The sequence below is a fragment of the Micromonospora sp. DSM 45708 genome (genome assembly GCF_039566955.1).
Lineage (GTDB): Bacteria > Actinomycetota > Actinomycetes > Mycobacteriales > Micromonosporaceae > Micromonospora.
This window is the reverse complement of record NZ_CP154796.1, coordinates 6,608,456-6,664,645: the sequence shown is the minus strand read 5'-3', so window position 1 is coordinate 6,664,645 and position 56,190 is coordinate 6,608,456. Positions and strand designations below refer to the sequence as shown.

Below are 56,190 nucleotides of genomic sequence, written 5' to 3'. Positions count from 1 at the left end.
GGTACGCCGCCGCCCGGGGCCTGGAGACGCCGGTGCCGGTGTACGCCGGCCGCGACGTGCTGGCCCTGGTCCGGGAGGTCGGCGGGGACACCATCGCGGTCTGCGGCTCCGCCAGCGCCGAGCCGGGTGAGCTGCGCCGGCTGGCCTGGCAGTTGGAGGGCTCCGGCGTCGACCTGGTGGTCGCGCCGCAGCTCACCGACATCGCCGGCCCCCGGGTGCACATCCGCCCGATCGAGGGCCTGCCGCTGCTGCACGTCGAGGAGCCGACGCTCTCCGGCCCGGCGCTGCTGCTCAAGAGCCTGATGGACCGGGTCGCGTCCGCGCTGGGCCTGCTGCTGCTCTCCCCGCTCTTCGCCGCGATCGCGCTCGCCATCCGGATCTCCGACCCCGGGCCGGTGTTCTTCCGGCAGCCCCGGGTCGGGCACGAGGGGCGCACGTTCCGGGTCTGGAAGTTCCGCACCATGTACGTGGACGCCGAGGAGCGGCTCGCCGGCCTGGTCGACCAGAACGAGACCGACGGCATGCTGTTCAAGATGAAGCAGGACCCCCGGGTCTTCCCGGTGGGCCGCTTCCTGCGCGCCTCGTCGCTGGACGAGCTGCCCCAGTTGATCAACGTGCTCTGGGGCGAGATGTCGCTTGTCGGCCCGCGTCCGCTGCCCGCCGACGACGGCGACTTCCTGGGCGACGTGCGGCGTCGGCTGCTGGTCCGGCCGGGCATGACCGGCCTGTGGCAGGTGTCCGGCCGCTCCGACCTGTCCTGGGACGAGGCGGTCCGGCTCGACCTCTACTACGTCGACAACTGGTCGCTGGCGTACGACCTGAGCATCCTGTGGCGGACCGTCGGGGTGGTGCTGGCGCGCAAGGGCGCGTACTAGCGTTCCCGGGGTGGGTGGCAACCTCTCGTCCGTCTTCGCCGTCGTCTCACTGGTCACCGCGTTGGCCGGGGCGCTCTGGGCGGTGCTGCGGCTGCGCGCCCGGCGGGGCATCGCCACCGCGACCCAGCGGGCCACGTACGAGGTGCTGCACACCGCCGGCCTGGCCGCCGAGCCGCTGCGCGCCGGCCTGAGCGCGGCGGGCGCGGCGAAGGCCGTACGCCATCTGCGTGCCCTGGTGGGCGCCGCCGGCCTGGCGCTGACCGACCGGGACGCGTTGCTGGCCATCGACGGGCGCGGTGCGCACCACGGCGACCAACTGGTCGCGGCGGCCCGACGGGTGGTCGACAGCGGGCGCTCGACCGTGCTGCGCGAGTCGGAACTGCACTGCGACCTGGTCGACTGCCCGGTACGCGGCGCGGTGGTCGCGCCGCTGAGCGCGGAGGGTCGGGTGGTCGGCGCGCTGGTGGCGGTGGCCGACGAGCGGCCGGCGCCCGGCCTGGTGCAGGCCACGCTGGAGACCGCGCACTGGGCCGGCGACCAGCTCGCCCTGGCCGAGCTGGACTCGTCGCGGGAACGGCTGGCCCGGGCCGAGGTACGCGCGCTGCGCGCCCAGATCAGCCCGCACTTCATCTACAACGCGCTCACCGCGATCGGCTCGTTCGTCCGGACCGACCCGGACCGGGCCCGGGAGCTGATCCTGGAGTTCGCCGAGTTCACCAGGTACTCGTTCCGCTCGCACGGCGAGTTCACCACGCTGGCCGAGGAGCTGCGCTCGATCGACCGCTACCTGACCATCGAGCGGGCCCGGTTCGGCGAACGCCTCCAGGTGCGCCTCCAGATCGCCCCGGAGGTGCTGCCGGTGACGCTGCCGTTCCTCTGCCTCCAGCCGCTGGTCGAGAACGCGGTGCGCCACGGGTTGTCCCGCAAGCCGGGCACCGGCATGGTGAGCATCGAGGCCCGGGACGCGGGCGCCGAGTGTCACATCACGGTGGAGGACGACGGAGTGGGGATGGATCCGACCACGCTGACGGCGGGCATCGCCGAGGTGTCCGGTGGCGGCAGCGACCCGGCCGACGACCCGGGGCAGCACGTCGGCCTCTCCAACGTCGACGAGCGGTTGCGGTCGGCCTTCGGGGACCGCTTCGGCCTGGTCGTGGAGACCGGGCTGGGCTCGGGTACGAAGGTCAGCATGCGGGTGCCGAAGTTCCACCCCGGCGTCCGGGTCTCCTCGTGACCGCGACCGGCACCGGGTTCCTGCGGGTGCTGGCCGTGGACGACGAGCCGCCGGCCCTCGACGAGCTGGCCTACCACCTGCGCACCGATCCCCGGGTGGCGCGGCTGCACACCGCCGGTGACGCGACCGAGGCGCTGCGGGTGCTCCGCGACGACGACGTGGACGTGGTCTTCCTCGACATCCGGATGCCGGGGCTGGACGGCATGGAGCTGGCCCGGGTGCTGCGCCGGTTCGCCCGGCCGCCGGCGATCGTCTTCGTCACCGCGTACGACGACGGCGCGGTGGACGCGTTCGACCTGGGCGCCACCGACTACGTGCGCAAGCCGGTCCGCGCCGAGCGGCTGGCCGAGTCGCTGCGCCGGGTGATCGGCTCGCGGGTGGTGCCGTCGCACCCGGCGGCGCTGGCCCGGGCGGAGGAGGACCCGACGATCCCGGTCGAGCTGGCCGGCACCACCCGGATGCTGCCCCGCTCGGCGGTGCGCTGGGTGGAGGCGCAGGGCGACTACGCCCGGCTGCACACCGCGGAGGGGTCGCACCTGGTCCGGGTGTCGCTGGCCACGCTGGCGGAGCGCTGGGCCGACGCGGGGTTCGTCCGCGTCCACCGCTCGTACCTGGTGCAGTTGCGGCTCATCGCCGAGCTGCGGCTGGTCAACTCCGGTTACGTGGTGGTGGTCGACGGGACGGAGCTGCCGGTGAGCCGCCGGCACACCCGGGAGCTGAAGGACAAACTGGTGCGCGCCGCGAAGCAGGACTGGAACCGCTGACGCCACAGTCGATTCCGCCGTTACGGCCGATCGACACCTGTCACACCTCGTACCTATCCTGGCCGGGCCGATCCCGGACGGGGCGCGGCGGTGTGGGCGGAGCCTGCGCGGGGTCGCCCCATCGCCATCACGTTGGGACGCAGATGCGCTTTTCCCTCGCACGTCGTGCCGCCACCGCGGCCGTCGTCGCCGGTTTCCTCCTCCTGCCCGGGTCAGCCCCGGCGCAGGCCGCGGGGACCAGCACGGTCGGCGGACGGCTGACCACCAGCTCCGGCGCCGGCGCGGCCGACGCCCAGGTCGAGGTGTTCGACGCCGACAGCTACGCCACCGCCGGCTGGACCACCACCGACAGCGACGGCCGCTGGTCGGTCGGCGGGCTGGACGCCGGGCGCTACCTCGTCGGCTTCCACCCGGTCGACCAGCCGGACCAGTACTACCGGCAGCAGGCCATGATCTGGGACGCCGACCCGGTGACTGTCGGCAGCGGCGAGACCGCCACCGCCGACGACCAGCTCCGGGCCACCGGGCTGCTCACCGGGCGGATCACCGACGCCGGCGGCGCGCCCGTCGCCTGGCTCAACATCGACGCCGACCAGCCCGACAACTCCGCGCACGCCTACGGGTCGACGGACGAGGACGGGCGCTTCCGGATCGCCGCGACGCCCGGCGACTACACCCTCTCCTTCCGGCCGATCGAGGGTTCGTACCAGACCCAGTACGTTCCCGGGAAGCTCGACGAGGTCGACGCCGGCCGCTACCGGGTGACCGCCGACGAGGAAACCGTGGTCAACGAGACGGTGCTGCCCACCGGCAGCCTCACCGGCACGTTCACCACCGCGACCGGCGCGCCGCTCGCCTCCGCCCGGGTCGCGGTCAACACCGCCAACATGTACGGCGGGGTCGACGCCCAGACCGGGCCCGACGGCACCTTCACCGTCCCGACGCTGCTGGCCGGCTCCTACAAGGTGCGTTTCGAGGCCGGCGACCGGACGCAGTACTACCGGGGCAAGCTCGACTACACCGACGCGAACCTCGTGGTGGTGCGCGGCGGCCAGCGGACCCGGATCGCCGACGCGCTGCTCGGCACCGGCTCCGTACGGGTCCGCGCCGTCGACTCGGTCAGCGGCGCCCCGGTGGCCGACTTCTGCGTCGAGTCGGCGGGGACGTGCAGCCGGGGCACCGGGGCCGTCACCCTCACCGGCCTGCCGCAGGGCCGGCACGAGATCTACGTCTACACGGCGGACCGCCTGCACTTCGACCGCCGCCTCACCGTGCGGGTGGTGGCCGGCCAGACCACCGAGGTCGCTCCGAAGCTGCGCCCGGGCGCGCTCATCACCAGCACCATCGTCGACCGGGCCACCGGACGGCCGGTGGCCGACGTCTGCCTCGACGCGTTCCTGCCCAAGCAGGCGAAGCTGGTGGACGGGCACGGGAACTGTAGCGACCAGGCCGGTCGGATCCGGGTGGGTCCGCTGGCCGGTGGCACCTACCGGCTCTTCGCCGACCCGGGCGACGCCCCCTACGGCCGGCAGTGGGTCGGCACCGACGGCGGCACCGGTGACGAGCGGCAGGCCGCGACCGTCGCCGCGACGGTCGGCACGGTGACCGCCGGGCCGCAGGTCCGGCTCGACCCGGCCGGCCGGATCACCGGCACGGTCACCGACGCGGCCACCGGCAAGCCGGCGAACTCGGTCGACGTCTCGGTGCTGACCGGTCACCCCGGCGTGGGCGTCAACGACGCCAGCACCGACGAGCAGGGCCGCTACACGCTCGACCGGCTCGGCCCGTACGACTGGCCGGTGGTGTTCAGCGGTCACCCGTACGCCGTCCACTGGTCCGGTGACGCGGTCAGTCGCTACACCGCCACGCCGGTGACGGTGGCCGCCGGGGGCACCGCGACCCTCGACACCGTCATGCGGGCGGGCAGCACGGTGACCGGCACGTTCACCAACCAGGACGGCGCGCCGTTCACCAGCGGTTGGGTCATCGCCCGCAGCGCCGACACCGGCGACGTCGCCGGCTCCGGCTGGATGTCGGACGGCCGCTACACGCTCCAGGTCACCGGCAGGCAGCGCGTCTACGTCACCTACGACGCGGCGTTCGCCGGCCAGGACTACTCCGGCCGCTACCTGGTGACCGGCACGGACGGCACCCGCAAGCTCGGCTTGTTCCTCGTGCCGGCCACCGGCACGCTCACCGCCGATCTGGTGGTTCCGACGAGCTGATCCGGGCACGTGCGGGGTCGGTCCGTCGGGCCGGCCCCGCACTGTTGCTCCGGCCCCGTCGTCCACACGACTCCGCGTTCGTCCACCGGGTTGTCCACAGATGTGGATGGTTATCCACAGGTTGTGCACAGGGGCGGCCCCGCCGCGCTTGACATTCGCGCTGAGCGGGCGAGACTGCCGGGGATGACCGCGGCCGAGGACCAGCAGCCTGCGGGGCCGCCCGTCGAGGCAGCCCCGGTCCCCGGCCCGCGCGTGCCGCAGCGGACCCGGATCGTGCTGGCCGAGGTTTCCCGGCCCGGCAGCCGCGCCGACCGCACCCGCTCCGAGCTGACCCAGCAGACCCGGGTTGGCGAGACGCTGGTGCAGGGCCTGATGCGCGCCCAGCTCTCGCTGGCGCTGCGGCTGAGCCTGCTGGTGCTGATCGGGCTGGGCGGCCTGCCGTGGCTGTTCGCCATCGCGCCGTCGGTCGGGCGGGTCACCGTGCTCGGGGTCAACCTGCCGTGGGTGCTGCTCGGGGTGGCCGCCTTCCCGTTCCTGATCGTGGTCGGCTGGGCGTACGTGCGACTGGCGGAACGCAACGAGCAGGACTTCGTCGACCTGGTCCAGCGGCCGGAGCGTTGATGGCGAACGACTACGTGGTTCCCGCGATCGTGGCGGTCACCCTGGTCACCGTCGGCATCGGCTTCTACGGCCTGCGGCTGGCCCGCACCACGTCCGACTTCCTGGTCGCGTCCCGGGCGGTCAGCCCGACCTGGAACGCCGCCGCGATCGGCGGGGAGTACCTGTCGGCGGCCAGCTTCCTGGGCGTGGCCGGGCTGATCCTCAAGTACGGCGTGGACGTGCTCTGGTACCCGGTCGGTTTCGCCGCGGGCTACCTGGCGCTGCTGCTGTTCGTGGCCGCCCCGCTGCGCCGCTCCGGCGCGTTCACGCTGCCGGACTTCTGCGAGGTGCGGCTCGGGTCGCGTCGGCTACGGACGCTCGCCACCGTCTTCGTGATCTTCATCGGCTGGCTCTACCTGGTGCCGCAGTTGCAGGGCGCCGGGCTGACGTTGGCCACGCTGACCGGTTCGCCGTACCCGCTGGGGGCGCTGCTGGTGGCCGTGGTGGTGACCGCGAACGTGGCGCTGGGCGGCATGCGGGCGATCACCTTCGTGCAGGCCTTCCAATACTGGCTGAAGCTGACCGCGCTCGCCGTACCGGCGATCTTCCTGGCGTTGCAGTGGCAGGCCGACGCCCGCCCGGCGGTGACGCCACCCGACGGGCCGACGTTCCGGACCGCGACCACCGTGGTGGTCGAGCACCGCGCGACGCTCACCCTGCCCGACGGCGACGTGCGGGAGGTACGCCCCGGCGACCGCCTCGACTTCGCCGCCGGGGACCCGGTGCCGGAGGTGTCCGGCGCGGCGATCGCCGCCACCGACTGGCTGCTGCCGGACACCGCCGGCGACGACGACCGCAGCCTGTTCGCGACGTACTCGCTGATCCTGGCCACGTTCCTGGGCACCATGGGGTTGCCGCACGTGCTGGTGCGCTTCTACACCAACCCCGACGGCGCCGCCGCCCGGCGCACCACGCTGGTGGTGCTGGCCCTGGTCGGCGTCTTCTACCTGCTGCCCACGATCTACGGCGTGCTGGGTCGGATCTACACCCCGCAACTGCTGGTCAGCGGCCAGACCGACGCGGTGGTGGTGCTGCTGCCCGGCGCGGCGCTGGGCGACGGCGTCACCGGCCGGCTGCTCGCCGCGCTGGTCGCCGCCGGCGCGTTCGCGGCGTTCCTCTCCACCTCGTCCGGGCTGCTCACCAGCGTGGCCGGGGTGATCTCCACGGACGTGCTGGGCCGCGGCTCGGTACGCGGTTTCCGACTCGCCACGGTGATCGCCGGCGCGGTACCGGCGGTGCTCGCGTTGAACGTCTCCGGGCTGGACGTCTCGCAGGTGGTGGGGCTGGCGTTCGCGGTCGCCGCGTCGAGTTTCTGCCCGCTGCTGGTGCTCGGCATCTGGTGGCGCGGCCTGACCGACCTGGGCGCCGCCGCCGGGGTGCTGGTGGGCGGCGGCGCGGCGATCGGCGCGGTGCTGCTCACCGTGCTCGGCCCGCCGCTGACCGGCTGGCCGGCGACGCTCACCACCCAGCCGGCGGCGTGGACGGTGCCGCTGGCGTTCACGGTGATGGTGGTGGTCTCCATGGCCAGCCGGCGACGTCTGCCCCGCGACGTGGGCACCACCATGCTCCGCCTGCACACCCCGGAGTCGCTGCGCCTGTGAGGGAGTGGCCGGAGCGGGCTACCGTCGGACCATGACCGATCAGCACCCGGCCCTGCACCTTCGTGGCCTGGCCAAGCGCTTCGACACGAAGGTCGCCGTGGCCGGTGTCGACCTGGCCGTGCCGACCGGCTCGTTCTACGGCCTGCTCGGCCCGAACGGGGCCGGCAAGACCACCACGCTCTCCATGGCCGTCGGCCTGCTGCGGCCCGACGCCGGTGAGGCCCGGGTCCTCGGGTACGACGTCTGGGCCGACCCGGTGCGCGCGAAGAGCCTGCTCGGCGTGATGCCGGACGGCGTACGCCTCTTCGACCGGCTGAGCGGGGCGGAGCTGCTGGCGTACCACGGTCTGCTGCGCGGCATGGACCCGGCGGTGGTCGACCAGCGGGCGGCGGAGCTGCTCGACGTGCTGGCGCTCGGCGACGCCGGCCGCACGCTGGTGGTCGACTACTCGGCCGGCATGAAGAAGAAGATCGGCCTGGCCTGCGCCCTGCTGCACGGCCCGCGCCTGCTGGTGCTCGACGAGCCGTTCGAGGCGGTCGACCCGGTCTCGGCGGCGCTGATCCGGGACATCCTGCACCGGTACGTGACCGGCGGTGGCACGGTGGTCTTCTCCAGCCACGTGATGGAGGTGGTCGAGCGGCTCTGCTCGCACGTGGCGATCCTGGCCGACGGCACGATCAAGCGGGTCGGCACGCTGACCGAGGTGCGTGGCGACCGGTCGCTGGAGGACGTCTTCGTGGAGGTGGTCGGCGGCCGGACCGCGACCGGCGAGGAGCTGTCGTGGCTGTCCCGGTGACCGCCGTCGAGCCGCCGACCGGGGCGGTCTCGCCCCGGCACTTCGTCCGGCTGAAGCTGCGGGTGCTCGGCAACAACTTCCGTGGTCAGGCGTGGCGGATCGCGCTGTTCGTGCTGGGTGTGCTGTTCGCGCTCTGGTTCGCCGCGTCCGGGTTCTTCCTGCTGGCCGCGCCCGGCCTGGCCGACGAGCCCCGGTACGCGTTGCTGGCCGCCGCGTTCGGTGGCGGCGTACTGACGCTCGGCTGGCTGCTGCTGCCACTGGTCTTCTTCGGCGTGGACGAGACGCTGGACCCGGCCCGGTTCGCGCTGCTGCCGCTCTCCCGCCGCACCCTGGTCACCGGCCTGCTCGCCGCCGCGCTGGTCAGCGTGCCCGCGCTGGCCACCCTGATCACGGTGGCCGGGCTGGTGGTCACCGCCGGTGCGCTGGGCGGCTGGCCGGCCGCGCTGGCGGGCGCCGTCGGCGCGGTCGGCGGCCTGCTGGTCTGCGTGGCCGGGGCCCGCGCGGTGACCAGCGCGTTCGCCACCATGCTGCGGTCCCGCCGGGTACGCGACCTGGCCGCCGTGCTGCTCGCGGTGCTGGCCGCGCTGCTCGGGCCGTTGCAGTTGCTGGTGCTGGCCGCGGTGCGCAGCGCCGACTGGGACCGGCTGACCGGGGTGGCCCGGGTGGTCGGCTGGACGCCGCTCGCCGCGCCCTGGACGGCCGGCGTCGACGTGGCCGAGGGCCGGGTCGTCACAGCCCTGGTGAAGCTGCTGGTCACCGCCGCGACGATCGGCGTACTCCTGCTCTGGTGGTCGCGGTCGCTGGAGTCGGCGATGGTCGGCGCGGCGAGCGCCGGGCCGGCGCGGGCCCCGCGCGGCGTGATGGGCGGCGCGGTCGCGCAGCTCTTCCCGCGCGCGGTCGGCTGGGCCCGGCGGGACCGGTTCGGCGCGCTCGTCGCCCGGGAGTGCCGCTACTGGTGGCGGGACGCCCGGCGGCGGGCCAACCTGATCACGGTCGCCGTGGTGGGCGTTTTCGTGCCGGTGATGGTCAACCTGGGCGGCGTCTCGTTCAGCACCGGGGCCGGAACGTCGTTCGGCGAGTCCGCAGCCGACTCGTCCCCGGTGCTGGTCAGCATCTCCATGGTCTTCGTCGGGGTGCTCGCCTCGGTGACGCTGGCCAACCAGTTCGGTTTCGACGGCAGCGCGTACGCGGCGAACGTGGTCGCCGGTGTGCCGGGAAGGGTCGAGCTGCGCGCCCGGATGGTGGCGTTCTCGCTCTACGTGGTGCCGATCCTCCTGGTGGTCGCGGTGGTGCTGGCCGTCGTGCTGGGTCGGCCGGAGTGGCTCGGCGTGATGGCCGGCGGGCTGTTCGCCGCGTACGGCTGCGGGCTGGCGATCAACGGGTTCATCTCGGTGCTCGGCGCGTACTCGCTGCCGGAGACCAGCAACCCGTTCGCCATGAACACCGGCGCGGGCATCGCGAAGAGCCTGCTCACGCTGCTGTCCATGGTGTCCTCGACGGCGGCGGCCGTCCCGTTCGTGGTGGCCGCGGCCCTGCTCGGCGACGTCTGGCTCTGGCTGGCGCTGCCGGCCGGCGTGGCGTACGGGGCGGGCGCGGCGCTGCTCGGGGCCTACCTGGCCGGGGATGCGCTGGACCGCCGGCAGCCGGAGCTGCTGGCCTCGGTCACGCCGAGGCGCTGATGCCGGTCGTCGAGGCGGTCGTCACCGTGCCGGTCCCGCCGGAGCTGGCGTTCGCCGTCTCCCAGACCGTCGCCCCGGTGCGCTACCGGTGGGATCCGTTCGTCCGCGAGCAGCACTTCGTCGACGGCGCGACCCGGCCGGGCCGGGGCGTGCGCACGTTCACCCGCTCGCGGCACGGGCTGGTGATGGTCAGCGAGTACGTCTCCTGGGCACCGCCGACCACCGTCGGCATGAAAATGGTGCGTGGGCCGTGGTTCTTCGAACGCTTCGGCGGCGGCTGGCGTTTCGCGCCCGGCCCGGAGCCGGACACCACGGTCGCCACCTGGCGGTACAACTTCCGGTGCCGGCCGGCGTTCCTGCGCCCGGTGGCCGAGCGGATCGGCGGGTGGCTGCTCGGGCGGGACATCCGTCGCCGGATCGCCGGGTACGCGGCCGGCTGCGCCGACCCCGAGGTGCTCGCCGCCGCCCGCCGCGCGCTGCCGTCCTAGCCGCCCGCCCGCCCGGCGGCCCGGCGGCCCGGCGGCAATCTACTTAAAAAGCTGAGCATTCTCCGGCCGTGGAACCCTCGGCGGAAGTAGGCACTACATGGTGCGGCGCATCGCGGCGTAGACGTGGTGGCCGTCGCCGACGCTGAGCACGTTGACCAGTTCCCAGCCGTAGTTCGACAGGTGCTCTACCGCCTCCATCAGCGGCGGGAAGCCGCTGCTGCCCCACTTGTGCCGGGCGATGACCATCAGGTGCCGGTGCGGGTAGGCGCGCAGGTCGACCTGACCGCCGAGGATGGCCTCGGCGGTGATGACGCGGTCCTGGGCCAGCTTCTGCGGAGGGACGAGAGCCATGCCCGCAGGGTAGGCGGGTCAGTCGAGCGGCGCCCGGTGAAGGTGGGGCGACCGGACAGCACTGTTGTTCCACCTCGGCGGACTGCTCGCCGAGGCGAACGCGCAGCTCAACGACGCCTCCGACCTGCATGGGCGCTTCCTCGGCTGGGCCCGGGGCCGGGGCGGCACAATGTTTCACGTGAATCATGAGCAGCCGGGTGCCGAGATCCACCACACCGATCCGTTCGCGGTGCCGGCCGGGCAGCGCTCGCCGGTGCGGCGACTGCGTGGCCGGCTGGCCGCCCCGGTGACGCTCTGGACCGCGCCCGGCCCGGCCGGGCTCACCGTCTCCTCCACGCTGGTCGCGGAGGGGGAGCCGGACCGGCTGCTCGGCCTGGTCGACGCGGAGTCGGAGCTGTGGGCGGCGGTCGAGGACGTCGGTCGGTTCGCGGTCGCGCCGCTGGGCCCGCGCCACCGGCAGCTCGCCGACCGCTTCGCCGGCCTCTTCCCGTCGCCCGGCGGCCTGTTCGCGCTGGACGCGTGGACCGAGACGCCGTACGGGCCGGTGCCGGCGGACGCGGGCGGCTGGGCCGGCTGCCGCCTCGACGCGGCCCGGGAGTACGGCTGGGGCCTGCTGGTCGAGGCCACCATCGAGACGGTCGACCTGCCCGGGGAGACCACTCCCCTCCTGCACTACCGAGGCCGCTACCACGAACTGACCGACTGACGCGTGGGGGACCGGTTAGCGGAGTGATCTGGGTCACTGGGCGCAGCCGGGGTGCCGTTGGGCGCAGGTGTCGCCCGGGACGCGGCTGAGCCTTTCGCGGCGGGGAGTGCGCTCTCTAGCGTGCCCGGAAAATACCCCCACGCCTGCGAAGGTGGTGATCCACAGATGTCCACGGACACTCCCGCGTCCGCGCCCTCCGAGTCGACGGCGGAACGGTACCTGGCCGTTCAGCGGTCGGACGAGTTCGCCGGGTTGCGGCGCGCGCTGCGCGGCTTCGTCTTCCCGATGACCGTCGCGTTCTTCCTGTGGTACGCGCTCTACGTCATCCTCTCCGCGTACGCGCGGGGATTCATGGGCACGAAGCTGGTCGGCAACATCAACGTCGCCCTGGTCTTCGGCCTGCTCCAGTTCGTCTCCACGTTCGTCATCGCCTGGCTCTACTCGCGGTTCGCCAACCGGCGGATCGACCCGGTCGCCGACCGGATCCGCGCCGAGATGGGGGAGGTGAACCATGAACACGGTCCTCGCGGCTGAGGCGGGCAGCACCACCGCCCGGAACCTCACCATCACGCTGTTCCTGATCTTCGTGGCGATCACGTTGGCGATCACGGTCTGGGCCAGCCGGCAGACCAAGACCGCCACCGACTTCTACGCCGGCGGGCGCTCCTTCTCCGGCTTCCAGAACGGCATGGCGATCGGCGGCGACTACATGTCCGCCGCGTCCTTCCTGGGCATCGCCGGCATCATCGCCCTCTACGGCTACGACGGCTTCCTCTACTCGATCGGCTTCCTGGTCGCCTGGCTGGTGGCGCTGCTGCTCGTCGCCGAACTGCTGCGCAACTCCGGCCGGTACACGATGGCGGACGTGCTGGCGTTCCGGATGCGCCAGCGGCCGGTCCGGACCGCGGCGGCGGTCTCCACCATCACCGTGTCGATCTTCTACCTGCTGGCCCAGATGGTCGGCGCCGGCGCGCTGGTGGCGCTTCTGCTCGGCATCAAGCCGGGCACCACGTTCCTCGGCATGGACGCCGACACCGCGAAGGTGGCCACCATCGTGCTGGTCGGCGCGCTGATGATCATCTACGTCACGGTCGGCGGCATGAAGGGCACCACGTACGTCCAGATCGTCAAGGCGTTCCTGCTGATGACCGGCGCGCTGGTGATGACGCTGCTGGTGCTCGCGAAGTACAAGTTCAACCTGTCCTCGCTGCTCGGTGACGCCGCCGACGCGTCCGGCAAGGGCGCGGCGTTCCTCGAACCCGGGTTGCGCTACGGCGTGGAGACGCCCGGCGACGCGCTGAAGACGTTCTACAGCAAGATGGACCTGCTCTCGCTCGGCATCGCGCTGGTGCTCGGCACGGCCGGCCTGCCGCACATCCTGATCCGGTTCTACACCGTGCCGACCGCGCGGGCGGCCCGCAAGAGCGTGCTCTGGGCGATCGGCATCATCGGCGCGTTCTACCTGCTCACGCTGGCGCTCGGCTTCGGTGCGGCGGCGATCGTCGGCGGGCAGGCGATCACCGCGCAGGACAAGGCCGGCAACACGGCGGCACCGCAGCTCGCCGAGGCGCTCGGCGTGGACTTCTTCGGCGGGAACCTGGGCGGCGCGACACTGTTGGCGATCATCGCGGCGGTCGCGTTCGCCACGATCCTCGCGGTGGTGGCCGGGCTGACGCTGGCGTCGTCGTCCAGCCTGGCGCACGACTTCTACGCCAACGTCATCAAGAACGGCCAGACGTCGGAGCGGCAGGAGGTGAACGTCGCCCGGATCTCCGCGCTGGTGATCGGCGCCGTCTCGATCGTACTGTCGATCTTCGCGCAGAGCCTGAACGTGGCGTTCCTGGTCGCGTTGGCGTTCGCGGTGGCGGCCTCCGGCAACCTGCCGGCGATCCTCTACAGCCTGTTCTGGAAGCGGTTCAACACCTCGGGCGCGGTGTGGGCGATCTACGGCGGCCTGCTCGCCGCCGTGCTGCTGGTCTTCTTCTCCCCGGTCGTCTCCGGCGCGCCGACGGCGATGTTCCCCGACCACGACTGGCACTGGTTCCCGCTGTCGAACCCGGGCATCCTCTCCATCCCGTTCGGCTTCCTGTGCGGCTGGCTCGGCACGGTCCTGTCCAAGGAGCGCGACGACGACAAGTACGCGGAGCTGGAGGTGCGCTCGCTCACCGGCGCGGGCGCGCACTGACCGACACGGTGCGAGGCGGGGCCCCGGCCACGGGCGGGGGCCCCGCCTCACGTGTATAGGGTGGCGGGCATGAAGGTTGCCTCGCGGTTCGGTGCCGGACACCGCATCCTCGTCACCGGCGGCGCCGGCTTCGTCCCGTCCCACCTGGTCGACCGGCTCGTCGAGCGCGGCTGCACGGTGGTGGTGCTGGACAACTTCGTCACCGGCTCCAAGGACAACGTGTCCCACCTGCTCGAGAAGCCGACGTTCACGCTGGTCGAGGCGGACATCTCCGACGGCCTGCCGACCGACCACCCGGCGATCGCCGAGCGGTTCGACGCGATCCTGCACATGGCGTCGCCGGCCAGCCCGACCGACTTCGAGAAGTTGCCGGTGGAGATCCTCCGGGTGGGCTCGGTGGCCACGCTGGCGCTGCTGGAGCGCGCCACCGCCGACGGCGCGCGGTTCCTGATGGCCTCCACCTCCGAGGCGTACGGGGACCCGAAGGAGCACCCGCAGCGCGAGACGTACTGGGGCAACGTCAACCCGATCGGCATCCGGAGCGTCTACGACGAGGCGAAGCGCTTCTCCGAGGCCGCCACCATGGCGTACCACCGCAGCCGGGGCACGGACACCGCGATCGTCCGGATCTTCAACACGTACGGCCCGCGGATGCGGCCGGACGACGGCCGGGCCATCCCGACGTTCATCTCCCAGGCGCTGCGCGGCGAGCCGATCACGGTGCACGGCACCGGCAACCAGACGCGCTCCATCTGCTACGTCGACGACCTGGTGCGGGGCATCCTGCTGCTGCTCGACTCGACGCAGACCGGCCCGATCAACTGCGGCACCGAGCACGAGATGTCGATGCGGCAACTGGCTGAGACGATCGTGTCACTCACCGGAAGCTCCTCCGAGGTGAGCTACATCACTCGCGCCTCGGACGACCCGGAGATGCGCCGCCCGGACCTGACGCTCGCCCGTGAGCTGCTCGGATACGAGCCGAGCGTGACGCCCGAAGACGGCCTCGGACGCACCATCGCGTACTTCCGGGGGCGGCTAGGGTACTGAGCCCGGCTGTCAGCCGGCTGAGCGCCGCGCGCGCCTGAGCGCGGCGGTGGAACGGCCGACCTACCCTCGGTTACATGTCAGCGACCTCGTCTGCCGGCGCACCTCTCCCCCGCCCCCTGAACCGGGGTGCGGGCCGCGCCTCGGTCCCCGGCTCCGACCGGGGCGCCACCGCGCGCGCCCGCGCCACGGAAACCCGCTGGTACCCGTCGCACGACGAGGCGCCCCGCTCGGGCGGCCCCGGTGGGCCGGGCGGACCGGGCGGACCCGGTGGCACGGGCGGCGGCGGCTTCGGTGGGCCGGGCCGTCGACCCCGCCCGCGCTGGGGGCGCATCGGCCTGGTGGCCGGCATCGCGGTGCTGGTGCTGGCGTTGCTCGGTGGGATCGGGGCCTGGTTCTACGCCCGCAATCTCGACGACGACCTGGCCCGCACCGACCCGTTCTCGGAGATCACCGGCGGGCGGCCGGCCAAGCAGGTCGACGGCGCGTTCAACATCCTGCTGGTGGGCAGCGACTCGCGGGACCCGGACGCCCCGGTCGACGGCGCCGGCAAGTGGCGGGCGGACACCGTGATCGTCATGCACATCCCGGCCGACCACAAGCGCGCCTACCTGGTCTCCGTCCCGCGTGACCTGTACGTGCCGATCCCGGAGAACGCGGGCGCGTCCTGCGACTCCGGCTCACGTAACAAGATCAACGCGGCGTTCGCGTTCGGCGGCCTGCCGCTGGCGGTGAAGACCGTGGAGTGCTTCACCGACGTACGCATCGACCACGTCATGGCCATCGACTTCGCCGGGTTCAAGGACGTCACCGACGCGCTGGGCGGCGTCGACCTGAAGGTGGAGCGCACCGTCACGTCGATCCACAAGCCGTACCGGACGTTCACCAAGGGCGTGAACCACATGAACGGCGCCGAGGCGCTGGACTGGGTGCGGCAGCGCAAGCAGTTCCCGGACGGCGACTTCGCCCGGATGCGCCACCAGCAGGAGTTCCTGAAGGCGCTGATGGACAAGGCGGCGAGCACCGGCACGCTGACCAACCCGAAGAAGCTGAACGACTTCCTGAAGTCGGTCACCGCCGCCGTCACGGTCGACCAGGGATTCTCGTTGACCGACATGGCGGTGCAGTTCCGCAGCCTGCGCGGCGAGAACCTGACGTTCGTCACCAGCCCGAACCTGGGGGGCCAGACCGTCGACGGCCAGTCGGTGGTGGTCTCCGACCGGGAGAAGGCGCTGGCGATGTACCAGGCCATCGCCGGGGACAAGATGGCCGACTGGGTCGCGGCCAACCAGAAGAATTCGGGCGACAGCGCCGGCGGCTGACCGGGCGCTCGGGCTCGCCCGTTCGGCCACATCTCGGCACCATCGGCCGGGATTGACGGGAATACCCGCCTCAGGAGGTCGCGAGAACGGGAACGGATACGTAAAGTGGTCCCGCCCCCGATCACCGAGCTGGAGCACGCATGTCGGTCCAGACCAGTCGTCGCCCGCAGTCACCGGCACCCGGATCATCCGGGCGGGTTCCCCCGGTCATCCCCTCGCAGCCCGGTTCCGGCGGTCGTGGTCCCGGCGGCGGTGGCGGGAAGAAGAAGCGCACCAAGCGCAAGGACCCGCTCTGGGCGAAGCTGACGCTCGTGCTCGGCGCGGTGCTGATGGTGACAAGCGGCGTCGCGATCGTCGGCAGCAAGGCCGTGATCGGCCAGGCCACCAACAACATCGCCCAGCGCAACCTGCTCGGTGAGGCCGGCAAGAGCGAGGCCGAGGGCGGCAACAGCCTGGACGGCCCGATCGACATGCTGCTGCTCGGCGTCGACGCCCGGGCCCGCTGGGCCGCCGACGACGTCCGGTCGGACACGATCATCGTGCTGCACATCCCGGCCAGCCACGACCAGGCGTACCTGATCTCGATCCCCCGGGACACCGAGGCGCGCATCCCGGCGTTCAAGAACAGTGGCTACAAGGGCGGCACCGACAAGATCAACGCCGCGTTCTTCTACGGCGCGCAGAACGGTGGCGGCTGGGAGGGCGGCGCCCAGTTGATGGCCAAGACGATCAAGGGGATGACCGGCATCAGCTTCGACGGCGCCGCGATCATCAACTTCGGCGGCTTCAAGAACGTCATCGACGCGCTCGGCACGGTCCGGATCTGCGTCAGCCACGAGGTCCCGTCGCACCACATGTCGATGGTCGAGGGCAAGCCGATGTGGAACGCGGACGCGAAGAAGACCGGCAAGCCCTACAAGCCGGTGGTGCACAAGAAGGGCTGCAAGGAGATGGAGGGCTGGGAGGCGCTCGACTACTCCCGCCAGCGCTACGGCCTGCCCAACAGCGACTACGACCGGCAGCAGAACCAGCAGCAGCTCATCAAGGCGATGGCCAAGAAGGCCACCGACGGTGGCATGCTGACCAACCCGATCAAGCTCAACTCGCTGATGAAGGCCGCCGGCAAGGCGTTCGTGCTCGACACCGGCGGCGTGCCGATCGCCGACTTCATCTTCACGCTCAAGAACCTCAACGGGAACGACCTGGTCACGCTGCGCACCAACGGCGGGACGTTCGCCGGCAACAGCAACGGCCGGGAGACGTTCAACGAGACGACCATGGAGATGTTCCAGGCGGTCAAGAACGACAAGCTGGCCGACTTCATCGTGGCCAACCCGACCGTCCTCTCCACCCGGAAGTGACCAAAGCCGGCACCGGCCGGCCCGTCCCCCCGTAGCCTGACCTGAGCGGATCTCAGGTCGGCGCCACGGGGGGATCGTCACGTCCAGACCAGCACGGAACCGACGCGGGCGGCCTCGACCGGCCCGCTGGCCCCGGTTCCTGCTCGGCAGCGGGCTCGCCCTGGTCCTGCTCGCCACGCTCGGCGTGGCCGGGCTGCACTGGCTCAGCCACCGCTACGACCGCACGGTCAGCAAGGAGCTGCTGCTCGACCCGACCGCCCGGAAGAAGCGGACGGACCTGGACGGCGCACTCAACTACCTGCTGATCGGCTCCGACCACCGGCCCGGCGCGAACGCCGCCGACCAGCGCTCGGACACCATCCTGATCGTGCACGTGCCGGCCGGGATGCGGCAGGCGTACCTGATCTCCGTGCCGCGCGACCTGCTGGTGGCCGTCCCGGCCGCGCCCGGCTGGCCCGGCGGTCAGGACAAGGTCAACGCCGCGTACGAGCACGGCGGCGGTGGTGAGGGCGGCGCGCGGCTGCTCAGCGCCACCCTCACCCGGCTCACCGGCATCCGTTTCGACGGCGCCGCGCTCGTCGACTTCTCCGGCTTCACCCGGGTGATCGACCAGCTCGGCGGCATCCGCATGTGCGTGGACACGCCGGTCCGGTCGATCCACACCGGCGCCCGGTTCGAGCCCGGCTGCCAGCGGATGGACGGGGCCCGGACACTGGACTACGTGCGGCAGCGCTACGACCTGCCCGACGGCGACTACGACCGGCAGCGGCACCAGCAGCAGATGCTGCGGGCGGTGCTCGACCGGGCCGGCGAGACGCACCTGCGCGGCGACCCGGTGAAGCTGGACCGGGTGCTGCGCGCCGTCGGCGGGGCGCTGACCGTCGACACCAACGGCGTACCCCTGAACGAACTGGTGTTCGCGCTCCGCGCGCTGCCGGCGGACGCGCTGCGCGGGGTCCGGCTGCCCTCCCACCCGCAGACCATCGACCAGGTGTCGTACGTGGTGCTGGACTCCGACGGCGGCGATCTGTTCACCGCGTTGCAGGACACCCGGGTGCCGGAGTGGGCCGGCGCCAACCCGCGCTGGGTCAACCGGCTCTGAGCCCAACGGGCGACTAGGCTTTGACCCGTGTTCGGAGCCCAACTTCCCAGCGTGTCCGCGTCGGCCGTGCCCGACGACGTCTACCTGCTCGACGTCCGGGAGGACGACGAGTGGGCCGCCGGCCACGCGCCGGCCGCCCACCACCTGCCGATGACCGAGCTGCCGGCCCGGCTCGCGGAGATTCCCGACGACCGCGAGGTGGCGGTGATCTGCCGTTCCGGCGGCCGTTCCGGGCAGGTGGTCGGCTACCTGCTGCGCAACGGCTGGGACCAGGTCCGCAACGTCGAGGGCGGGATGGGCGACTGGGCCGCCGCCGGCCGTCCCGTGGTCACCGACGACGGGCAGCCGGGTCGGGTCGTCTGAGGCACGGTGCGGCCATGACCGACCCCCTGGTCTTCGCCCACCGCGGCTCCTCGTACGACCTGCCGGAGCACACGCTCGCCGCCTACCTGCGCGCGCTGGACGAGGGCGCGGACGGGCTGGAGTGTGACGTCCGGCTGACCCGCGACGGGCACCTGGTCTGCGTGCACGACCGTCGGCTCGACCGGACCAGCAACGGTCACGGCCTGGTCAGCGCGCGTACGCTCGCCGAGCTGGAGGCGCTCGACTTCGGCTCCTGGCACCCCGCCGCGGCGGAGGCCGTCGCGGCGGCCCGGCTCGACGAGTCGCACATCCGGCTGCTCACGCTGGAACGGCTCCTCGACGCGGTGCTGGCCGCCGGGCGGCCGGTCCGGCTGCTGATCGAGACGAAGCACCCCTCGCGCTACCGGGGCGACGTCGAGCGCCGGCTGATCGACCTGCTGCGCCGGCACGGCCTGGCCGAGCCCGGCCCGGACGATCCGGTCCAGGTGACCGTGATGTCCTTCTCGCCGCTGGCCGTACGCCGGATCCGTGAGCTGGCGCCGACGCTGCCCACCGTGCTGCTGCTGGAGGTGCTGCCGCGTTGGCTGCGGCTGGGCCGGCTGCCCTTCGGCAGCCGCATCGCCGGCCCGGGGGTGGAGCTGGTCCGGGCCCGCCCGCAGCTCGTCCCGGCGCTGCGGGCCGCCGGCAACTCGGTCTACGTCTGGACCGTGAACGAACCGGAGGACCTGGAACTCGTGCTGGCCGCCGGGGTGGACGGCGTGATCACGGACCGGCCCGCCCGCGCGTTGGCCCGGTTGGGCCGGTGAGCCTCGTCGATCCGCCGGGGGACGGTCGCCCGGTGAGGGGGTATCCCCGACGCGACCGGCGCGGCACACTCGGGACATGCCGGAGCGAACCGACTACCCCACCCTCATCGCCGGCCACACGAGCGCGATCCAAATGATCAATTCCGGCGAGTCCGGCCTCTCCGTGCTCACCCGCCTGCTCCGGGAGGTCGAACCGGCGCTCGGCGCGGCGGGCCTGGTCTTCGTGGAGTTCACCCCGGCCGGCGGGCGGGTGATCGCGGCGACCGGCAGCGCCGAGTTCGTGACCGGCCGCCCGCTGCCGGCCACCGACCCGGCCACCGTCTGCCTGCTGGCCGGCCCCCCGGTCCGGGAAATCCGGGTCGACGCGATCCCGGGTGCGCTCGCCGACGAGGTGGTCGGCCGGGGACTGCGCCGGATGATCGTGGCCCGCGCCGAGATCGCCGGGCTGACCGTCGGCAGCCTGCACGCCCTCTACCGGACCGGCGAACCGCTGGACGCCTCGCAGCGCGCCGTCGTCGGGTACGTCGCCGCCTGCATCGCGCACATGTACGGCGACCAGACCGGCCTGCCGGTGCACGGCGACGGCCCGGTCGTGGCGGCGCTCGCCGACGGCCTGGCCGTGGTCGACCGCGACCAGCGGGTCCGGCTCTGGAACCCGGCCGCCGCGCAGGTGATCGGCCGGCCGGCGGAGGAGGCGCTGAGCCGGCCGCTGCCGTTCCCGCTGCCCCCGTCCGGGCAGGTGCTCGACCATCGCCTGCCGGACGGCCGCTGGCTCCGGATCACCTCCGGCGAGCTGCCCGGCCCGACCGCGCTGCGGGTGGTCACCTTCCGCGACATCACCGACCAGCAGCGGCGCGACCACGACCGGGACCTCTTCGTGGCGGTGACCAGCCACGAGCTGCGCACCCCGGTCACCGTGATCAAGGGGTACGCGGACACGCTCACCGACCACTGGGAGTCGCTCACCGACGCCGACCGGAGGCAGGCCGCCCGGATCATCGGCCAACGCGCCAACGAGCTGGCCCGGCTGGTCGACCGGCTACTCACCGCCGCCACCGAGAACCGCCCCGGCGGGGAACCGGCCGCCCCGTTCGACCTGGTCGACGCGCTGCGGGCGGCGGTGGTCGACCTGCCCGCCGACCTCCGGCACCGGATCGTGCTCGACCTGCCCGCCGACCTGCCCAAGGCGCTCGGCGACCGGCACAGCCTGGCCACCGTCCTCACCGAGCTGGGCACCAACGCGGGGAAGTACTCGCTGCCGGACACGCCGATCGAGATCGGCGCCGACGCGACCGAGCGGACGGTCTCGTTCCGGGTCGCCGACCGGGGCATCGGCATCCGGCCGGAGCACGTGGAACGGGCCTTCGACCGGTTCTGGCAGGGCGAGTCCGGTGACCGCCGGCGCTACCCCGGCGCCGGCCTGGGCCTCTACCTCGTCCGGCAGATCGTGGAACAGCAGAACGGGTGGGTGTCCCTCCGGCCGAGGGCCGGCGGAGGTACGGTCGCGGAGGTGCGGCTGCCCCGGGGTTGACCCGGGGCGTTCACGGGGTGGAGAGGAACGGCGTGTCGACAGGACCGGCGGAACGGTCGTGGTGCGTGGTGGTGCCCCACCACGGGACCGGCGCGCGCGTGGCCCGGCACCGGCTCGCCGACGAACTGACCGGCGTCGTACCCCCGGCGCTGCTGGCGGACCTGGTGGCGGTCCTGGCCGAACTGGTCGGCAACGCGGTCCGGCACGCCGAGGCGCTGCCCGGCGACGTGGTGCGGGTGGCCTGGCGGCTGCGCGCCACCGACCGGGGGCCGGTCGTCCTGCTCCGGGTCACCGACGGGGGCGCCGGCGCCGGCCCGCGCATGCGCGTCGCGTCCCCCGACGCGGTCGACGGGCGCGGGCTGCACATCGTCGCCGGGATGGCCAGCCGCTGGGGTGTCGACCGGGACGGCCTGGGCCAGAGCGTGTGGGCGGAGTTCGACCCGACCGGGTCGCACCGGGCGGACCTGGTCGTCGCCGGCTGAGCCGGTGGGCGTGCGGGTCCCGCCCCCGGCCGGGCCTCCGGCCATCTAGGCTGTCTGGCCGTGAGCAAGCGTCGAAAGAGCCAACGGGCCACCGAAGCCACCCCCAAGCGGGAGAAGGTGCGCGACGTCTTCGTGCCCCGACCGTTCGAGGGCCTGGTCGACGAGCCGGAGTGGATCGCCCTGCGGGAGTTGGTGCCGGCCGCGTCCGCGCCGCTGCGGTTGACCCCCGAGCTGGTCGAGGAGTACGGCGACCGGCCGGTCGTCCTGGCCACCGTGCTGCCGATGGCGGCCCCGGCGGTGGCCAAGCCGGACGGGCGGGTCCTGATCGGCCTCCAGCGCCACCAGCAGTCCGGCGACGTCTCCCGGGACCTGGCGGACGCGCTGCTCTGCGCGCTGCGGACCGATCCGGGCGGTCAGGTGAGCGTGCCGCCGCTGCCGGGGCCCGGTCCTCGCCTCCAGGACATCCTGGTGGACGGGCCGCTGGAGATCAGCATGCACGACGGGTTCGAGTTCTGGCTCGACCCGGGCGCCACCGACGACCCGACCGTGCAGGCGTCCCTGGAGCGGGCCAACGCGGCGGTCTACCCGACGGTCAAGCTGGACGCGGCCCGGGCGGCGTACTGGTGCCAGGTGCCGGAGAAGGCCCACGTGCGTTGGGTGCTGCCGGACGACGAGGACGCGGCGCTGGACGCCCTGTCCCGGCTGGGCGCGACCGGCGCGCTGACGCTCGGCGACGACACCCGGTTCGCCGGCATGTTCCGGGCGCACGGCCGCCTGGCGCCGGTCTGGGACCTGCCGGAGGACACCCCGGCCGTCGAGTGGGAGGGTCCGGTCGCCGAGTTCGCCAAGCGCTACGCCGAGGCGCTCGCCGACCGGGAGCCGCTGGACGCGGCCGGCCGCCGGGCCCGCCAGGGCCTGCTCGGTCGTCAGCTCACCCTGCGCTGACCCCCGCGGTGAGCAGGGGCCCCTTCTTGACACTGGATGTCAAGAAGGGGCCCCTGCTCTACCGGAGGCGTCAAGCGGGGGCCCCGCCTTTCTCGCGGACCAGCGGGCAGGACATGCAGCGGGGGCCGCCCCGGCCGGAGCCCAGCTCCGAGCCGGCGATGGCGATCACCTCGATGCCGGCCCGCTCCAGTTGCGCGTTGGTCTCCACGTTGCGTTCGTAGCCCACGCAGAGGCGCGGCGCGAGGGCGAGCGTGTTGTTGCCGTCGTCCCACTGCTCGCGTTCGGCGGTCACCGGATCGAGGCCGGTGTCGATCACCCGGAGCTGGTCGAGGTCCATCGCGTCGGCGGCGGCCCGCAGGAACGGCGCCGGGCCGTCGACCCGTGGCTCGCCGTCCGCGCCGGCGACGACGGTGTACGCGGACAGCTCGCTGGCGATGTTCGGGTACATCAGCACGGCGTCCACGTCGACCATGGTGCAGACCGTGTCCAGGTGCATGGTGGCGCGTTCCTGGGCGATCGGCACCACCAGGATGGTGTGGGCCAGCCCGGCGGCGAAGACCTGCCGGGCCAGCCGCTCCGCACCGGCCGGGGTGGTGCGCTCGCCGACGCCGACGGCGAGCACGCCCGGGGCGAGCAGCAGCACGTCGCCGCCTTCCAGGTGCTCCAGCCCGGGGTGGTAGACGAACTCGGTGCCGACGAAGCGCGGGTGGTGGCGGTAGATCGCGTCGGTGAGCGATGTCTCCCGCCGCCGCGCCGGCATGGCCAGGCTGGTCACGCCCACCCGGTCGCCGATCCACACCGACGAGTCTCGGGTGAAGAGCAGGTTGGGCAGCGGGTCGATGACGAAGTCGTGCCGGTCCATCAGCGTCCAGACCAGACCGCCCGGCCGTTCGGCGCCGATCCGCAGTTCCTCGTGGGCGAGCCCGGCCATGAACACGTCGGCGAGGGCGGCCGGGTCGAGGTAGGCCAGGTGGTCGGCGACCCGGGCGCGGAGGGTGTCGCCGAGGCGGGGGGACCGCAGCACCTGCTCGGTCAGTTCGGCCCGGGCGTCCGCCACGGCGAGCGTCTCGGCCAACAGGTCGGCCAGGTAGAGCACCTCCACGCCGCGCGAGCGCAGTGCCGCCGCGAACGCGTCGTGCTCCTCCTGCGCCCGTCCCACCCATGGGATAGCGTCGAACAGGAGGGAGTCGTTGTTGCGTGGGGTGAGGCGGGCGAGTTCCGGCCCCGGGCGGTGCAGCAGTACCGTGCCGAGTCGAGCCACTTCGCTGTCCACGTAGTGCGTCACCCCCGCAGCCTAGGGCAGGCTTCCGCACCATCCGGAAAAGAAGTGTGAATGAATATGGCATTCATCCACACTCACTCCGGCGGTCCAACTTGCCGAACCCCCGGGTGCGCAACGTAGGGTAGTGGAGACATAACTTCGAGAGACCTTTTGCCGGAGGTCGCGATGACTGTCTTTCCCGCTCGCCGGGCCGTGCCGAGCCGGGCTCTGCCGCCTTCCGCGGCACATCCCCGGGTCGATACCGCATCGGCGCTCGAGCCGGCTCGACCGACTCCTCTGGAGTGGGCCCGCCGCCGCCGTGCCGAGCGGGGCGCCCGCCGGCTGGAGGCCGCCGGGGCCCGCGCCCTGGGGCAGCTCGACCACCTCGGTCCCGCCTGGCACGTCATCGAGTGGCCCCGGACGGACCCGGCCGACGCGCTGTTCGACCAGGGCGAGTCCGACCGGGCCGGGTTCCTCGCGATCGGCCCGAGCGGCCTCTTCGCGGTCACCGTCGCCGACCACGGCCGGGCCCGGGTGCTGGTCGCCGGCGACGTCGTGCAGATCAACGGCAAGCGTCCGCCCTATGTGGCCGAAGCGCGCCGGGACGCCAAGCGGGCCAGCAAGGCGCTCTCCGACGCGGTCGGGCTGCCGATCCCGGTGACACCGGTGCTGACGTTCGTCGGCTCCGGCGTGATCAGCGTCTACGGCCTCCCGAAGGACTGCCTCATGGCCACCCACCGGGAGCTGGACCGGCTGCTCGTGGCCGCCGGCAACCGGATCAGCCCGGCCACCGCCGAAAAATTGTCGCGGGTCGCCCAGGCGCCCTCGACGTGGCTGAACGGCACGTACCGTCCATCTGCCGACTACCGGTGGTATGACGAGGGCCGAACGGCCGCTGACAAGCGGGCCGCCCGCCGGTAACGTCTCCGGCGACGCCACGCGGTCCGCGGCACCGCCCCGACCGGTTCCGTCGATCCGCGTCGTCGCCGGCCGCCCGACCCCCGGGGCTCCCGCCGCACCGACGCATGTCCCCGGCACCCGAGCCACCCCGGCCCACGGGCAGCACCGGCGGCCGGGAGAGCGCAGCGCGGCCGGAAGGTCGCCCGTGCCGACCGGCTAGCGTGGACGGACCGTCGGTGTACATAGGAGGCGCGGTGGCCCACGTCGAGCTCTCACTCTCGGAAGTGTTCGCGTCCCCGGCGGAGACACGCACCGAGCAGGAGTCCGACAACTTCGCGCAGTGGTCCGGGACGGTCTCCCGGGCCGCCGAGCCGTGTCTGTTGATCGACGCCGACACCACCGTGGTGGCGATCTCCTCGTCCGGCTGCGACCTGCTCTGCCTCGGTGCGCCGGAGGACGTGATCGGCCGGCCGCTGCTGGAAGGTGGCCTGCGCCTGGTCGACTTCACCGCCAGCCCGAGCGAGCTCACCGAGCAGGAAACCGACAAGATCCCACCGCTGCTCGCGCTGCTCTCCGGCCGGCTCGCCCGCGGCCTGCTCCGGGTCCAGGGGCCCGGCTCCGACGCCGGAACGACGGTGGACGCCATCTCCACGCCGGTGCTCACCGGCGCCGCGGTGGCCGGCTCGCTCACCTTCTTCTCCGTGCTCTGACCGCTCGTCCGAGGTCGAGGACCACCCGTGCCCCCTGCCCCGTCCGCCCGTCGGCATGCCCCGGTGACGCTGCTCACGCTGCTCGTGCTGACCTCCTGCGGCACCCCGCCCGAACTGCGCGACCCGCCGGCCACCGCGACCAGCGCCCCACGCGCCTCGGCGTCGGCCACGCCCACGCCGGGCGCGACCCCGACCGTGCCGGCCGTCCCGTCCCTGCCCGCGCGCACCCCACCGGCCCCCGACCCGGTCGCCACGCCCTGCCGGGGCACACCGTCCGGCGACCGGATCGTCGCGATGCTGCGCGGCTCCGCCGGGGTCCTGCCCCGCAACGTCCGGATCACCGTGCGGACCGGCCCGCTGTGCGCGGAGGGCTGGCAGTACACCGTGCTGGCGGTCTCCGGGCACGAGGAACTCCAGGTGGTCACGCGCGGCCGGTCCGGCACGCCCACCCTGGTGACCGCCGGGACGGACGTGTGCGGCGTCGAGGTGCGCGCCACCGCGCCCACGGGCATCCGCACCCTGGCCTGCGACGGTCCCCCGGGTGCGTAGGCTGGTCGCCATGCCCGGAACACCGCCGACCCGCTTCGTCTACCTCGGTCCCGAGGGCACCTTCGCCGAGCAGGCGTTGCGCACCGTGCCCGCCGCCGAGCGGGGGAGCCGCACGCCGGCCCGCAGCGTGGGCGAGGCGCTGGACGCCGTACGGGCCGGGGACGCGGACGCCGCCCTGGTGCCGCTGGAGAACTCCATCGGCGGCGCGGTCGGGGTGACACTCGACGAGTTGGCCGAGGGCGACCCGTTGGTGATCACCCGGGAGGTGGTGCTGCCGGTCGAGTTCGTGCTCGCCGGCCGGCCCGGCGTCACGACGGCCGTGGCGCGCAGCGTGGCGGCCCATCCGCAGGCGTCCACCCAGTGCCGTGGCTGGCTGCGGGACCACCTGCCCGACGCCACCGTGGTCGACGTGCTCTCCAACGGCGCCGCCGCGGCCGGCGCGGCGTCCGGCGAGTACGACGCCGCGATCTGCGCCCCGATCGGCGCCGCCCGGCACCGGCTGACCGTGCTCGCCGACAAGATCGCCGACCATCCCGACGCGGTGACCCGGTTCGCGCTGCTGTCCCGCCCCGGGACGCCTCCGCCACCGACCGGTGACGACCTCACCTCGCTGGCGGTCTACATCGCGCACGACCGGGTGGGCGCGCTGCTGTCCGTGCTGATGGAGCTGGCCGTCCGCGGCGTGAACCTGACCCGCATCGAGTCCCGCCCGACCGGTGAGGCGCTCGGGCGGTACGTGTTCTTCCTGGACTGCACCGGGCACGTGGCCGACGTCCGTCTCGGCGAGGCGTTGCAGGGGCTGCACCGGGTCTGCGCTGGCGTGCGCTTTCTCGGGTCGTACCCCCGGCACCGCTGGAGCACGGCGGCGGGCGACCGGCCGACGCCCGCGCCGGCCGGCCTCTCCGACGCCGACTACGCCGACGCGGCGGCCTGGCTGGCCCGGCTGCGCGCCGGCGAGCTGAGCTGACCGGGCCGGGTGCGCCCCCCAGGGTCGCACCCGGCCCGGAGACTTCACTGCAACAGGCCGCCGAGCAGGCCGCCCTGCTGCTGCTGGGCGCCGCTGCCGGCCACCGGCGGCTCCTCCGACGGCTGGACCACGACGAAGCCGTGACCGGCGAAGCTCATCGTGAACGCCTCGCCGGTGCTGCGGCCGAGCAGCGTGCCCAGGCCGAGCTGCTCGGCCCGGTGGTAGCCGGTCTGGAGGTTGGCCGACCAGCAGACCGCGGCCTGCGGGTCGACGTACGTCGGCGCGTCCACGTTCAGCACCACCGGGGTGCCCTTGGTGGTGACGGCGATCCGGCCGTGCCCGGTGAAGACGCAGTTGAACAGGCCGGCCGAGGACGCCATGCCCATGCCGCTGACCATCTTGATGTCGTACTGGAGGCTGGAGTCGAACGCCAGCACGCTGGAGCCGTTGATGGAGAGCGCGTCGCCCGGCTCCAGGTCGATGACGTGCACGTCCTTGGCGGCCTCGGCGAGGAAGACGTCACCGCGACCGGAGAGCTTCATCAGCGGGACACCCTCGCCGGTGAGCCGCTGCTTGATGAACTTGCCGATGCCGCCGGAGCCGAGCGCCTGGAACTGCACCTGGCCCTGGTACGCGACCATCGACCCGACGCGGGCCATCGCCTCGCCGTTCAGCTCGATCTTCAGCATCTTGGAGTTCTGCAGCCGCATGCCCGGCTGCTGGGACTCCTTCTCCAGGTTCTCCGCGGAGAACAGCTCGCTGCGCATCGGGTTTCCTCCTGCATCGGGGTGTGCCTGATCCGGAGGTTAGGGGACGGGCGCAACCGCGGGGATCGGCCGAGCGGGGGTCGGGCGGGGCCCGGTCAGCCCCAGCCGAGGGCGTGCAGGCGCTCGTCGTCGATGCCGAAGTGGTGGGCGATCTCGTGCACCACGGTCACCGCGACCTCGTCGACGACGTCGTCGTCGGTGTCGCAGATCGCCAGGATCGGGTTCCGGTAGATCAGGATGCGGTCCGGCAGCACGCCGGAGTAGTCCCAGCCGCGCGCGGTGAGCGCATGCCCCTCGTAGAGCCCGAGCAGGTTCTCGCCGGGCGGTGGGTCGTCCTCCACCAGGATGACCACGTTGCTCATCAGCCCGAGCAGTTCCTCGGGCACCTCGTCGAGCGCCTCGCCGACCAGCTCCTCGAACCGGTCCCGGCTCATCTCCACGGCCACGCCCACATCCTCCCCGCTCCGGCCGCCCGCCCGCCAGCCGTCGAAGATCGCCACACCTTCTCGGAAGAAGGCCCATCGGTGATCCGATGGGCCTTCTTCCAGGAAAATGCCGGCCGGGTGGCCCGCGGACGTGATCAGGCCAGGCGGGCGGTCAGCGTGATCTCGGCGCCCGGGGAGAGCAGCCGGGAGATCGGGCAGCCCTCCTTGGCGGCCTCGGCCAGCTTGGTGAAACCGGCCTCGTCGAGGCCCGGCCCCTGGCCGACGGTCTCCAGGTCGATGCGGGTCACGGTCATGCCGGCGTCGGTCTTGTCGAAGTGCACCTTGGCGGTGGTCTCCACCGACGTGTCGGTGGCGCCCGAGTCGGCGAGCTGCTTGGAGAGCGCCATCGAGAAGCAGCTCGCGTGCGCGGCCCCGATCAGCTCCTCGGGGTTCGTGCCCTCACCCTCCTCGAACCGGGACTTGAAGGAGTAGTTGCCGGACAGGCCGCCCTTGCCGGTGCGGACGGTGCCGGACCCCTCGGCGAGGTTGCCCTGCCAACGAGCGGAAGCGGTACGGATAGGCATGACCCCGACGCTAACCGAAAGCGGGCCGTCCCGCACCGCCTGTCCTGCCCACCTCGCGCTCCGGGTGACCGGGGGCCGGTTGTGCCATGATTCGACGCAGGCCCGCGTACGGGAGAAGGGTGGCCGATGTCGCAGGATCTCCCCATTCCCAGGCAGGACAACCGCGCCGACGGCACCACGGTGGTGGAGTGGGGCGACGCCGACTCCGGGGCGGCCCCCTCCGGCCGGGTGGGCCGGTCGCTGGCCGGTCTGGGCCGCGACCACCGCCTGCCGCCGGTGCTCGCCGGGCTCGGCGCGGTCGCCGCGCTCGCCTCGCTGATCGGCGAGTGGCTGGTGATCACGGTGCCCAACGAGGGCGAGGACGGGAACACCACGTTCCGGCTGCCCAGCGGGGTCGCCGAGATCGGCGGTTTCGGGGCGGCGTACCTCGTGGGTCTGCTCGGCCTGTCGGTCGCGGTGGCGCTGGCGCTGCGCGGGGCCCCGGCGGTGCGACGGCACGCCCGGATCGCCGGGCTGGGCCTCGCGACGACGCTGCTCGGCGTGCTGGTCGCGACCGCTTCCTCGCTCCAGCCGCTCGCCCGGCGCATCCTCTTCTTCCCGGCGGAACGGGACATCCAGGTCGAGCACGGGCGCGGCCTGGTGACCGCGTTCCTCGCGGTGGCGCTGCTGGCGGTCACGCTGCACCTGGTCGGCCGGGCCCCCGACCGGGCGGAGGTCGAGGCGGCAGCGGACGACGAGGCGCCGGACGACCGGCTGCTCCGCCGACGTCGCCGGGCACGGGACGACGAGGCGCCGCCGGCGCCGGCCGACCTCACGGTGGAGCCGACCGTGCCGTTCGCCGGCCCCGAACGTTCCCGCTGAGCGGTCCGGCCCACCGGCCACCGGATCGCCCCCGTGGATTCGCGGCGGATTCGCCGGAACGCCATGGTCGGCCCCCACCGCGCGAGATACGGTTGCTGCCCGCCGTCCGACGGTCGCGACACGTGGACCGGGTCGGCCGGCGTGACGGCGGCGGGGCGAAGGAGGAACCATGACCCGCCCGGGCCTGCCCAAGCTGATCGCCACCGACCTCGACGGCACGCTCGTCCGCAGCGACGACACCGTCTCCGCGTACACCCACAGGGTGCTGGACCGGGTGCGGGCCGCCGGCATTCCGGTGGTCGGCGCCACCGGGCGCGGACCCCGGCTGGCCGAGCTGAGCCGCAACGACATCCGCGCCGCCGACTTCCTGGTGATGGCCGGCGGCGGGTGGGTGGTCGACCAGAGCGACCCGGCCGGCCCGCTGGTGCTGCGCGACGAGCGGCTCCGGGGCGAGGTGCTCGCCCGGCTGCTCGCCGACCTGGAGGCCGCGGTCGGCCCGCTCACCGTGATGGTGGAGGCGTCCGGCGAGCACGACGCGCCGCTCTGGGGCGACTACCACCCGAGCTGGCCCTACCCGGACCGGTTCGAGGCGCGCAGCCGGGCCGAATGCCTCTCCTGCGACGTGGTCAAGGCGTTCGCGCGGACCGAGGACCACCACGTCGACGAGCTGCTGGCGGTGGCCCGCCGGATCGTGCCGGCGGAGGTGGCCACGCTCACCCAGGCCGGGCTCGGCTTCGTCGAGATCTGCCCGCCCGGCGTGGACAAGGCCACCGGGCTGAGCGTGGTCGCCGAGCGGCTCGGCGTGGACCCGGCGGACGTGCTGGTCTTCGGCGACCAGCCCAACGACCTGCCGATGTTCGGCTGGGCGGGCTGGGCCCGGGTGGCGGTGGCGAACGCCCACCCGGAGCTGCGCGCCGCCGCCGACGAGATCACCCTGCGCAACGACGACGACGGCGTCGCGGTCTACCTGGACCGACTACTCTCCCGGTGATGGGAGAGCCACCTCGCCTCGTCGCGAGCGACATCGACGGCACGCTGCTCCGGGACGACCGGACGCTCAGCCCGCGTACCGCGCGGGTGCTGGCCCGGATCGCCGCCGCGGGCACGCCGGTCGTGCTGGTCACCGGCCGTCCGATCCGCTGGCTCAAACTCGTGTACGACCAGCTCGCCGCGCCGCTGCCGGCGATCTGCGCCAACGGCGCGGTGGTGTACGACCCGGCCGCCGACGAGGTGCTGCGCGCCGACCCGCTCGCCCCGGAGCTGCTCGCCGAGGTGGCCCGGCGGCTGCGGGCCGAGGTGCCCGGGGTGAGCCTGGCGGTGGAGATCGTGGACAGCCGGCAGATGCGGCACGAGGCGCACTACCCGCTGCGCTGGGACGCCGACGCGGACGCGATCCGCGCGATCGAGTCGCCGGAGGAGCTGCTCGCCGCGCCGGCGGTGAAGCTGCTGGTCCGGGCCGGGGAGCAGGACCCGGACGTGTTCGTCCGGGTGGTGGCCGGCGCGCTCGAAGGGCTGGCCGAGGCGACCCACTCGTCGTACAGCGGGCTGATCGAGGTGTCCGCCGCCGGGGTGACCAAGGCGGCCGGTCTGGCCTGGTACGCGGCCCGGCTGGGCATCGTCGAGCGGGACGTGCTGGCGTTCGGCGACATGCCGAACGACGTGCCGATGCTGACCTGGGCCGGTCGGGCGGTGGCGGTGGCGAACGCCCACCCGGCCGTCCGGGAGATCGCGGACGAGGTGACCGGGGCGAACACCGAGGACGGCGTCGCCGCGTACCTGGAGAAGGTCTTCGGGGTGGACTGAGCGGCCGGGGCGCGTGACGCGCCCCGGCCGGCGTCGGTCAGAGGTACTGGCCGGGCGCGTGGCCCTCGGCACCGCCGGGCATGCCCGGCATGCCGGGGACCATCCCGCCCGGGCCGCTGGGCAGCGCCTGCCGGCCGGAGCGCATCTGCTCCAGCTGGACGCGGGCGGCCATCTGCTGGGCCACCAGTGCGGCCTGGATGCCGTGGAACAGCCCTTCCAGCCAGCCGACGAGCTGGGCGTGGGCGATGCGCAGCTCGCCCTCGCTGGGCGCCTGCTGCTCGGTGAACGGCAGCGAGATCCGCTCCAGCTCCTCGCGCAGCTCGGGGGCGAGCCCCTCCTTCAGCTCGACGATCGAGCGTTCGTGGATCTCGCGCATCCGGTGCCGGCTGGCGTCGTCCAGCGGGGCGGCCTTCACCTCCTCCAGCAGCTGCTTGATCATGCTGCCGATCCGCATCACCTTGGCCGGCTGTTCGACCAGGCGGGTCGGATCCTCGCCCTTGCCCTCCTCGGTCTGCACCGTGCCGACCGGTCGACCGTCCGGGCCGACCACCACCACGGTGCCGGGGATGCCGTCGTCGGCCTGTTCGTCGTCGTGTCCGCCGGAGTGTGCTTCGGTCATGGCACCCATCTTTACCCACCCCGGCCACGCGCACGCGCCCGGACCGGGCACGCTAGCGTCCGGGCATGCCCAGCGACCCGCGTGACGTGCTGACCCGGCCGGCCCCGCCGCCCGACGCCACCGTCGCCTACGGCGACCACCCGGACCAGTGCGCCGACCTGCGCGGCCCGGCCGGCGAGGGGCCCGCCCGCCCGCTGGTGGTCGTGGTGCACGGCGGCTTCTGGCGTGCGGAGTACGACCGGACCCACACCGGGCCGATGGCGGCGGCGCTGGCCGCGCTCGGCCATCCGGTGGCCCAGCTCGAATACCGTCGGACCGGCCATCCGGACGGTGGGTGGCCGAATCCGCTCACCGACGTGCTCGCCGGCGTCGCCGCGCTGCCGGGGCTGGCCGCCGCCGCGTTGCCCGGCCGGGTGGCGTCGGTGCCGCCGATCCTGGTCGGCCACTCCGCCGGCGGCCACCTGGCGCTCCACGTGGCGGCCCACGCCCCGGACACCACCGGCGGGGTGCTGGCGCTGGCCCCGGTCGCGGACCTCGCCGAGGCGTACCGGCTGGACCTGGACGCCGGGGCGGTGGCCGCGCTGCTCGGCGGCGGCCCGGCCGACGTGCCGGACCGGTACGCCGCCACCGATCCATCGGCATTGGTACCGATTCGAACACGCACGGTAGTCATACACGGCGTTCTCGACCAGCAGGTTCCGGTGTCGATGAGCCGCTCCTGGGTGGCCGCGGACCGGGCCGCCGGCGGCTCCGCCACGCTCGTTGAGCTGCCAGAATGCGAGCATTTCGGGCTGATCGCGCCGGACTCGGCCGCCTGGCCCCGGGTGGTGGCGGCGTTGCGGTCCCTGCACGGTGATCAACCCGGCATTGACGCAGCGTCGTCGACCAGGTAGAACGCCGGAGGGGTGTGCACCTTGGCCACCCCGGCGGGAAGGAAGTCGGTGGCACAGATGAACCGCAGGCGAGCCCTGCAACTGCTGGCCGCACTGGGCACCACCGGGCTCGCGGCCGGCTGCGGCTCCGGCGACGACAGCGCGGACCAGGCCGCCCCCGGCAGCCCGGTCAAGATCGGTCTGATCGTGCCCGGCAGTGGCCCGAACAAGGTCATCGGTGACGAGATCGCCAACGGCTTCCAGCTCTTCCTCGCCACGCACGGCCAGCAGCTCGGCGGCCACCCGGTCACCGTGGTGCCGGCCGAGGAGGGCGACAGCGTCGCGACCGGCAAGGCCGCCGTCGACCGGCTGCTCAAGGAGGGCGTGCTGGCGCTCACCGGGGTGGTCAGCCCGGCCGTCATGACCGGCATCCGGGACGCCGTGGAAGAGGCCCGGGTGCCGCTGATCGGCTCCAACGCCTCCCCCGCCACGCTCCAGGGCGTCGTCTACATCTGGCGTACCTCGTACGTGCTGGACGAGCCGGGCGTGGCGCTCGGCGAGTACCTGCGGCAGAACCTGGACGCGTCGAGCCGGATCGCCATCTTCGGCACCCAGGGCGCCGGCAGCCGGGACGTCGTCGACGGGCTGCGACGCGGCTACGAGCAGGGCCGCCGGCTCACCGAGGACCCGATCTACACGCCCGACTACGCCAACCCCAGCAAGGGCGCCTACGCCGGGCCGATCCGCAAGGCGCTGGGGCGCCGGCCGGACGCGGTCTTCTGCCACTACACCGGCCCGCAGGCGGTGCAGTTCGTCAAGCAGCTCTACGACGAGGGCTACCGGGGGCCGATCTACGCGCCCGGGTTCCTCACCGAGGGCACCGTCCTCGACCAGCTCGACGACGGCGAGAAGGGCCGGGACCGGGCGCTGATCGAGAAGTACGGCATCGAGACCGCGCTGAACTACTCGGCCGACCTGAACAACACCGCGAACCGGGTGTTCGCCTCGGCGTACCGCAAGACGTTCAACACGTCCCCGACCACGTACGCGATGGCCTCGTACGACGCCGGGCTGGTGCTGGACAAGGCGATCCGGCTGGTCGGCGGGAACGTGTCCCCGCAGCAGGTCAACCTCGCGCTCGGCAAGATCGGTCAGATCGACAGCCCGCGCGGGTCCTGGCAGTTCAACCAGCCGCGCACCCCGCAGCAGAAGTGGTACCTGCGCAAGGTGCAGCTCGACGGCCGGATGCTCTCCAACGTGGTGATCAACGAGCTGGCCACGCTCGGCTGACGCGACGACGAGGGCGGCCCCCCTTCCGGGGAGGCCGCCCTCGCGCGTGTCGTGGTCAGTGCCGCAGCTCGGCGATGCAGCACTTCACGCTGCCGCCGCCCTTCTTCAGCTCGGCCAGCTCCACCGGGACGGGGTGGTAGCCGGCCGCCTTCAGCTTGCCGGCCAGCCGGGTGGCGTCGCTGTTCAACACCACGTTGAGCCCGTCGCTGACCAGGTTCAGGCCGAACGACAGGGCGTCCTCGTCGTCCGCGACGACCGCGTCCGGGAACAGTTGGGTCAGCACCTTCTGGCTGGCCGCGGAGAACGCGCCCGGGTAGTAGACGACGTTCCCGTCGTCGATCGAGGCGAGCGCCACGTCGAGGTGGTAGAAGCGCGGGTCGACCAGGCGCAACGACACCACCGGCCGACCGAGCGCCTCCTGCGCCTCGGCGTGCGCGGCCAGCTCGGTGCGGAAACCGTGGCCGGCGAGGACCAGGCCACCGTGCGCGTCCGGCAGGTACGCGAAGTCGCCCTCGCCCTCGTTGGTCTCGCTCGGCGCGATGAAGTGCCAGCCCTGCGCCTCGTAGAACGCCCGGTGGGCGGCGGCCTCGGCGGCCCGCTGCTCGTGCTTGAACCGGGCGCCGTAGACCGTGCCGTCCACCACGAACGCCCCGTTCGCGGCGAAGACCATGTCCGGCAGGCCGGCCTCGGGGGTGAGCAGGTGCACGTCGTGGCCGAGCCCGACCAGCGTCTCGCGCAGCCGGTCCCACTGCTTGACCGCCAGGTCGGCGTCGACCGCCGTGGTCAGGTCCATCCACGGATTGATCGCGTACTCGACCGCGAAGTGCTCCGGCGAGCACATGAGATATGTCCGCTTTCGCGAGACTCGCTGCTGGTTCACGGTCACCAAGAGTAGGTAGGCTGGAACTTTGGTAACAGCCACAACCATTGCTTCCCAGAGGCGGAACGTTGCAGATAGACGCGGTCGACCAGCGAATCATTGCGTTGCTCGTGGCGGACGCCCGCGCCTCGTACGCCGACATCGGCACCCGGGTGTCACTCTCCGCCCCCGCCGTCAAGCGCCGGGTCGACCGGCTCCGCGCCGCCGGCGTGATCCGCGGCTTCACCGCGGTCGTCGACCCGGCCGCCGTGGGATGGACCACCGAGGCGTTCGTCGAGCTGTTCTGCGCCGGCCGGACCACGCCCGCGCAGATCGGCGTCGCCGCCCGCCGGCACCCCGAGGTGGTCGGCGCCTACACCGTCTCCGGCGAGGCGGACGCGCTGGTGCACCTGCGCGCCGCCGACATCGCCCACCTGGAGGAGGCCCTGGAACGGCTGCGCGCCGAGTCGTTCGTCACCTCGTCGCGCAGCACCATCGTGCTGTCCCGGCTGGTCGAGTCCCCCGGTGTCGGACCCTCCGTCAGTTGACCCGGACTCCGGGCCGCCGATCGCCCAGCGCTTCCCGCCGGAGCGGGCCGCCGAGGCACACGCCGCGATCCACCGTCGGCAAGACGCTGCTCGACGTGCGCCGACCCGGACCCGTCAGAGATACATGCCGGTGCGGTGCTCCTGCGGCCGGGCCGGCTTGTCGCCCTCGCCGAAGAAACGCTTGCCGCCGAACTCGCCGTGCAGCCGGTCGTCCAGCTCGTCGGCCAGACCGGTCATCACCTGCACGGCCAACATCAGGTGGGTGGCCTGGAAGTTGCGGCCGAACACCGGGATGGACGCCCAGACCGTGTCGTCGGCGCAGTAGAGCCGGCCGATCGGCATCCGGTTGGTCAGCTCGGAGAGTTTCACGTAGAGGCGCTCGGTCGGCTCGACCTCGGTCAGCACCGGGGAGAAGACGTCGACCAGCGGCGGATTGTCGCGGACCCGCACGAAGACCATCGCCGAGCCGGCCCGGATGTTGATGTCACCGTCGGAGTCGACCTGCACCTGGTCGGAGTTCGACTTCAACATCGTCGAGACGACCGTACGGACCCGCTCCTCCAGGGCCAGCACGTCGTTCTCACCCGCCTGGGCAGCCGCCGCAGCGGCCAGCGCCTCGTCGAGGTCGGCCTCCACGTCCCCGTTCGGGCCGAACTCGCTGCGGGCGGTGCCGAGCGGTTCCACCGGCAGCGGCTCACCCTCGGCGTCGTGCACCAGGTAGACCAGGAAGGCGGGATGCGGGGCGCCGTAGACGTCCCGCAGCGTCCGGGAGAGCACCGCGGACAACCGGGTCGCCTCGTCGACGCCGCAGTCCAGGCCGAACTGCTCGCCGGAGCCCGCCACCACGCCGGGCGGCGACCAGCCCAGCGCCACCATGTCCGCCACCGCCGCCCGGTCCAGCCGGTAACCCGCCGGCAGCGTGGCGTTGCCGACCGCCCGACCCGACAGCACACCGTCCTCGCCGGCGTCCGCGCTGACCGAGTAGACGGCATCCCCGGTGCCCGAGGCGGTCGGGTCGAGCGTGACCTCCAGATGACCACCGGCGGGCAGCTCGCGCAGCCGCTCGGCCAGTGCCCGGGCGAACTCCCGCCAGGCCTCGGCCACCTTGGCCCGCAGGTCGGCCGTGGTCGGCTCGTCGAGCAGGATCGACTCGTACTGCTCCGGCGTACCGCCGGAAGGCTTGTCGACCGGCGCCGAGGGGTGGTCTGCCGTCATGATCGCCTCCGTCCGTTCCCGCCACCCTACCCACGGACGGCAGGGACCGAATCACAGCCGACCGGGATCGGACAAGCCGCTACTCCACCGGCGTCGTCCCGTCCAGCTCCACCGGCCAGGACCCGGCCAGCGCGCTGAGCCGGGCGGCCACCTCGGCCGGATTTGCGCCGCGCCCCACAGCCACCCCCAGGAGGTACGCGCTGACCGGCGCCCCCGGCCGCACCACCTGATGCGCCACGTCCCGGGCCACGTCCAGCACGGCCGACACCGGCACCTCGGCCGGATCCAGCTCCAGTTCGGCGCAGGCCGCGGTGACCCAGTCGTCCAACACCGTCATGTCGTCCACTCCTCGGCCCGGCGTACGTCCTCGTCAGTGTCGCAGTCGAACCAGGGCGGCGGCCCGGCACCGGACCAGGCCACCTCCCGAACCGTGGCACCGGCCAGCAGGCCCCGTACCGCCGCGCCGTCGACCGTGCCGCCGCGCTCCGCCACCAGCCGCTCCACCGCCGCGCGCAGCGCCGGCAACCGCCAGACACCGCAGAGCTGCTGCCGGCGACCGTCGCCGTCCACGTAGCAGGCCAGCCCGGCGGTCGACCCGTCCAGCGCGCGCCGCAGCTCCGCCACCGCGGCGACGGTGAGCAGAGGCAGGTCGGCAGCGAGCAGGGCGACCGTGGTCGTACCGGGTCGCAGCAGGGCCAGCCCGGCCACGGTCGCCGCCACCGGACCACCCCCGGCGGGCTCCTCGCGGGTCACCCGCACGCCCCCGGGCACCGGGCCGGACGGGCCGACCACGATCCGCTCGTCCGCGTCGGCCACCGCCGCCAGCACCCGGTGCAGCATCGGCCGGCCACCGACCGGGCGGGCCGGCTTGTCCACCCCACCCATCCGTCGGGCCGCGCCGCCGGCGAGCAGCACCGCCGCGTACCCGGTCACCGCCTCACCCTACCCACGGCCCGCGCCGGCGGGGCGTGCGCCGACGTCACGGGTGTCCGGGGGCCGTCGTGGGACCCGGCGCTCCACCCGTCGTCCGCCTCGTCCGGTGGGAGCGCGGGTGCCCGGGGGCGGGGTGGGAGAAGCGCCAGGTGGGGCGCTGAGGTGCGGGTGGGGCGGGGCGCGGGAGAGGATGACGGCATGGGACGGGCGACAGACCGGCGTCAAGTGCTGCGGATCGACCTCGGGGCGACCGGCGACAGCCGGGCCCGGGTCCGCCGGCAGGACACGCTGGCCGTGGAGGAGCCGCTGGAGATCCGGGTCGGACCGGCCGGCCCCGGCCGTCGCCGACCGCTCGCGGTGACCATGCGCACCCCGGGCGACGACCTGGACCTGGCGATCGGCTTCCTGTTGACCGAGGGGCTGATCCGGTCGGCGGAGGACGTGCACACCGCGCAGCTCTGCTCCGGAGCAGAGACCCCCAACACCTACAACGTCGTCGACGTGGTGCTCTCCCCCGGCGTGCCGGAGCCAGCCACCGACCCGGCCCGCAACTTCTACACCACCAGCTCCTGCGGGGTGTGCGGGAAGGCGAGCATCGAATCGGTGCGCACCCGCTCCCGGTTCGCCGTACGGGAGGACCCCCTGGAGGTCACCGCCGAACTGCTGGCCGAACTGCCCGACCGGCTGCGTGCCGCGCAACGCGCCTTCGACCGCACCGGCGGCCTGCACGCGGCCGGGCTCTTCACCGCCGACGGCGAACTGCTGGCACTGCGGGAGGACGTGGGCCGACACAACGCCGTGGACAAGGTGATCGGCTGGGCCACCCGGACGGACCGGCTGCCGTTGGCCGGTCACGTCCTGCTGGTGTCCGGTCGGGCCAGCTTCGAGCTCACCCAGAAGGCGTGGATGGCCGGAGTGCCGCTGCTCGCGGCGGTCTCCGCGCCCAGCACGCTCGCCGCCGAACTGGCCGAGGAGGCCGGAATGACACTTGTCGGATTCCTCCGCGGCCCGACCATGAACGTCTACACCGGGGCGCAGCGCGTGCCGCGCTGACCCGCGCCGGCTCAGCGGCGTGGGGGACACCACCGCTGCCCGACTCAGCGGCGTGGGCGACGCCGGCGGCGGCGCAGTACCGCCGGGCCGGCGACGCCAGGCCAACCGTCCAGCTCGGACGGGGCCAGCCCACGGCGGAGCGCGTCGTCGAGGAGCACCGCGAGGGAGTAGCCGGGATGGGCCGCGAGCACCCGTTCCAGGGCGACGGCGGCCAGTGCGCCGTGCCCGGAGCGCCAGGCCGCGAACGCGAGCAGCGTCCCGGGCGCCGCGGTCAGCTCGGGTTCGGCCCTCCGCAGCACGTCGGTCCACAGGCTGATGTCGGTGTCCCGCCCATCCGTGCGGGACCAGGCGTGGTCGCGTACCACGAGGTGGGTGAGGAGCACGGTCAGCCAGGCCACCTCGTCGTCGTCGAGTCGCTCACCGCGCCCCTGCCGGCGGAACGCGGCCCGCACCGCCGCCGTTCCGGCCGCACGCACGGCCCGCGCCACCCCGTCCCGCCCGGCCGGTCCGGCGGCCGTTCCGCCGCTCCCGGCCGTTCCGCCGCTCCCGGCCGTTCCGCCGCTCCCAGCTGTTCCGCCGCTCCCAGCCGTTCCGCCGCTCCCGGCCGTTCCGCCGCTCCCGGCCGTTTCGCCGGGCGGCTCCCCGGTGAGTGCGGCCAACCGGCGGCGGGCCCGCCCGGTGGCCCGGCGCATGGCGAGCCGGACCGGACCACCCACCGGCGACACCTGGGCGGCCAGCGCGGCCCGGTCGGGCAGGGCGACCTGACCGGCGAAGACGGCCGCCGCACCGACCCGGCTCGCCGCCGGGTCGTACGGCGTGCCCTCGGCCGGGCAGCAGGCGGGCTCGTCGCAGAGGTAGGACCACCAGCGGCCGTCCGTCACCCGGAGCGCGTCGAGGACGATCAGCCCCACGTCGTCCAGCGCCGCGCCGACCGCGTCCACCGCGCCGGTGACGCGGGCGGCCGGCCCGTAGCCGATGACCGTCGCGGCGTCGGTGTCCTGCCGGGCCACCACCTGCGCCAGGTGCCGAGCCGCCGGACCGGGGTCGGCACCCGGCTCGGGCAGGTCACCGCGGGCGGCGAAGACCACCCGCCGGCCCCGCACCGCGACCACCACCACGCTGTCCTCGGGATGGAAGCCGAGCAGGTAGGGCACGGCGGCGACGAGGTCGGCCGGCGAGCGGACGGAGAGGCGGGGACGCTCGGTGGAGTTCATGCCGGGAGCGTGCGGGGGCCCCGGTCACCGTGGCAGGCCCGCGCCGCGCCCTGTTGACGACATGCCGCTCGTCCACAACTACTGAACGTATCGGCGCAGGTGGGCGAGGTTCGCCACCCGTCTCGGTACGACACGGCCGACGCTTGTCCCAGCCAACGGCTACCTTGCGCTCATGGACCTGGCGTACCTGAGGGCACACCCGGAGCACCTGCCGACGTTCCTGACCCACCAGCGGATCCGGGAGACGCCGGTCTCCGGCGGTGACATCTGCGCCGCCTCGCGACTCACGCTCGACGACGGCCACTCCGTCTTCGCGAAGACCTGGCCGGAGCGGGCGACGCGGCCGGTGCCGGCCGGCTTCTTCGCCACCGAGGCGGCCGGTCTGCGGTGGCTGCGCGAGGCCGACGCGGTGCCGGTGCCGGAGGTGCTGGTCGCGCTGCCGGAACTGCTGGCGCTGGACTGGGTGGAGCCGGGTGAGCCGGGCCCGGAGGCGGCGGAGGCGTTCGGCCGCGGGCTGGCCGGGCTGCACCGGGCCGGCGCGCCGGCGTTCGGCGCGGAGTGGACCGGGTTCATCGGCGCGCTGCCGCAGGACAACACGCCCGACCCGGGGCCGTGGCCGGAGTGGTTCGCCCGGTGCCGGCTGCTGCCGTACCTTCGGATGTCGGTCGACAACGGCGCGCTCACCGGCGCCGCGACGGCGCTTGTCGAGCAGGTCGTCGACCGGGTCGGCGAGTGGGGCGGCGACGAGCCGCCGGCCCGGGTGCACGGCGACCTCTGGTCCGGCAACCTGCTCTGGGGCGCCGACAGCCGGGTCTGGTTGATCGACCCGGCCGCGCACGGCGGCCACCGCGAGACCGACCTGGCGCAGCTCGCGCTCTTCGGCGGCCCACCGCAGTTCGAGCGGGTCCTGGCCGCCTACCGGGAGGCCTGGCCGTTGGCCGACGGCTGGCGCGAGCGGGTGCCGCTGCACCAACTGCACCTGCTGCTGGTGCACACCGCGTTGTTCGGCGCGGCGTACGCGGAGGCCGTCGTCTCCACCGCCCGCGCCGCGCTCGGCGGCGTCCGACGCGCTACCGTCGACGGATGACCGCCCCCCGGACGACGGCCGACGGGGTCCTCACCGACCGGTACGGCCGCGTCGCCCGGGACCTGCGGGTCTCGCTGACCGACAAGTGCAACCTGCGCTGCACCTACTGCATGCCGGCCGAGGGCCTGCCCTGGCTGGCCGGTCCACAACTGCTCACCGACGACGAGATCGTCCGGCTGGTCGGTGTCGCGGTGCGCCGGCTCGGCGTCACCGAGGTGCGCTTCACCGGTGGTGAGCCGCTCATCCGGCCCGGCCTGCCCGGCATCGTGGCGGCCGTGGCCGCGCTGTCGCCCCGGCCGCGCATCTCGCTGACCACCAACGGCATCGGTCTGGCCCGGCTCGCGCCGGCGCTGCGCGCGGCCGGGCTGGACCGGGTCAACGTCTCGCTGGACACGCTGGACCCGGCCCGGTTCGCCACGTTGACGCGGCGCGACCGGCACGCCGACGTGCTCGCCGGGTTGGCCGGCGCGGTGGCGGCCGGGCTGACCCCCGTCAAGATCAACTCGGTGCTGATGCGCGGCGTCAACGACGGCGAGGCGCCGGCGCTGCTCCGCTTCGCCCTGGCGCACGGCTACGAGTTGCGGTTCATCGAGCAGATGCCGCTGGACGCCCAGCACGGCTGGGACCGGTCGACCATGGTCACCGCCGACGAGATCCTGGCCGCCCTGCGCGCCGAGTTCGCGTTGCGGCCCGACCCGACCGAGCGGGGCGCCGCGCCGGCCGAGACGTGGCTGGTGGACGACGGCCCGGCCCGGGTCGGGGTGATCGCCAGCGTGACCCGGCCGTTCTGCGGCGACTGCGACCGCACCCGGCTCACCGCCGACGGCCAGGTGCGCAACTGCCTCTTCGCCACCGACGAGTCGGACCTGCGGGCCGCGCTGCGGGCGGGCGTCGACGACGACGAGTTGGCCCGGCGCTGGCGGGCCGCGATGTGGGGCAAGCGGGCCGGGCACGGCATCGACGATCCGACCTTCCTCCAGCCGGTCCGGCCGATGTCCGCGATCGGAGGGTGACGGTGGAGCTGACCGTCCGTTACTTCGCCGGCGCGCGGGCCGCCGCCGGCCGTGCCGAGGAGACCGCATCCGCCGGCCGGTCGCTGGACGAACTCCTCGACGACCTGTCCGCCCGCCACGGTGAGCGACTGACGGTGGTGCTCAGGGCGGCGAGTTTCCTGGTCGACGGCGTCGCCTGTCATGATCGTCAGGCACCGTTGCCGGCCGGGGTCACGGTGGACGTGCTGCCACCCTTCGCGGGCGGCTGAGGGAGGCCGACGTGCTGGCGATGGCGACATTCGTGGGTTTCGTCGTGCTCGTCATCGGCCTGATCCACTACTACCTGTGGCGACGGTTGGTCCGGGACACCACCCGCCCGGGGCGTGCCCGCCGGGTCGGGGCGGTGGTGGCGATCCTGCTCGTGCTGCTCGTGCCGGCGACCATGGCCGGTACCCAGAACGGCTTCTACTGGCTGGCCTGGCCGGGCTACCTGTGGCTGGCCCTGATGTTCTACCTGCTGGTGCTGCTGCTGGTGCTGGAGGTGCCGACCGCGGTGGCGCGGCTCGTCCTGCGCCGGCGGGCCCTGTCGGCCACCGGCCCGACGCCGGAGCCGGCGCTGGTCGGCGCCGGCAGCGCGTCCCCGACGGTGGACGCCGACGACACGTCACCGGCCGGCACCGCGGACGACACGTCGCCGTCGGGCGACACCGGGGACACGCCCGCGGGAGCCGACACCGGTGAATCGTCCCCGGCCGACGCCGTGATGCCGGACCACGACCAGTCCCGCCGGCTGCTGCTCGCGCGCGGCGCGGCGATCTTCGCCGGGCTCACCGCCGCCGGTGTCACCGGCTACGGCGTCCGCACCGCGATGGGACCGCCCCGGCTGGACCGGGTGCGTATTCCGCTGGCGAAGCTGCCGCGGAGCATGGACGGGCTGCGGATCGCGACCGTCTCCGACATCCACCTCGGGCCGCTGCGCGGCCGGGCGCACACCGAGCGCATCGTCGCCATGATCAACCGACTGGACGCCGACCTGGTGGCAGTGGTCGGTGACCTGGTCGACGGCTCGGTGGCCGAGTTGGGCAGGGCGGCCGAACCGCTGCGTGACCTGCGCTCCCGCTACGGCAGCTTCTTCGTGACCGGCAACCACGAGTACTACTCCGGCGTGGAGGAGTGGGTCCGCGAGGTGGACCGGCTCGGCCTGCGGGTGCTGCAGAACGAACGGCAGGAGATCCGGGCCCGGGGTGGCGTGCTGGACCTGGCCGGCGTCAACGACGTGACCGCCGACGGCACCGGGCTGGCCGCGCCCGCCGACTACGCCGCCGCACTCGGCGACCGCGACCCGAGCCGCCCGGTGGTGCTGCTGGCCCACCAGCCGGTGGCCGCGCACGAGGCGGCGAAGTTCGGCGTCGACCTCCAGCTCTCCGGGCACACCCACGGCGGCCAGATGGTGCCGTTCAACCTGGCGGTGAAGCTCCAGCAGCCGGTGGTCTCCGGTCTGGGCGAGGTGGACGGCACCAAGGTCTACGTCACCAACGGGGCCGGCTTCTGGGGGCCGCCGGTGCGGGTCGGCGCCCCGCCGCAGGTGACGCTCGTCGAGCTGCGTGCCCCATAGCGGGTCGGGGGCGCGCAGTCCAGCACCGCATTGCTCAGGTCACGCGTACGCGTGGCGGCGGGCGGGTAGGCAAGCGGACGTGACAGGATGCGGCGTGCCTCCGTTCAGTGCCGCACCCCCCGGTGGCCTCCCGCCCTACGTCGCGGATCTGCACATCCACTCGAAGTACTCCCGCGCGTGCAGCCGCGACCTGACCCTGCCGAACCTCGGCCGGTGGGCCCGGCGCAAGGGCATCGGGGTGCTCGGCACCGGCGACTTCACCCACCCCGCCTGGTACGACCACCTGCGCGAGACGCTGCACCCGGCCGAGCCCGGCCTCTACCGGCTGTCGCCGGAGGCGGAGCGGGACATCGCCCGGCGGCTGCCGCCCCGGCTGGCGAGCGAGGCGGAGGCGGACCCGGTCCGGTTCATGCTGAGCGTGGAGATCTCCACGATCTACAAGCGGGACGACCGGACCCGGAAGGTGCACCACCTGATCTACCTGCCGGACCTGGACGCGGTGGGCCGGTTCAACGCCGCGCTGGGCCGGATCGGCAACCTCGGCTCGGACGGCCGGCCGATCCTCGGGCTGGACTCCCGCGACCTGCTGGAGATCACGCTGGAGGCCAGCGGGGACGGCTTCCTGGTGCCGGCGCACATCTGGACTCCCTGGTTCTCCGCGCTCGGCTCGAAGTCGGGCTTCGACGCGATCGCCGACTGCTACGCCGACCTGGCCGAGCACATCTTCGCGGTGGAGACCGGGCTCTCCTCCGACCCGGAGATGAACTGGCGGGTCGGCAGCCTGGACCGCTACCAGTTGGTGTCCAACTCGGACGCCCATTCGCCGCCGGCGCTGGCCCGGGAGGCCACCGTCCTGACCGCGGAGCGCGACTACTTCGCGATCCGGGAGGCGCTGCGCACCGGGGACGGGCTGGCCGGCACCGTCGAGTTCTTCCCCGAGGAGGGCAAGTACCACGCCGACGGGCACCGGCTCTGCGGCGTGAACTGGCCGCCGGAGCGGACCCGCGAGGCGGGCGGACGCTGCCCGGAGTGCGGCAAGCCGCTGACCGTGGGTGTGCTCAGCCGCGTCGAGGCGCTGGCCGACCGGCCGGCGGGGCACCGGCCGGCGCACGCCCGCGAGGTGGCCCACCTGGTGCCGCTCGCCGAGATCCTGGGCGAGATCAACAAGGTCGGCGCCCGGTCGAAGAAGGTCGAGGGCAAGCTCAACGAGCTGGTCGCGGCGCTCGGCCCGGAGTTGGAGATCCTCACCCGTACCCCGGTGGAGGAGATCGGCCGGGTCGGCGGCGAGCTGCTCGCGGAGGGCATCGGCCGGCTGCGTCGCGGCGACGTCCGCCGGGTGCCGGGTTACGACGGCGAGTACGGCGTGATCACGCTCTTCGATCCGGCGGAACTGGGCGCGTCGGGCGGCGGGGCCGGGCAGGAGACGCTGTTCGACGTACCCGTGCCCGCACAACGGCGACCCGCGGAGCCGGCGCCGAAGCCGAAGGCCAAGCGCCCGGCGGCGGTCCGGCCGGAGCCGAAGCGCAAGCCGCCCGCGCCGCCGCTGGCGCCGCCGCCCTCCCCGCACGAGCCGTTCGAGCCGATGCTCGCCGGCATGGAGGAGGTCGGCACCGGCCTGCTGGACCGGCTGGACGCGATGCAGCGGGTGGCCGCCTCCGCGCCGGGTGGCCCGCTGCTGATCGTGGCCGGTCCGGGCACCGGCAAGACCCGCACGCTGACCCACCGGATCGCCTACCTCTGCGCGGAGCTGAACGTCTTCCCGGACCAGTGCCTGGCGATCACGTTCACCCGCCGGGCGGCCGAGGAGCTGCGGCACCGCCTCGACGCGCTGCTCGGGCCGGTCGCCGAGGACGTCACGGTGGGCACGTTCCACGCACTCGGGCTGACCATCCTGCGGGAGAACGCGGAGGCGGCCGGGCTGCCGGCGGAATTCCGGATCGCCGACGACGCGGACCGGACGGCCGCCCGGGCCGAGGCCGGCGAGGACGACGCCCGCTACGCGGCGCTGCTGCGCAAGCGGGACCTGGTCGACCTGGACGAGCTGCTCACGCTGCCGGTGGCGGTGCTGAAGGGCGACCGGAAGCTGCTCCGGGAGTACCGCGAGCGGTGGAAGTGGATCTTCGTCGACGAGTACCAGGACGTCGACGCGGTGCAGTACGAGCTGCTGCGGCTGCTCAGCCCGGCGGACGGCAACCTGTGCGCGATCGGCGACCCGGACCAGGCGATCTACTCGTTCCGGGGCGCCGACGTGGGCTACTTCCTGCGCTTCTCGCAGGACTTCACCGACGCCCGGCTGGTCCGGCTGAATCGCAACTACCGTTCCTCCGCACCGATCCTGGCCGCCGCCGTGCAGGCCATCGCGCCGTCGTCGCTGGTCCGGGGCCGCCGGCTCGACCCGGCCCGGCTCGACCCGGAGGCGCCGCTGGTCGGCCGGTACGCCGCGACCTCGGTGGCCGACGAGGCGGACTTCGTGGCCCGCACCGTCGACGAGCTGGTCGGTGGCCTGTCCCACCGGTCGCTCGACTCGGGGCGGATCGACGGGCGGACGACCACGCTCTCCTTCTCCGACATCGCCGTGCTGTACCGCACCGACTCCCAGGCGGCGCCGATCGTGGACGCGTTGACCCGGGCGAACATCCCGGTGCAGAAGCGCTCGCACAACCGGCTGCGGGACCGTCCGGGCGTCGCGGCCATCGCCCGCGAGCTGCGGCACGCCGGTCTCGACGGCTCCCTGACCGCCCGGGTACGCGAGGCCGGCCGGCTGGTGGCCGAACGCTTCGCCGTGCCCACGCTCGACGGCTCCGGCGCGGTACGCCCCGACGACGTCCGCACGGCCGTGGACCTGCTCACGCCGCTGGCCCGGCGCTGCGGTGACGACCTCGGGCTCTTCCTCAACCAGCTCGCCACCGGCGCGGAGGTGGACGCGCTCGACCCGCGCGCCGAAGCGGTCACGCTGCTCACGCTGCACGCCGCCAAGGGCCTGGAGTTCCCGGTGGTGTTCCTGGTCGGCGCCGAGGACCGCCTGCTGCCGCTGCGCTGGCCCGGCACCGAGCCGGACGACGACGCGGTGGCCGAGGAACGCCGGCTCTTCTTCGTCGGCCTGACCCGGGCGCAGGACCGGCTCTACGTGAGTCACGCCGCCCGGCGCAGCCGGCACGGGGCGGAACGGGACACCCGCCCGACCCCGTTCCTCGACGCGATCGACCCGGCCCTGTTCGACCGGCTGGGCACCGCCGAGCCGCGCCGCCCCAAGGACCACCAGCTCCGGTTGATGTGAAAGGCGGGGGCCCCGCTTAACGCATTCGGTAGAGGTGGGCGCCCCGCTTGACGCCCCCTGTGCAGGCGGGGCGGGACGGTCAGGTGAGCACGGCGGCGAGCCAGGCGCCGGCGAGGAGCGCCGGGCCGAACGGCAGCGGCGTGTCCCGGCGGATCCGGCCGGTGGCGAGCAGGACGAGGAAGGTCACGCCGCCGAGCAGGTGCGGGAGGAGCAGTCCGAGCCGGAGCGCCGGCCAGCCGAGCCAGCCCAGCGGGAACCCGAGCGCGGCGGCCAGCTTCACGTCGCCGAAGCCGAGCCGGGCGCCGGGCAGCAGCGCGAGCAGCAGGTAGCCGCCCAGCGAGAGACCGACCCCGGCCAGGGCGGTCGTCGGGCGGCCCGGCTCGCCGGTGGTCAGCGCGATGCCCGGCAGGCCGAGCGCACCGCCGAGCGCCACCGCGCCGACCAGCGGGTCGGGCAGCCGCAGCGCGATCAGGTCGGTCACCGCGAGCACCAGCCCGACGGCGGCGACCAGCAGCAGCGCCGGCAACGCGCGCTCGTCCCCACGCGCGGCGGCCAGCCCGCCGAACACCACGGCCCCGGCCACGGCCACGGTGGACCGGCGCGGCACGACGCGGCCGACGCCCACGGCCTGACCAGGGCCGACGACATGGCGGCCGATCGGCACCGCGACCAGGCCGGCCACCGCGCCGAGCACCGCCGTTCCCGCCACCGTCACCGCCGACACGGGCCGGGACGCTACCGGCCGTCGCGCCTCGGGGCCGTCCCGTCACCGGCAGCCGGCCGGGTCCGGGCCGGCCGCTCGGTGCTCACCACCACGGCGACGCCGGCCACGATGACCGCGCCGCCGAGCAGCACCTGCGTGGTGACCGGCTCGGCGACGAGCAGCGCGCCGAGCGCCACCGCGACCGCCGGGTTGACGTACGCGTACGTGGAGACCAGCGAGATCGGCGCGTGGGCGAGCAGCCAGACGTACGCGGTGAAGGCGACCAGCGAGCCGGCCACCATCAGGTACGCCAGCGCCGCCCAGGACCGCCCGGTCACCTCGGCGGGGGCGAAGTCGGCCAGTTCGCCGCGTACGACGGCGACCAGCGCGAGCGCCGACGCGCCGGCCACCATCTCGTAGACGGTCGCCACGAACGGATCGGCCGGCATCCGGATCCGCCCGGACAGATAGGAGCCGATCGACCAGCTCGCGGCAGCCGCGACCACGGTCAGCGCACCCACCAGCGGCACCCCGTCCACCCCGTCGCGGGGCAGGACGAGCAGGACGAGCCCGGCGAAGCCCAGCGCGACGCCGACGAACGTCCACGGGCGGGGCCGGTCCCCGCCGGCCGTACGCAGCACCACCACCAGCAGCGGGACGGTGGCGATCAGCAGTGCGGCGACACCGGAGGGCACCGCGTCGCCGGGCGGGCCGGACTCGGCGAGCACCACCAGCCCGTTGCCCCCGGCCAGCAGCAGCACCCCGACCAGCGCGGCCCCGCCGAGGCGACGCGCTGGCACGCGGAGCGACCCGGGCCCGCGACGGAGCCGCAGCACGAGCGCGAGCACCACGGCGGCGGCGGCGAACCGCATCGCGGCGGAGGTGAGCGGCGGCAGGGACTCGACGGCGACCCGGATGCCCAGGTAGGTCGAGCCCCACAGCAGGTAGACCAGCACCAACGCGGTCCAGATCAGGGCGGCACGGGCCGGCGGCGCCGGAGAGCCGGCGACGTCCGTCGTACTCGGGGGGCGTGAGCTCATCGGTGGACCACGCTACGGTGACCACGGCGTCGGCGTCCCGTGTTGGTGGCCGGCCTCTCAGGACCGGCTATGCAGGAGGCGTTCATGTCGAACTTCGGACCACCGGGCGGCGGCGCACCCGAGCCGTGGGAGGCACGACGTCCCGACGACGGCTACGCCCCCGACCCGCACCACGGTCCGAGGCCCGGCGGCCCGCAGTACGGCCCGCCCAATCCGCCGTACGGCCCGCCCCACGAGCAGTACGGCCCGCCGACCGAGCAGTACGGGCCACCCGCCGAGCAGTACGGACCACCCCACGAGCAGTACGGCCCACCCGCCGAGCGGTACGGGTCGCCCCAGCAGTACGGGCCGCCCGGCGAGCAGTACGGCCCGCCGCAGCAGTACGGGCCGCCGGACCAGCGCTTCGAGCCGGCCCCGGGGTGGCCGGACGGTCCGGGTGCCGCGCCCCGGCAGGGCTATCCGGCCGGTCCCGACTACGCCGGCCAGGTGCCGTATCCCGGCGGACAGCAGCCCTATTCCGGCGGACAGCAGCCCTACGCCGGCGGGCCACCGCCGTACGGCGCGGGGCAGCACCCCTACGGCGAGCCGACGCCGCCGAAGCGGGGCAGGAGCCCGTTGCTGGTGGTGGTGATCGTGCTGGCGGTGCTGCTGCTGGGGGGTGCCGGGGCGTACTGGCTGCTCGGTCGGGACGGGGACAGCCCGCCGGCCGGGACGACGGCCGCCACCGCGCCGGCGCCGACCGACGCGGCGCCGAGCGACCCGGCGGAGGCGACGCCCACCACGGCGGCCCCGGCCTCCTCGACCGATCCGCGTTTCGTGAAGGCGGGTCAGTGCGTCGCCAACCAGGGCGGCGGTGCCCAGCCGAAGCTGGTGATCGCCGACTGCGCCCCGAAGACGTACGAGGTGCTGCGCCGGATCGACGGCGCGACCAGCGGCAAGAAGGACGCCGAGGCCAAGTGCGGCAAGGTGGCCGGCTACACCGACTGGTACTTCTTCGACAGTGAGCTGGACACGCTCGACTTCGTGCTCTGCCTGAAGCGTCGATAGGCCGCTAGCCGACTCTAGGGCTGTCTGGGATGGACGCTAGACAGACCTAGATTCGGCTCGAAGCCGACACGCGGTAGCCGCCTCTACGCACGTCTAGCCTGGTCACTAGACGACCGGATACTGTGCGATCGTGGATCCGGTCCGCAACCCGTACGCTCCCGGCGCCGGTCAGCGCCCGCCCGAACTCGCCGGGCGGGGGCGGGAGCTGGACGTCTTCGACGTGGTGCTGGAACGCATCGCCCGGGGCCGGCCGGAACGCAGCCTGATGCTCACCGGGCTGCGCGGGGTGGGCAAGACGGTCCTGCTCAACACGCTCCGCTCGGAGGCGATCAACCACCTCTGGGGCACCGGCAAGATCGAGGCCAGACCGGACCAGTCGCTGCGCCGACCGATCGCCGCCGCGCTGCACATGGCGGTCCGCGAGCTGGCCCCACGACACCGCGCGCCGGACCGGATCGACGGCTTCCTCGGCGTGCTCAAGGCGTTCGCGCAACGGTCCGCGCCGGCCGGGCGGGGCGGGGCGGCGCCGAAGCTGCGCGACCGCTGGCAACCGGGCATCGACGTGCCGGCCAGCAGCGGCCGGGCCGACTCCGGCGACATCGAGATCGACCTGGTGGAACTGCTCAGCGACGCGGCGGCGGTCGCCACCGACGTGGGCACCGGCATCGCGATCTTCATCGACGAGATGCAGGACGTGGGCGCCGAGGACGTCTCCGCGCTCTGCGCCGCCTGCCACGAGCTGTCCCAGCTCGGTGCGCCGCTCATCGTGGTGGGCGCCGGGCTGCCGCACCTGCCGGCCGTGCTCAGCGCCGCCAAGTCGTACTCCGAACGGCTCTACCGCTACCAGCGGATCGACCGGCTGGACCGGATCGCCGCCGACCAGGCACTCTGCGCGCCGGCCGAGCGGGAGGAGGTCGAGTACGAGCAGAAGGCGCTCGACCTGCTCTACGAGAAGTCCGGTGGCTACCCCTACTTCGTCCAGGCGTACGGAAAGGCGACCTGGGACCACGCGCCCCGCTCGCCGATCACCGCCGCGGACGTGCGGGTCGCCGCGCCCGAGGCGGAGGCGGAGCTGGCGGTGGGCTTCTTCGGCTCCCGGTTCGAGCGAGCCACCCCGGCCGAACGGGAGTACATGCGGGCCATGGCGACACTGGCGCTGGTGGGCGGCGAGGACGGCGCCCGGGACGACATGGACGCCGCGGTGCCCACCGCGGAGATCGCGCGGTCGCTCGGCCGCAAGCCGGCCAGCCTCTCCCCGGCCCGGGACGCGCTGATCAAGAAGGGGCTGATCTACTCCGGCGAGCGGGGGACGGTCGCGTTCACCGTCCCGCACTTCGGCCGTTACCTGCGCACCCAGCCGGCCTGAGCGGCGGCCGGGCCGGCGGGTGAGCGGTGCCCACCTTGGCCACGACTGCGGGGCTCGCAAGCTCACTCCTCGCGTGGCCGGTCACACCCGCGACCAGGGCGACGGGAAGACCACCTCACCGGCCGGCGGTGGCGGCTCCCCGCCGGTGGACGGCGGCAGCACCAGCGCCTGCCACGGCTCCCCCAGCCCGGACCACGGGCTGGTCAACCCCAACCGGTCCGCCGGGCCGAACCCGAAGCGCCGGTAGTACGCCGGGTCGCCCAGCACCACCACGAGCCGTTCCCCCAGCTCCGTGGCGGCGTCGAGCGCCGCCTGCACCACCGCCGTGCCGTGCCCGACCCGCTGCCGGTGCGGGGCCACCGCCACCGGCCCGAGCGCCAGCGCCGGCCAGCCGCCGCCGTCGACGCGTACCCGCACGCGGGTGAGCAGCGCGAAGCCCACCACCTCGCCGCCGTACTCGGCGACCATGGCCAGTTCCGGGATCCACGCGGCGCTGTGCCGCAACTCCTCGACCAGGCCGACCTCGGGCGGGGTGGCCACGTCGGGTCGGGCGAACGCGGCGGCGAGCACCCGGGCCACCGGCGCTTCGTCGGCCGGGTCCTCCGGGCGCAGTCGCAGCGTCGTCACTCGCGCGACCTTACCGAACGCAACGGGTCCATCCGCGACGGTCGCTGAAATCGATACCGGACGGACGTCGATACCTTTCGTGTGTTGCAGGGGTGACCGGGCCCACGACGGGGTAAGACTGAACCATGAAGCCCGTGCGCTCCCTCGCCCGAGTCATGTTGAGCGGCATCTTCGTGGTCAGCGGCGCCCGCAACCTGCGCAACGCGGAACGGCTGGTGCCCGCCGCGAAGCCGGTCACCGACCGGGTCGCCCCGCTGATCCAGAACCTGCACCCGCGCATCCCGACCGACACCGAGACGCTGATCCGGGCCAACGCCGCCACCCAACTGGTCGGCGGTCTGATGCTGGCCACCGGCCGGTTCACCCGCCCGGCCGCGCTCGTCCTGGCCGGCACGCTGGTGCCGGCCACCGTCGCCGGCCATCCCTTCTGGAACAACGACGACCCGGCCGCGCGCAACAACAACCAGATCCACTTCCTGAAGAACCTCGGGCTGCTCGGCGGGCTCCTCCTCGCCGCCGCGGACACCGAGGGCAAGCCGGGGCTGCGCTGGCGCGCCGGCCACCGGATCGACCACTCACGCCGGTCGGTCAAGCGCGCGGTCCGCACGGCCCGCCGCGAGGCGAGGATCGCCGTACGCTCCGCGGCGACCGCCCGCCGGATGCCCGGCTGACCCACATCCGCACAGCCCCCACCCCCCGCAAGGCCACCAATCACCTGAACCGTCCGACACCCGTTAACGCGGTGGAAATGTCGCAAACACGTGTGGGATCGGACACGGTCGTGTAACGCGGGAGGCAGCAACGTGAGGCGCCGTTCTAGGCTCCGTTCTGGACCTGGACGGGCACGACGACCTTGGTACGGGGGTGGCCACGCCATGCCGACGACAGTCGGTAGACGGACCAACCGCCTCCCACCGGCCCCCCGCGTCGTCCTCGGGGTCGACCAGCGGCTCGTGGTGCGCATCGGCATCGTGGCCGCCGTGTCGTACGCGGCCTGGCTCGCGATCGGCGCCTTCGGCCGGCCGTACAACTTCTTCGACATGAAGATCTACCACGGCGCGGTGCTGTGGTGGGCCAACGGCAACGAGCTGTACGACTTCGTCGCCCCCTCGACGACCCTCGGTTTCACCTATCCACCCTTCGCCGGTCTGGTCATGCTGCCGATGTCCTGGCTGCCGGTGGACGCCGCCGGGTTCGTCAACGCGCTGGCCAGCATCGCCGCGCTCGCGGTCGTGCTGGCCGCGTTGCTGCGCCCCATCGTGGACCGGCTCGGCTGGTCGCTCTGGTTCACCGTCGGCATCGCCACCCCGCTCGCCGTGGCGATCGAGCCGTCCCGCGAGACGCTCGGCTACGGCCAGGTCAACCTGCTGCTCTTCGCGCTGATCATGGCGGATCTGGTGGGCCTGCGGTGGCGGGCCAAGCGGGGCACCCACCACGAGACCGCCGAGTCGCCGCTGGCCCGCTTCCTCTACAGCGGCGCCTGGGCCGGGGTCGGCATCGGGCTCGCCACCGCCGTCAAGCTCACCCCGGCGCTGTTCATCGGCTACCTGATGCTCACCCGGCAGTGGCGGGCCGCCTGGATCGCGGTCGCCACCACGATCGGGGTGACGCTCGCGACGTTCGGTGCCGTCGGTGAGGAGTCCCGCGCGTACTTCACCAGCGTGCTGTGGCAGACCGAACGGGTCGGCGCCGCCGACATGACCGCCAACCAGTCCCTCGCCGGGCTGCTGGCACGGCTCTACGACTCGATCGAGACGCCCGGGCTGCTCTGGCTCGCGTTCTCGGTGCTGGTGCTGGCGCTGGGCCTGTCCCGGGCGCTCAGCGCCCGCGCCGACGGCGACGAGCTGACCGCGTTCACGCTGGTCGGGCTCACCGCCAACGTGATCAGCCCGATCTCCTGGTCGCACCACCTGGTCTGGGTCATCCCGGCGATCGTGGTGCTGGCCGACGCCGCGGTACGCCGCCGCGAGGCCAGCCGCGGGCTGCCGCTGCGGACGAGCGGACCGGCCTCGACGAACGGCGTGCCCACGTTGCGCCCGCCGATCTGGTACCCGACGCTGACCGGGTTCCGGCACGCGGCCGGCGCGCTCGGGCTCTATCTCCTATTCCTGATCTCACCGATCTGGCCGTACGAGCACCAGCTCCCCGAGGTGTCCCACTACCAGGACGGCCTGTTCGGCGCGCTGATGGAGAACTCCCTGGCCATCGCGCTGATCGTGCTGGTCGCGGCGCTGCCCTGGCGCCCCGGCGCCGAGCCGGCGTTCTACCACGACCGGCTGGGCCGTACGGCCCAGCTCGCCGCCCGACGCTGACCCGCCCCGCTCAGGGGCAGTTCACCCACTCCTCGGTGCCGTCGTCGAAGACCTGCCGTTTCCAGATCGGCAGCCGCGCCTTCACCTCGTCGACCAGCCGGGCGCACGCCGCGAACGCCGCCGCCCGGTGCGCGGTGCTGACGGCGGCGACCAGCGCCACGTCACCGATCTCCAGCGGGCCGACCCGGTGGGAGACCGCCACCGCGTGCACCGCCGGGTCGGCGGCGATCTCGGCCGCCACCTCGCGCAGCACCGTCTCGGCGGTGGGGTGGCCCTCGTACTCCAGCCGGGTGACCGTCCGCCCGTGGTCGTGGTCGCGGACCACGCCCTGGAAGGAGACCACGGCACCGGCCCGGCGGTCGGCGACCGCCGCCTCGTGCGCGGCCAGGTCGAGTGGCTGGTCCGTCACCGCGCCGAACACCACACGCGTCTCCGTGCTCACGAGCGCTCTCCGGGGGTCAGGGGCAGCGGAACGAGCGGGACCCGGTCGCCGGCGGCGCCGCTGGTGCCGGGCCGGATCACCGCGAAGCCGTCCGCGCCGGCCAGCCCGCGCAGCATCGCCGAGCCGACGTGCCGCACCGGGTGCGCGGTGCCGGCGACCCGGTCCCAGCGCGCCAGCGCCAGGTGGGTGTGGTCGCCGCGCCCGGGCACCGGCTCGGCCAGCGTGACCTGCGGCAGCACCGGCATCGGCCGGCCGGTGAGACCGGCGAGCAGGGGAGCGACGAGCGAGACCAGCGCCACCACCGCGGACTGCGGGTTGCCCGGGAGGCCGGCCACGAAGCGCACCCGGCCGTCGCCCTCGACCAGCCGGGCGAGCAGCATCGGGAAGCCGGGGCGCACCGCCACGGTGTTGACCACGTAGTCCGCGCCGAGCGCCTCCAGCGTCGGGTGCAGATGGTCGACCGGCCCGTGCATGGTGCCGCCGGTGGTGCAGACCAGATCGGCGTTGGCGAGCGCGCCACGCAGCGCCGCGACGTGCGCGGGCAGCGTGTCGGCGACCGGCCCGACCACGTCGGCGCCGCGCACCTGACAGCCGTAGCGGCGTAGCCAGGCGGGCACCGAGGGACCGAGCGCGTCGCGCACCCGGCCGGCGCCGGGCGGGCCGGAGGTGAGCAGCTCGTCGCCGAAGACCAGCAGCGCCGCCCTGGGTGGGCGGCGGACCCGCAGCGTGTCGTGCCCGCAGGAGGCGGCCAGGCCGATCACCGCCGGGTCCACCGGCGTGCCGGCGGGCAGCAGCTCCTCCCCGCGGTGCGCCTCCTCGCCCGGCTCGCGCCACTCCGGCTGCGGCCGGGGCGTGCCGGTCACCCGACCGTCCGTCGTCCGGGTGGAGTCCTCGATCCGCAGGATCGCGGTGGTGCCCGCCGGCACCATCGCGCCGGTGGCGATCTCCACGGTGGTGCCGTCCGCCTCCAGCGGGGACGCGGTGTGCCCGGCGAGGAGCCGGCCCACCACCCGCCACGGCCCCGACCCGCGCACCGCCCAGCCGTCGACGCTGGAGGTGGGGAACGCCGGCAGGTCGGTGCGGGTGGTCAGCGGCTCGGCCAGGGTGTGCCCGTCGGCGTCGGCCAGCGGGCGGGCGACCGCGGGGAGCGCGGCGGAGAGCCCGACCGCGTACACCCGGGAGCGAGCCTCCTCCCACCCGGCCGGCGGGGGCGTGCCCACCTCGACCGTGGCGGCTCCGGTTTCCGTGCTCATCCGGCGAGCCTAGCGTCGGCGCGCCCGGCCCGCGGGCTCAGTGGTCACCGCCGCGCAGCTGGTCGACCGCGTGCCGCAGGATCGGCCCGAGCACGGCCAGGCCGTCCCGCGCGCCGCCGCGCGAGCCGGGCAGGTTAACCACGAGCGTCCGGCCGGCGACACCGGCCCGGCCCCGGGACAGCGCGGCCGTGGGCACCGCCTCGCGGCTGTGCGCGCGGATCGCCTCGGCAATGCCGGGGATCTCGTAGTCGAGCAGCGCGCCGGTCACCTCGGGCGTGCGGTCGGTCGGGGTGATGCCGGTGCCGCCGCTGGTCAGCACCACGTCGACGCCCTCGTCACGGGCGGCACGCAGCGCGTCGCCGACCGGCTCGCCGTCGGGCACCACCACCGGGGCGTCGACCGTGCAGCCCAGCTCCCGCAGGCCGGCCACGAGCAGCGGACCGCTGGTGTCCTCGTAGACCCCGGCGGCGGCCCGG

Annotated in this window: 58 protein-coding genes (2 of these 58 only partly in view); 41 read left to right on the top strand and 17 right to left on the bottom strand. The window is 73.8% G+C overall.

Annotated features, from left to right (window positions below):
• The 9 genes from VKK44_RS29255 to VKK44_RS29215 all read left to right on the top strand — a co-directional run.
• A protein-coding gene (locus tag VKK44_RS29255) for a sugar transferase (protein ID WP_343444379.1) crosses the window boundary here: on the top strand, positions 1-875 show its 3' portion. Its footprint begins 634 nt before the window's first position; 875 of the gene's 1,509 nt are visible here — the last part of the coding sequence; its start codon lies beyond the left edge, outside the window; it ends in the stop codon at positions 873-875.
• Positions 876-885: 10 nt separating this feature from the next.
• Positions 886-2,109 (top strand): sensor histidine kinase, encoded by a 1,224-nt coding sequence (locus tag VKK44_RS29250; RefSeq protein ID WP_343444378.1) that lies wholly within the window; start codon positions 886-888, stop codon positions 2,107-2,109.
• Entirely contained in the window at positions 2,106-2,873 is a 768-nt protein-coding gene (locus VKK44_RS29245; protein ID WP_281934080.1) for a LytR/AlgR family response regulator transcription factor, read from the top strand. The genes VKK44_RS29250 and VKK44_RS29245 overlap by 4 nt, the downstream gene beginning before the upstream one ends.
• Positions 2,874-3,016: 143 nt before the next feature.
• Positions 3,017-5,098 (top strand): carboxypeptidase-like regulatory domain-containing protein, encoded by a 2,082-nt coding sequence (locus VKK44_RS29240; RefSeq protein ID WP_343444377.1) that lies wholly within the window; start codon positions 3,017-3,019, stop codon positions 5,096-5,098.
• A gap of 183 nt (positions 5,099-5,281) precedes the next feature.
• A complete protein-coding gene (locus VKK44_RS29235) occupies positions 5,282-5,719 on the top strand; it encodes a hypothetical protein (protein WP_343444376.1) in 438 nt (145 codons plus the stop codon).
• On the top strand, positions 5,719-7,359 hold the full coding sequence (locus tag VKK44_RS29230; protein ID WP_343444375.1) for a sodium/solute symporter: 1,641 nt from the start codon (positions 5,719-5,721) through the stop codon (positions 7,357-7,359). Before VKK44_RS29235 ends, VKK44_RS29230 begins: the two co-directional genes overlap by 1 nt.
• Positions 7,360-7,390: 31 nt before the next feature.
• Positions 7,391-8,155: an ABC transporter ATP-binding protein gene (locus VKK44_RS29225; protein WP_107156465.1), complete on the top strand. Its 765-nt coding sequence runs from the start codon at positions 7,391-7,393 to the stop codon at positions 8,153-8,155.
• Positions 8,140-9,834, top strand: a complete 1,695-nt coding sequence (locus VKK44_RS29220) for an ABC transporter permease (protein ID WP_343444374.1) — start codon at positions 8,140-8,142, stop codon at positions 9,832-9,834. The genes VKK44_RS29225 and VKK44_RS29220 overlap by 16 nt, the downstream gene beginning before the upstream one ends.
• On the top strand, positions 9,834-10,322 hold the full coding sequence (locus VKK44_RS29215) for an SRPBCC family protein (RefSeq protein WP_343444373.1): 489 nt from the start codon (positions 9,834-9,836) through the stop codon (positions 10,320-10,322). Before VKK44_RS29220 ends, VKK44_RS29215 begins: the two co-directional genes overlap by 1 nt.
• Positions 10,323-10,415: 93 nt before the next feature.
• Here the strand turns inward: VKK44_RS29215 and VKK44_RS29210 are convergent, their stop codons facing one another.
• A complete protein-coding gene (locus VKK44_RS29210) occupies positions 10,416-10,673 on the bottom strand; it encodes a hypothetical protein (RefSeq protein WP_343444372.1) in 258 nt (85 codons plus the stop codon).
• A gap of 61 nt (positions 10,674-10,734) precedes the next feature.
• Here VKK44_RS29210 and VKK44_RS29205 point away from each other — a divergent pair, with 61 nt between their 5' ends.
• From VKK44_RS29205 to VKK44_RS29150, 12 genes are all read left to right on the top strand, one after another.
• Positions 10,735-11,379 (top strand): flavin reductase family protein, encoded by a 645-nt coding sequence (locus VKK44_RS29205; RefSeq protein ID WP_343447939.1) that lies wholly within the window; start codon positions 10,735-10,737, stop codon positions 11,377-11,379.
• 165 nt (positions 11,380-11,544) lie between these two features.
• Positions 11,545-11,913 (top strand): DUF485 domain-containing protein, encoded by a 369-nt coding sequence (locus VKK44_RS29200; protein WP_091061706.1) that lies wholly within the window; start codon positions 11,545-11,547, stop codon positions 11,911-11,913.
• On the top strand, positions 11,891-13,564 hold the full coding sequence (locus tag VKK44_RS29195) for a solute symporter family protein (protein WP_343444371.1): 1,674 nt from the start codon (positions 11,891-11,893) through the stop codon (positions 13,562-13,564). Before VKK44_RS29200 ends, VKK44_RS29195 begins: the two co-directional genes overlap by 23 nt.
• A gap of 69 nt (positions 13,565-13,633) precedes the next feature.
• Entirely contained in the window at positions 13,634-14,614 is a 981-nt protein-coding gene (locus tag VKK44_RS29190; RefSeq protein WP_343444370.1) for an NAD-dependent epimerase/dehydratase family protein, read from the top strand.
• 74 nt (positions 14,615-14,688) lie between these two features.
• On the top strand, positions 14,689-15,933 hold the full coding sequence (locus tag VKK44_RS29185; RefSeq protein WP_343444368.1) for an LCP family protein: 1,245 nt from the start codon (positions 14,689-14,691) through the stop codon (positions 15,931-15,933).
• A 140-nt stretch (positions 15,934-16,073) separates the two neighbouring features.
• Positions 16,074-17,294: an LCP family protein gene (locus VKK44_RS29180; protein WP_343444367.1), complete on the top strand. Its 1,221-nt coding sequence runs from the start codon at positions 16,074-16,076 to the stop codon at positions 17,292-17,294.
• Between the two features lie 184 nt (positions 17,295-17,478).
• Positions 17,479-18,396: an LCP family protein gene (locus tag VKK44_RS29175; protein WP_343444366.1), complete on the top strand. Its 918-nt coding sequence runs from the start codon at positions 17,479-17,481 to the stop codon at positions 18,394-18,396.
• A 27-nt stretch (positions 18,397-18,423) separates the two neighbouring features.
• A complete protein-coding gene (locus tag VKK44_RS29170; RefSeq protein WP_343444365.1) occupies positions 18,424-18,759 on the top strand; it encodes a rhodanese-like domain-containing protein in 336 nt (111 codons plus the stop codon).
• 14 nt (positions 18,760-18,773) lie between these two features.
• Positions 18,774-19,565: a glycerophosphodiester phosphodiesterase gene (locus VKK44_RS29165; protein ID WP_343444363.1), complete on the top strand. Its 792-nt coding sequence runs from the start codon at positions 18,774-18,776 to the stop codon at positions 19,563-19,565.
• Positions 19,566-19,641: 76 nt separating this feature from the next.
• Positions 19,642-21,096, top strand: coding sequence for a sensor histidine kinase (locus tag VKK44_RS29160; RefSeq protein ID WP_343444362.1), 1,455 nt, complete (start codon positions 19,642-19,644; stop codon positions 21,094-21,096).
• A gap of 65 nt (positions 21,097-21,161) precedes the next feature.
• Complete coding sequence (locus VKK44_RS29155) at positions 21,162-21,578, top strand: ATP-binding protein (protein WP_343447938.1); 417 nt, start codon at positions 21,162-21,164, stop codon at positions 21,576-21,578.
• A gap of 60 nt (positions 21,579-21,638) precedes the next feature.
• Entirely contained in the window at positions 21,639-22,523 is an 885-nt protein-coding gene (locus tag VKK44_RS29150; RefSeq protein ID WP_343444361.1) for a DUF5926 family protein, read from the top strand.
• Between the two features lie 70 nt (positions 22,524-22,593).
• Here the strand turns inward: VKK44_RS29150 and VKK44_RS29145 are convergent, their stop codons facing one another.
• Positions 22,594-23,808: an arginine deiminase gene (locus tag VKK44_RS29145; RefSeq protein ID WP_343444360.1), complete on the bottom strand. Its 1,215-nt coding sequence runs from the start codon at positions 23,806-23,808 to the stop codon at positions 22,594-22,596.
• 162 nt (positions 23,809-23,970) lie between these two features.
• Here VKK44_RS29145 and VKK44_RS29140 point away from each other — a divergent pair, with 162 nt between their 5' ends.
• The 4 genes from VKK44_RS29140 to pheA all read left to right on the top strand — a co-directional run bounded on the left by VKK44_RS29140 (position 23,971) and on the right by pheA (position 26,910).
• Positions 23,971-24,705, top strand: coding sequence for a hypothetical protein (locus tag VKK44_RS29140; protein WP_343444359.1), 735 nt, complete (start codon positions 23,971-23,973; stop codon positions 24,703-24,705).
• Between the two features lie 233 nt (positions 24,706-24,938).
• Positions 24,939-25,394 carry a hypothetical protein gene (locus VKK44_RS29135; RefSeq protein ID WP_343444358.1) on the top strand — a complete coding sequence of 152 codons (456 nt, stop codon included), beginning with the start codon at positions 24,939-24,941 and terminating at the stop codon, positions 25,392-25,394.
• A 27-nt stretch (positions 25,395-25,421) separates the two neighbouring features.
• Positions 25,422-25,943 carry a hypothetical protein gene (locus VKK44_RS29130; RefSeq protein ID WP_343444357.1) on the top strand — a complete coding sequence of 174 codons (522 nt, stop codon included), beginning with the start codon at positions 25,422-25,424 and terminating at the stop codon, positions 25,941-25,943.
• 10 nt (positions 25,944-25,953) lie between these two features.
• Positions 25,954-26,910 carry a prephenate dehydratase gene (gene pheA / locus VKK44_RS29125; protein WP_343444356.1) on the top strand — a complete coding sequence of 319 codons (957 nt, stop codon included), beginning with the start codon at positions 25,954-25,956 and terminating at the stop codon, positions 26,908-26,910.
• A 44-nt stretch (positions 26,911-26,954) separates the two neighbouring features.
• On the opposite strand, the gene VKK44_RS29120 is transcribed toward pheA, so the two are convergent.
• The 3 genes from VKK44_RS29120 to VKK44_RS29110 all read right to left on the bottom strand — a co-directional run bounded on the left by VKK44_RS29120 (position 26,955) and on the right by VKK44_RS29110 (position 28,686).
• Positions 26,955-27,677, bottom strand: coding sequence for an AIM24 family protein (locus tag VKK44_RS29120; RefSeq protein WP_343444355.1), 723 nt, complete (start codon positions 27,675-27,677; stop codon positions 26,955-26,957).
• 95 nt (positions 27,678-27,772) lie between these two features.
• The gene (locus VKK44_RS29115; protein ID WP_199199675.1) at positions 27,773-28,117 is read right to left on the bottom strand and encodes a metallopeptidase family protein; all 345 of its coding nucleotides are present in this window, start codon (positions 28,115-28,117) and stop codon (positions 27,773-27,775) included.
• A 140-nt stretch (positions 28,118-28,257) separates the two neighbouring features.
• Complete coding sequence (locus tag VKK44_RS29110) at positions 28,258-28,686, bottom strand: OsmC family protein (protein WP_343444353.1); 429 nt, start codon at positions 28,684-28,686, stop codon at positions 28,258-28,260.
• Positions 28,687-28,812: 126 nt separating this feature from the next.
• On the opposite strand from VKK44_RS29110, the gene VKK44_RS29105 reads away from it, so the two are divergent.
• The 3 genes from VKK44_RS29105 to VKK44_RS29095 all read left to right on the top strand — a co-directional run bounded on the left by VKK44_RS29105 (position 28,813) and on the right by VKK44_RS29095 (position 31,350).
• Entirely contained in the window at positions 28,813-29,547 is a 735-nt protein-coding gene (locus VKK44_RS29105; RefSeq protein WP_343444352.1) for a hypothetical protein, read from the top strand.
• Positions 29,548-29,716: 169 nt separating this feature from the next.
• Positions 29,717-30,538, top strand: coding sequence for an HAD family hydrolase (locus VKK44_RS29100; protein ID WP_343444350.1), 822 nt, complete (start codon positions 29,717-29,719; stop codon positions 30,536-30,538).
• Complete coding sequence (locus VKK44_RS29095; RefSeq protein WP_343444349.1) at positions 30,538-31,350, top strand: HAD family hydrolase; 813 nt, start codon at positions 30,538-30,540, stop codon at positions 31,348-31,350. Before VKK44_RS29100 ends, VKK44_RS29095 begins: the two co-directional genes overlap by 1 nt.
• A 37-nt stretch (positions 31,351-31,387) precedes the next feature.
• On the opposite strand, the gene VKK44_RS29090 is transcribed toward VKK44_RS29095, so the two are convergent.
• Positions 31,388-31,978: a bacterial proteasome activator family protein gene (locus tag VKK44_RS29090; protein WP_343444348.1), complete on the bottom strand. Its 591-nt coding sequence runs from the start codon at positions 31,976-31,978 to the stop codon at positions 31,388-31,390.
• A 56-nt stretch (positions 31,979-32,034) separates the two neighbouring features.
• On the opposite strand from VKK44_RS29090, the gene VKK44_RS29085 reads away from it, so the two are divergent.
• Complete coding sequence (locus VKK44_RS29085; protein WP_343444347.1) at positions 32,035-32,862, top strand: alpha/beta hydrolase family protein; 828 nt, start codon at positions 32,035-32,037, stop codon at positions 32,860-32,862.
• Between the two features lie 48 nt (positions 32,863-32,910).
• Positions 32,911-34,131, top strand: coding sequence for an ABC transporter substrate-binding protein (locus VKK44_RS29080; protein WP_343444346.1), 1,221 nt, complete (start codon positions 32,911-32,913; stop codon positions 34,129-34,131).
• Between the two features lie 55 nt (positions 34,132-34,186).
• Here VKK44_RS29080 and ddaH read toward each other — a convergent pair whose 3' ends face one another.
• Positions 34,187-35,020, bottom strand: coding sequence for a dimethylargininase (ddaH, locus tag VKK44_RS29075; protein ID WP_343444345.1), 834 nt, complete (start codon positions 35,018-35,020; stop codon positions 34,187-34,189).
• 59 nt (positions 35,021-35,079) lie between these two features.
• Between ddaH and VKK44_RS29070 the strand changes: the two genes are divergently transcribed.
• On the top strand, positions 35,080-35,538 hold the full coding sequence (locus tag VKK44_RS29070) for an Lrp/AsnC family transcriptional regulator (RefSeq protein ID WP_343444344.1): 459 nt from the start codon (positions 35,080-35,082) through the stop codon (positions 35,536-35,538).
• A 114-nt stretch (positions 35,539-35,652) separates the two neighbouring features.
• On the opposite strand, the gene VKK44_RS29065 is transcribed toward VKK44_RS29070, so the two are convergent.
• The 3 genes from VKK44_RS29065 to mobA form a co-directional block, all read right to left on the bottom strand.
• Positions 35,653-36,753, bottom strand: a complete 1,101-nt coding sequence (locus VKK44_RS29065) for a T3SS (YopN, CesT) and YbjN peptide-binding chaperone 1 (RefSeq protein ID WP_343444343.1) — start codon at positions 36,751-36,753, stop codon at positions 35,653-35,655.
• A gap of 79 nt (positions 36,754-36,832) precedes the next feature.
• Entirely contained in the window at positions 36,833-37,090 is a 258-nt protein-coding gene (locus tag VKK44_RS29060; RefSeq protein WP_343444342.1) for a DUF6457 domain-containing protein, read from the bottom strand.
• Positions 37,087-37,686: a molybdenum cofactor guanylyltransferase gene (gene mobA / locus VKK44_RS29055; protein WP_343444341.1), complete on the bottom strand. Its 600-nt coding sequence runs from the start codon at positions 37,684-37,686 to the stop codon at positions 37,087-37,089. The genes VKK44_RS29060 and mobA overlap by 4 nt, the downstream gene beginning before the upstream one ends.
• Before the next feature lie 198 nt (positions 37,687-37,884).
• Between mobA and fdhD the strand changes: the two genes are divergently transcribed.
• Positions 37,885-38,739 (top strand): formate dehydrogenase accessory sulfurtransferase FdhD, encoded by an 855-nt coding sequence (gene fdhD / locus VKK44_RS29050; protein WP_343444340.1) that lies wholly within the window; start codon positions 37,885-37,887, stop codon positions 38,737-38,739.
• Between the two features lie 44 nt (positions 38,740-38,783).
• Here the strand turns inward: fdhD and VKK44_RS29045 are convergent, their stop codons facing one another.
• Positions 38,784-39,953 carry a DUF4192 domain-containing protein gene (locus VKK44_RS29045; protein WP_343444339.1) on the bottom strand — a complete coding sequence of 390 codons (1,170 nt, stop codon included), beginning with the start codon at positions 39,951-39,953 and terminating at the stop codon, positions 38,784-38,786.
• A 172-nt stretch (positions 39,954-40,125) separates the two neighbouring features.
• Between VKK44_RS29045 and VKK44_RS29040 the strand changes: the two genes are divergently transcribed.
• The 5 genes from VKK44_RS29040 (at position 40,126) to VKK44_RS29020 (ending at position 46,924) form a co-directional block, all read left to right on the top strand.
• Positions 40,126-41,040 (top strand): fructosamine kinase family protein, encoded by a 915-nt coding sequence (locus VKK44_RS29040; RefSeq protein WP_343444338.1) that lies wholly within the window; start codon positions 40,126-40,128, stop codon positions 41,038-41,040.
• On the top strand, positions 41,037-42,053 hold the full coding sequence (gene moaA / locus VKK44_RS29035; RefSeq protein ID WP_343444337.1) for a GTP 3',8-cyclase MoaA: 1,017 nt from the start codon (positions 41,037-41,039) through the stop codon (positions 42,051-42,053). Before VKK44_RS29040 ends, moaA begins: the two co-directional genes overlap by 4 nt.
• A 2-nt stretch (positions 42,054-42,055) precedes the next feature.
• Positions 42,056-42,301 (top strand): MoaD/ThiS family protein, encoded by a 246-nt coding sequence (locus VKK44_RS29030; RefSeq protein WP_343444336.1) that lies wholly within the window; start codon positions 42,056-42,058, stop codon positions 42,299-42,301.
• Between the two features lie 11 nt (positions 42,302-42,312).
• Positions 42,313-43,647 (top strand): metallophosphoesterase, encoded by a 1,335-nt coding sequence (locus tag VKK44_RS29025; RefSeq protein WP_343444335.1) that lies wholly within the window; start codon positions 42,313-42,315, stop codon positions 43,645-43,647.
• Positions 43,648-43,741: 94 nt separating this feature from the next.
• A complete protein-coding gene (locus VKK44_RS29020) occupies positions 43,742-46,924 on the top strand; it encodes a UvrD-helicase domain-containing protein (protein WP_343444334.1) in 3,183 nt (1,060 codons plus the stop codon).
• A 79-nt stretch (positions 46,925-47,003) separates the two neighbouring features.
• On the opposite strand, the gene VKK44_RS29015 is transcribed toward VKK44_RS29020, so the two are convergent.
• Together VKK44_RS29015 and VKK44_RS29010 are read right to left on the bottom strand one after the other, a co-directional pair.
• A complete protein-coding gene (locus tag VKK44_RS29015) occupies positions 47,004-47,648 on the bottom strand; it encodes a prepilin peptidase (RefSeq protein ID WP_343444333.1) in 645 nt (214 codons plus the stop codon).
• Positions 47,649-47,659: 11 nt separating this feature from the next.
• The gene (locus VKK44_RS29010) at positions 47,660-48,667 is read right to left on the bottom strand and encodes an EamA family transporter (protein WP_343444332.1); all 1,008 of its coding nucleotides are present in this window, start codon (positions 48,665-48,667) and stop codon (positions 47,660-47,662) included.
• Positions 48,668-48,751: 84 nt separating this feature from the next.
• Here VKK44_RS29010 and VKK44_RS29005 point away from each other — a divergent pair, with 84 nt between their 5' ends.
• On the top strand, positions 48,752-49,714 hold the full coding sequence (locus VKK44_RS29005) for an LppU/SCO3897 family protein (RefSeq protein ID WP_343444331.1): 963 nt from the start codon (positions 48,752-48,754) through the stop codon (positions 49,712-49,714).
• 130 nt (positions 49,715-49,844) lie between these two features.
• Positions 49,845-51,080 carry an ATP-binding protein gene (locus tag VKK44_RS29000; RefSeq protein ID WP_343444330.1) on the top strand — a complete coding sequence of 412 codons (1,236 nt, stop codon included), beginning with the start codon at positions 49,845-49,847 and terminating at the stop codon, positions 51,078-51,080.
• Between the two features lie 81 nt (positions 51,081-51,161).
• On the opposite strand, the gene VKK44_RS28995 is transcribed toward VKK44_RS29000, so the two are convergent.
• Positions 51,162-51,707, bottom strand: coding sequence for a GNAT family N-acetyltransferase (locus VKK44_RS28995; protein WP_343444329.1), 546 nt, complete (start codon positions 51,705-51,707; stop codon positions 51,162-51,164).
• A gap of 125 nt (positions 51,708-51,832) precedes the next feature.
• On the opposite strand from VKK44_RS28995, the gene VKK44_RS28990 reads away from it, so the two are divergent.
• Complete coding sequence (locus VKK44_RS28990; RefSeq protein WP_343444328.1) at positions 51,833-52,378, top strand: DoxX family protein; 546 nt, start codon at positions 51,833-51,835, stop codon at positions 52,376-52,378.
• A gap of 204 nt (positions 52,379-52,582) precedes the next feature.
• The gene (locus tag VKK44_RS28985; RefSeq protein ID WP_343444327.1) at positions 52,583-54,019 is read left to right on the top strand and encodes a glycosyltransferase 87 family protein; all 1,437 of its coding nucleotides are present in this window, start codon (positions 52,583-52,585) and stop codon (positions 54,017-54,019) included.
• 10 nt (positions 54,020-54,029) lie between these two features.
• On the opposite strand, the gene VKK44_RS28980 is transcribed toward VKK44_RS28985, so the two are convergent.
• The 3 genes in view from VKK44_RS28980 to VKK44_RS28970 are tightly spaced (at most 37 nt apart) and all read right to left on the bottom strand, a layout consistent with a single transcriptional unit that may run on beyond the window.
• A complete protein-coding gene (locus VKK44_RS28980; protein ID WP_343444326.1) occupies positions 54,030-54,461 on the bottom strand; it encodes a molybdenum cofactor biosynthesis protein MoaE in 432 nt (143 codons plus the stop codon).
• Positions 54,458-55,714 (bottom strand): molybdopterin molybdotransferase MoeA, encoded by a 1,257-nt coding sequence (locus VKK44_RS28975; protein WP_343444325.1) that lies wholly within the window; start codon positions 55,712-55,714, stop codon positions 54,458-54,460. Before VKK44_RS28975 ends, VKK44_RS28980 begins: the two co-directional genes overlap by 4 nt.
• 37 nt (positions 55,715-55,751) lie before the next feature.
• Positions 55,752-56,190, bottom strand: partial view of a MogA/MoaB family molybdenum cofactor biosynthesis protein gene (locus VKK44_RS28970; RefSeq protein ID WP_343444324.1) — the 3' portion only. 32 nt of this gene lie beyond the right edge of the window; the window shows 439 of its 471 coding nt (coding positions 33-471); its start codon lies beyond the right edge, outside the window; its stop codon occupies positions 55,752-55,754.

Coding starts and splice junctions, on each gene's coding strand:
- VKK44_RS28985 (WP_343444327.1), top strand. CDS start 52,583: ATGCCGACGACAGTCGGTAGACGGACCAACCGCCTCCCACCGGCCCCC.
- VKK44_RS28975 (WP_343444325.1), bottom strand. CDS start 55,714: ATGAGCACGGAAACCGGAGCCGCCACGGTCGAGGTGGGCACGCCCCCG.
- VKK44_RS29230 (WP_343444375.1), top strand. CDS start 5,719: ATGGCGAACGACTACGTGGTTCCCGCGATCGTGGCGGTCACCCTGGTC.
- VKK44_RS29195 (WP_343444371.1), top strand. CDS start 11,891: ATGAACACGGTCCTCGCGGCTGAGGCGGGCAGCACCACCGCCCGGAAC.
- VKK44_RS29160 (WP_343444362.1), top strand. CDS start 19,642: ATGCCGGAGCGAACCGACTACCCCACCCTCATCGCCGGCCACACGAGC.
- VKK44_RS29095 (WP_343444349.1), top strand. CDS start 30,538: ATGGGAGAGCCACCTCGCCTCGTCGCGAGCGACATCGACGGCACGCTG.
- VKK44_RS29110 (WP_343444353.1), bottom strand. CDS start 28,686: ATGCCTATCCGTACCGCTTCCGCTCGTTGGCAGGGCAACCTCGCCGAG.
- VKK44_RS28990 (WP_343444328.1), top strand. CDS start 51,833: ATGAAGCCCGTGCGCTCCCTCGCCCGAGTCATGTTGAGCGGCATCTTC.
- VKK44_RS29235 (WP_343444376.1), top strand. CDS start 5,282: ATGACCGCGGCCGAGGACCAGCAGCCTGCGGGGCCGCCCGTCGAGGCA.
- VKK44_RS29100 (WP_343444350.1), top strand. CDS start 29,717: ATGACCCGCCCGGGCCTGCCCAAGCTGATCGCCACCGACCTCGACGGC.
- VKK44_RS29010 (WP_343444332.1), bottom strand. CDS start 48,667: ATGAGCTCACGCCCCCCGAGTACGACGGACGTCGCCGGCTCTCCGGCG.
- moaA (WP_343444337.1), top strand. CDS start 41,037: ATGACCGCCCCCCGGACGACGGCCGACGGGGTCCTCACCGACCGGTAC.
- VKK44_RS29140 (WP_343444359.1), top strand. CDS start 23,971: ATGACTGTCTTTCCCGCTCGCCGGGCCGTGCCGAGCCGGGCTCTGCCG.
- VKK44_RS29105 (WP_343444352.1), top strand. CDS start 28,813: ATGTCGCAGGATCTCCCCATTCCCAGGCAGGACAACCGCGCCGACGGC.
- VKK44_RS29120 (WP_343444355.1), bottom strand. CDS start 27,677: ATGCGCAGCGAGCTGTTCTCCGCGGAGAACCTGGAGAAGGAGTCCCAG.
- VKK44_RS29180 (WP_343444367.1), top strand. CDS start 16,074: ATGTCGGTCCAGACCAGTCGTCGCCCGCAGTCACCGGCACCCGGATCA.
- VKK44_RS29165 (WP_343444363.1), top strand. CDS start 18,774: ATGACCGACCCCCTGGTCTTCGCCCACCGCGGCTCCTCGTACGACCTG.
- pheA (WP_343444356.1), top strand. CDS start 25,954: ATGCCCGGAACACCGCCGACCCGCTTCGTCTACCTCGGTCCCGAGGGC.
- VKK44_RS29065 (WP_343444343.1), bottom strand. CDS start 36,753: ATGACGGCAGACCACCCCTCGGCGCCGGTCGACAAGCCTTCCGGCGGT.
- VKK44_RS29085 (WP_343444347.1), top strand. CDS start 32,035: ATGCCCAGCGACCCGCGTGACGTGCTGACCCGGCCGGCCCCGCCGCCC.
- VKK44_RS29225 (WP_107156465.1), top strand. CDS start 7,391: ATGACCGATCAGCACCCGGCCCTGCACCTTCGTGGCCTGGCCAAGCGC.
- VKK44_RS29040 (WP_343444338.1), top strand. CDS start 40,126: ATGGACCTGGCGTACCTGAGGGCACACCCGGAGCACCTGCCGACGTTC.
- VKK44_RS29060 (WP_343444342.1), bottom strand. CDS start 37,090: ATGACGGTGTTGGACGACTGGGTCACCGCGGCCTGCGCCGAACTGGAG.
- VKK44_RS29215 (WP_343444373.1), top strand. CDS start 9,834: ATGCCGGTCGTCGAGGCGGTCGTCACCGTGCCGGTCCCGCCGGAGCTG.
- VKK44_RS29200 (WP_091061706.1), top strand. CDS start 11,545: ATGTCCACGGACACTCCCGCGTCCGCGCCCTCCGAGTCGACGGCGGAA.
- fdhD (WP_343444340.1), top strand. CDS start 37,885: ATGGGACGGGCGACAGACCGGCGTCAAGTGCTGCGGATCGACCTCGGG.
- VKK44_RS29045 (WP_343444339.1), bottom strand. CDS start 39,953: ATGAACTCCACCGAGCGTCCCCGCCTCTCCGTCCGCTCGCCGGCCGAC.
- VKK44_RS29005 (WP_343444331.1), top strand. CDS start 48,752: ATGTCGAACTTCGGACCACCGGGCGGCGGCGCACCCGAGCCGTGGGAG.
- VKK44_RS29185 (WP_343444368.1), top strand. CDS start 14,689: ATGTCAGCGACCTCGTCTGCCGGCGCACCTCTCCCCCGCCCCCTGAAC.
- VKK44_RS29190 (WP_343444370.1), top strand. CDS start 13,634: ATGAAGGTTGCCTCGCGGTTCGGTGCCGGACACCGCATCCTCGTCACC.
- VKK44_RS29240 (WP_343444377.1), top strand. CDS start 3,017: ATGCGCTTTTCCCTCGCACGTCGTGCCGCCACCGCGGCCGTCGTCGCC.
- VKK44_RS29210 (WP_343444372.1), bottom strand. CDS start 10,673: ATGGCTCTCGTCCCTCCGCAGAAGCTGGCCCAGGACCGCGTCATCACC.
- VKK44_RS29090 (WP_343444348.1), bottom strand. CDS start 31,978: ATGGGTGCCATGACCGAAGCACACTCCGGCGGACACGACGACGAACAG.